The 49,490-nt window shown below is 60.1% G+C and carries 60 protein-coding genes; 3 read left to right on the forward strand and 57 right to left on the reverse strand.

Annotated elements, in window-relative coordinates; translation table 11 throughout:
* Nucleotides 1–113: 113 nt before the first annotated feature.
* The 46 genes from ACIP8I_RS24395 to ACIP8I_RS24620 form a co-directional block, all read right to left on the reverse strand.
* Complete coding sequence (locus ACIP8I_RS24395) at nt 114–614, reverse strand: CinA family protein (RefSeq protein ID WP_367083428.1); 501 nt, start codon at nt 612–614, stop codon at nt 114–116.
* 68 nt (nt 615–682) lie between these two features.
* Nucleotides 683–1,201, reverse strand: coding sequence for a lysis system i-spanin subunit Rz (locus tag ACIP8I_RS24400; RefSeq protein WP_400764453.1), 519 nt, complete (start codon nt 1,199–1,201; stop codon nt 683–685).
* Entirely contained in the window at nt 1,180–1,746 is a 567-nt protein-coding gene (locus ACIP8I_RS24405; protein ID WP_047601223.1) for a glycoside hydrolase family 19 protein, read from the reverse strand. Before ACIP8I_RS24405 ends, ACIP8I_RS24400 begins: the two co-directional genes overlap by 22 nt.
* 33 nt (nt 1,747–1,779) lie before the next feature.
* Entirely contained in the window at nt 1,780–2,034 is a 255-nt protein-coding gene (locus ACIP8I_RS24410; protein ID WP_400764455.1) for a hypothetical protein, read from the reverse strand.
* Complete coding sequence (locus tag ACIP8I_RS24415; protein ID WP_400764456.1) at nt 2,034–3,194, reverse strand: hypothetical protein; 1,161 nt, start codon at nt 3,192–3,194, stop codon at nt 2,034–2,036. Before ACIP8I_RS24415 ends, ACIP8I_RS24410 begins: the two co-directional genes overlap by 1 nt.
* 19 nt (nt 3,195–3,213) lie before the next feature.
* Nucleotides 3,214–3,660, reverse strand: a complete 447-nt coding sequence (locus ACIP8I_RS24420; RefSeq protein WP_400764458.1) for a phage tail assembly chaperone — start codon at nt 3,658–3,660, stop codon at nt 3,214–3,216.
* The gene (locus ACIP8I_RS24425) at nt 3,661–4,548 is read right to left on the reverse strand and encodes a phage tail protein (RefSeq protein ID WP_400764459.1); all 888 of its coding nucleotides are present in this window, start codon (nt 4,546–4,548) and stop codon (nt 3,661–3,663) included.
* Nucleotides 4,548–5,021, reverse strand: a complete 474-nt coding sequence (locus ACIP8I_RS24430) for a phage tail assembly chaperone (protein ID WP_400764460.1) — start codon at nt 5,019–5,021, stop codon at nt 4,548–4,550. Before ACIP8I_RS24430 ends, ACIP8I_RS24425 begins: the two co-directional genes overlap by 1 nt.
* Entirely contained in the window at nt 5,021–5,947 is a 927-nt protein-coding gene (locus tag ACIP8I_RS24435; protein ID WP_367083416.1) for a hypothetical protein, read from the reverse strand. Before ACIP8I_RS24435 ends, ACIP8I_RS24430 begins: the two co-directional genes overlap by 1 nt.
* 22 nt (nt 5,948–5,969) lie before the next feature.
* On the reverse strand, nt 5,970–6,536 hold the full coding sequence (locus ACIP8I_RS24440; RefSeq protein WP_400764462.1) for a tail fiber assembly protein: 567 nt from the start codon (nt 6,534–6,536) through the stop codon (nt 5,970–5,972).
* A 7-nt stretch (nt 6,537–6,543) separates the two neighbouring features.
* Nucleotides 6,544–7,641, reverse strand: a complete 1,098-nt coding sequence (locus ACIP8I_RS24445) for a phage tail protein (RefSeq protein WP_400764464.1) — start codon at nt 7,639–7,641, stop codon at nt 6,544–6,546.
* Nucleotides 7,642–7,777: 136 nt separating this feature from the next.
* On the reverse strand, nt 7,778–8,293 hold the full coding sequence (locus ACIP8I_RS24450; RefSeq protein WP_400764465.1) for a phage tail protein: 516 nt from the start codon (nt 8,291–8,293) through the stop codon (nt 7,778–7,780).
* A complete protein-coding gene (locus tag ACIP8I_RS24455; protein WP_400764466.1) occupies nt 8,290–9,441 on the reverse strand; it encodes a phage tail protein in 1,152 nt (383 codons plus the stop codon). The genes ACIP8I_RS24450 and ACIP8I_RS24455 overlap by 4 nt, the downstream gene beginning before the upstream one ends.
* Before the next feature lie 71 nt (nt 9,442–9,512).
* Nucleotides 9,513–9,932: a tail fiber assembly protein gene (locus ACIP8I_RS24460; RefSeq protein ID WP_400764467.1), complete on the reverse strand. Its 420-nt coding sequence runs from the start codon at nt 9,930–9,932 to the stop codon at nt 9,513–9,515.
* Nucleotides 9,933–9,949: 17 nt separating this feature from the next.
* Entirely contained in the window at nt 9,950–10,828 is an 879-nt protein-coding gene (locus tag ACIP8I_RS24465; protein WP_400764468.1) for a gp53-like domain-containing protein, read from the reverse strand.
* 14 nt (nt 10,829–10,842) lie between these two features.
* Complete coding sequence (locus ACIP8I_RS24470) at nt 10,843–11,442, reverse strand: YmfQ family protein (protein WP_007964344.1); 600 nt, start codon at nt 11,440–11,442, stop codon at nt 10,843–10,845.
* Entirely contained in the window at nt 11,430–12,476 is a 1,047-nt protein-coding gene (locus ACIP8I_RS24475) for a baseplate J/gp47 family protein (RefSeq protein ID WP_367083404.1), read from the reverse strand. Before ACIP8I_RS24475 ends, ACIP8I_RS24470 begins: the two co-directional genes overlap by 13 nt.
* Nucleotides 12,466–12,864 (reverse strand): phage GP46 family protein, encoded by a 399-nt coding sequence (locus ACIP8I_RS24480; RefSeq protein ID WP_007964342.1) that lies wholly within the window; start codon nt 12,862–12,864, stop codon nt 12,466–12,468. The genes ACIP8I_RS24475 and ACIP8I_RS24480 overlap by 11 nt, the downstream gene beginning before the upstream one ends.
* Nucleotides 12,864–13,373 (reverse strand): phage baseplate assembly protein V, encoded by a 510-nt coding sequence (locus ACIP8I_RS24485; RefSeq protein WP_007964341.1) that lies wholly within the window; start codon nt 13,371–13,373, stop codon nt 12,864–12,866. Before ACIP8I_RS24485 ends, ACIP8I_RS24480 begins: the two co-directional genes overlap by 1 nt.
* A 159-nt stretch (nt 13,374–13,532) precedes the next feature.
* Nucleotides 13,533–14,576 carry a phage baseplate assembly protein gene (locus tag ACIP8I_RS24490; protein ID WP_400764471.1) on the reverse strand — a complete coding sequence of 348 codons (1,044 nt, stop codon included), beginning with the start codon at nt 14,574–14,576 and terminating at the stop codon, nt 13,533–13,535.
* 3 nt (nt 14,577–14,579) lie between these two features.
* Nucleotides 14,580–15,815 (reverse strand): DNA circularization protein, encoded by a 1,236-nt coding sequence (locus tag ACIP8I_RS24495; RefSeq protein WP_400764473.1) that lies wholly within the window; start codon nt 15,813–15,815, stop codon nt 14,580–14,582.
* Nucleotides 15,802–17,700, reverse strand: a complete 1,899-nt coding sequence (locus ACIP8I_RS24500; RefSeq protein WP_400764474.1) for a phage tail protein — start codon at nt 17,698–17,700, stop codon at nt 15,802–15,804. The genes ACIP8I_RS24495 and ACIP8I_RS24500 overlap by 14 nt, the downstream gene beginning before the upstream one ends.
* Nucleotides 17,701–17,830: 130 nt before the next feature.
* Entirely contained in the window at nt 17,831–18,127 is a 297-nt protein-coding gene (locus tag ACIP8I_RS24505; RefSeq protein ID WP_003222226.1) for a phage tail assembly protein, read from the reverse strand.
* Entirely contained in the window at nt 18,124–18,471 is a 348-nt protein-coding gene (locus ACIP8I_RS24510) for a phage tail tube protein (protein ID WP_007964335.1), read from the reverse strand. The genes ACIP8I_RS24505 and ACIP8I_RS24510 overlap by 4 nt, the downstream gene beginning before the upstream one ends.
* Nucleotides 18,472–18,538: 67 nt before the next feature.
* Entirely contained in the window at nt 18,539–20,035 is a 1,497-nt protein-coding gene (locus ACIP8I_RS24515; RefSeq protein WP_400764476.1) for a phage tail sheath subtilisin-like domain-containing protein, read from the reverse strand.
* Complete coding sequence (locus ACIP8I_RS24520; RefSeq protein ID WP_007964333.1) at nt 20,035–20,214, reverse strand: DUF2635 domain-containing protein; 180 nt, start codon at nt 20,212–20,214, stop codon at nt 20,035–20,037. The genes ACIP8I_RS24515 and ACIP8I_RS24520 overlap by 1 nt, the downstream gene beginning before the upstream one ends.
* On the reverse strand, nt 20,211–20,795 hold the full coding sequence (locus tag ACIP8I_RS24525) for a hypothetical protein (RefSeq protein ID WP_400764478.1): 585 nt from the start codon (nt 20,793–20,795) through the stop codon (nt 20,211–20,213). Before ACIP8I_RS24525 ends, ACIP8I_RS24520 begins: the two co-directional genes overlap by 4 nt.
* Nucleotides 20,796–20,954: 159 nt before the next feature.
* Nucleotides 20,955–21,983, reverse strand: coding sequence for a phage late control D family protein (locus ACIP8I_RS24530; protein WP_400764480.1), 1,029 nt, complete (start codon nt 21,981–21,983; stop codon nt 20,955–20,957).
* Nucleotides 21,984–21,992: 9 nt separating this feature from the next.
* On the reverse strand, nt 21,993–22,205 hold the full coding sequence (locus ACIP8I_RS24535) for a tail protein X (protein WP_400764482.1): 213 nt from the start codon (nt 22,203–22,205) through the stop codon (nt 21,993–21,995).
* Entirely contained in the window at nt 22,198–22,581 is a 384-nt protein-coding gene (locus ACIP8I_RS24540; protein ID WP_400764484.1) for a phage tail protein, read from the reverse strand. The genes ACIP8I_RS24535 and ACIP8I_RS24540 overlap by 8 nt, the downstream gene beginning before the upstream one ends.
* Nucleotides 22,578–25,073, reverse strand: a complete 2,496-nt coding sequence (locus ACIP8I_RS24545) for a phage tail tape measure protein (RefSeq protein ID WP_400764486.1) — start codon at nt 25,071–25,073, stop codon at nt 22,578–22,580. The genes ACIP8I_RS24540 and ACIP8I_RS24545 overlap by 4 nt, the downstream gene beginning before the upstream one ends.
* Nucleotides 25,074–25,201: 128 nt before the next feature.
* Nucleotides 25,202–25,783, reverse strand: a complete 582-nt coding sequence (locus tag ACIP8I_RS24550; RefSeq protein ID WP_400764488.1) for a phage tail assembly protein — start codon at nt 25,781–25,783, stop codon at nt 25,202–25,204.
* Between the two features lie 157 nt (nt 25,784–25,940).
* Nucleotides 25,941–26,447, reverse strand: coding sequence for a phage major tail tube protein (locus ACIP8I_RS24555; protein ID WP_007964324.1), 507 nt, complete (start codon nt 26,445–26,447; stop codon nt 25,941–25,943).
* Nucleotides 26,447–27,613 carry a tail protein gene (locus ACIP8I_RS24560; RefSeq protein ID WP_047291938.1) on the reverse strand — a complete coding sequence of 389 codons (1,167 nt, stop codon included), beginning with the start codon at nt 27,611–27,613 and terminating at the stop codon, nt 26,447–26,449. The genes ACIP8I_RS24555 and ACIP8I_RS24560 overlap by 1 nt, the downstream gene beginning before the upstream one ends.
* Before the next feature lie 2 nt (nt 27,614–27,615).
* Nucleotides 27,616–27,801: a hypothetical protein gene (locus ACIP8I_RS24565; protein ID WP_400764490.1), complete on the reverse strand. Its 186-nt coding sequence runs from the start codon at nt 27,799–27,801 to the stop codon at nt 27,616–27,618.
* A gap of 86 nt (nt 27,802–27,887) precedes the next feature.
* Entirely contained in the window at nt 27,888–28,145 is a 258-nt protein-coding gene (locus tag ACIP8I_RS24570) for a tail fiber assembly protein (RefSeq protein WP_247868526.1), read from the reverse strand.
* Between the two features lie 9 nt (nt 28,146–28,154).
* The gene (locus ACIP8I_RS24575; RefSeq protein WP_103484523.1) at nt 28,155–28,775 is read right to left on the reverse strand and encodes a hypothetical protein; all 621 of its coding nucleotides are present in this window, start codon (nt 28,773–28,775) and stop codon (nt 28,155–28,157) included.
* A gap of 79 nt (nt 28,776–28,854) precedes the next feature.
* The gene (locus ACIP8I_RS24580) at nt 28,855–29,385 is read right to left on the reverse strand and encodes a hypothetical protein (protein ID WP_400764491.1); all 531 of its coding nucleotides are present in this window, start codon (nt 29,383–29,385) and stop codon (nt 28,855–28,857) included.
* Between the two features lie 70 nt (nt 29,386–29,455).
* Nucleotides 29,456–30,109, reverse strand: coding sequence for a phage tail protein I (locus ACIP8I_RS24585; protein ID WP_400764493.1), 654 nt, complete (start codon nt 30,107–30,109; stop codon nt 29,456–29,458).
* Nucleotides 30,106–31,101 carry a baseplate J/gp47 family protein gene (locus ACIP8I_RS24590; RefSeq protein ID WP_400764494.1) on the reverse strand — a complete coding sequence of 332 codons (996 nt, stop codon included), beginning with the start codon at nt 31,099–31,101 and terminating at the stop codon, nt 30,106–30,108. The genes ACIP8I_RS24585 and ACIP8I_RS24590 overlap by 4 nt, the downstream gene beginning before the upstream one ends.
* Entirely contained in the window at nt 31,098–31,430 is a 333-nt protein-coding gene (locus tag ACIP8I_RS24595) for a phage baseplate protein (RefSeq protein ID WP_095138379.1), read from the reverse strand. The genes ACIP8I_RS24590 and ACIP8I_RS24595 overlap by 4 nt, the downstream gene beginning before the upstream one ends.
* Before the next feature lie 14 nt (nt 31,431–31,444).
* A complete protein-coding gene (locus ACIP8I_RS24600) occupies nt 31,445–32,053 on the reverse strand; it encodes a phage baseplate assembly protein V (RefSeq protein WP_400764496.1) in 609 nt (202 codons plus the stop codon).
* Nucleotides 32,054–32,056: 3 nt separating this feature from the next.
* Nucleotides 32,057–32,578: a hypothetical protein gene (locus ACIP8I_RS24605; RefSeq protein ID WP_400764497.1), complete on the reverse strand. Its 522-nt coding sequence runs from the start codon at nt 32,576–32,578 to the stop codon at nt 32,057–32,059.
* Between the two features lie 72 nt (nt 32,579–32,650).
* The gene (locus tag ACIP8I_RS24610; RefSeq protein WP_003222183.1) at nt 32,651–32,992 is read right to left on the reverse strand and encodes a phage holin family protein; all 342 of its coding nucleotides are present in this window, start codon (nt 32,990–32,992) and stop codon (nt 32,651–32,653) included.
* 144 nt (nt 32,993–33,136) lie between these two features.
* Complete coding sequence (locus ACIP8I_RS24615; protein ID WP_400764499.1) at nt 33,137–33,559, reverse strand: tail fiber assembly protein; 423 nt, start codon at nt 33,557–33,559, stop codon at nt 33,137–33,139.
* 555 nt (nt 33,560–34,114) lie between these two features.
* Nucleotides 34,115–34,849, reverse strand: a complete 735-nt coding sequence (locus ACIP8I_RS24620) for a helix-turn-helix transcriptional regulator (RefSeq protein ID WP_400764510.1) — start codon at nt 34,847–34,849, stop codon at nt 34,115–34,117.
* A 209-nt stretch (nt 34,850–35,058) separates the two neighbouring features.
* On the opposite strand from ACIP8I_RS24620, the gene mutS reads away from it, so the two are divergent.
* Entirely contained in the window at nt 35,059–37,641 is a 2,583-nt protein-coding gene (mutS, locus tag ACIP8I_RS24625; protein WP_400764500.1) for a DNA mismatch repair protein MutS, read from the forward strand.
* Nucleotides 37,642–37,804: 163 nt separating this feature from the next.
* Nucleotides 37,805–38,128 carry a ferredoxin FdxA gene (fdxA, locus tag ACIP8I_RS24630; RefSeq protein WP_400764502.1) on the forward strand — a complete coding sequence of 108 codons (324 nt, stop codon included), beginning with the start codon at nt 37,805–37,807 and terminating at the stop codon, nt 38,126–38,128.
* Between the two features lie 613 nt (nt 38,129–38,741).
* Here the strand turns inward: fdxA and rpoS are convergent.
* The 8 genes from rpoS to ACIP8I_RS24670 all read right to left on the reverse strand — a co-directional run bounded on the left by rpoS (nt 38,742) and on the right by ACIP8I_RS24670 (nt 45,961).
* Complete coding sequence (gene rpoS, locus ACIP8I_RS24635; protein WP_007964304.1) at nt 38,742–39,752, reverse strand: RNA polymerase sigma factor RpoS; 1,011 nt, start codon at nt 39,750–39,752, stop codon at nt 38,742–38,744.
* Nucleotides 39,753–39,857: 105 nt separating this feature from the next.
* A complete protein-coding gene (locus ACIP8I_RS24640) occupies nt 39,858–40,739 on the reverse strand; it encodes a peptidoglycan DD-metalloendopeptidase family protein (protein WP_027611047.1) in 882 nt (293 codons plus the stop codon).
* 212 nt (nt 40,740–40,951) lie between these two features.
* Complete coding sequence (locus ACIP8I_RS24645) at nt 40,952–41,587, reverse strand: protein-L-isoaspartate(D-aspartate) O-methyltransferase (protein ID WP_400764511.1); 636 nt, start codon at nt 41,585–41,587, stop codon at nt 40,952–40,954.
* A 41-nt stretch (nt 41,588–41,628) separates the two neighbouring features.
* Complete coding sequence (surE, locus tag ACIP8I_RS24650; protein ID WP_047601272.1) at nt 41,629–42,378, reverse strand: 5'/3'-nucleotidase SurE; 750 nt, start codon at nt 42,376–42,378, stop codon at nt 41,629–41,631.
* Nucleotides 42,366–43,424: a tRNA pseudouridine(13) synthase TruD gene (gene truD, locus ACIP8I_RS24655; RefSeq protein ID WP_007964301.1), complete on the reverse strand. Its 1,059-nt coding sequence runs from the start codon at nt 43,422–43,424 to the stop codon at nt 42,366–42,368. Before truD ends, surE begins: the two co-directional genes overlap by 13 nt.
* Nucleotides 43,421–43,894, reverse strand: a complete 474-nt coding sequence (gene ispF / locus ACIP8I_RS24660; RefSeq protein ID WP_027611044.1) for a 2-C-methyl-D-erythritol 2,4-cyclodiphosphate synthase — start codon at nt 43,892–43,894, stop codon at nt 43,421–43,423. The genes truD and ispF overlap by 4 nt, the downstream gene beginning before the upstream one ends.
* A gap of 43 nt (nt 43,895–43,937) precedes the next feature.
* Complete coding sequence (gene fghA, locus ACIP8I_RS24665; RefSeq protein WP_400764505.1) at nt 43,938–44,783, reverse strand: S-formylglutathione hydrolase; 846 nt, start codon at nt 44,781–44,783, stop codon at nt 43,938–43,940.
* A 65-nt stretch (nt 44,784–44,848) separates the two neighbouring features.
* Nucleotides 44,849–45,961: an S-(hydroxymethyl)glutathione dehydrogenase/class III alcohol dehydrogenase gene (locus ACIP8I_RS24670; protein ID WP_400764506.1), complete on the reverse strand. Its 1,113-nt coding sequence runs from the start codon at nt 45,959–45,961 to the stop codon at nt 44,849–44,851.
* A 116-nt stretch (nt 45,962–46,077) separates the two neighbouring features.
* Here ACIP8I_RS24670 and ACIP8I_RS24675 point away from each other — a divergent pair, with 116 nt between their 5' ends.
* Entirely contained in the window at nt 46,078–46,974 is an 897-nt protein-coding gene (locus ACIP8I_RS24675) for a LysR substrate-binding domain-containing protein (protein ID WP_400764507.1), read from the forward strand.
* 143 nt (nt 46,975–47,117) lie between these two features.
* Here ACIP8I_RS24675 and ispD read toward each other — a convergent pair whose 3' ends face one another.
* From ispD to eno, 3 genes are all read right to left on the reverse strand, one after another.
* The gene (ispD, locus tag ACIP8I_RS24680; RefSeq protein ID WP_400764508.1) at nt 47,118–47,825 is read right to left on the reverse strand and encodes a 2-C-methyl-D-erythritol 4-phosphate cytidylyltransferase; all 708 of its coding nucleotides are present in this window, start codon (nt 47,823–47,825) and stop codon (nt 47,118–47,120) included.
* The gene (gene ftsB, locus ACIP8I_RS24685; RefSeq protein WP_007964293.1) at nt 47,822–48,100 is read right to left on the reverse strand and encodes a cell division protein FtsB; all 279 of its coding nucleotides are present in this window, start codon (nt 48,098–48,100) and stop codon (nt 47,822–47,824) included. Before ftsB ends, ispD begins: the two co-directional genes overlap by 4 nt.
* A 171-nt stretch (nt 48,101–48,271) precedes the next feature.
* Nucleotides 48,272–49,490, reverse strand: a 1,219-nt coding sequence (gene eno, locus ACIP8I_RS24690) for a phosphopyruvate hydratase (protein ID WP_400764509.1), incomplete at its 5' end; no start/stop codon positions are given.

The raw sequence follows: 49,490 nt of genomic DNA on the forward strand, positions 1-49,490 counted from the left end.
AGCCAAGGCTTTCTACTTGTTGTCGTCCATTAAAGTCCTCACGTAATCAATAAGGCCTGACGGCCAACACCTGTATAAGTAGCCAGTATTATTCCACAGCGTTCGCGGATCGCCTACCCCTGATTTTCGATTTCTCGTGCCGCTAGTCGCAACAGCCCCTCTAGCGCGGCCTTCACCGTTTGTCGGCGCACCTCGTCGCGGTTGCCGGGGAAGTGCTGAACCTCGCTGGAAACCGCATCGCCCACTCCCCAGGCCAGCCATACGGTGCCCACCGGTTTGTTCGGTGTACCGCCGTCGGGCCCGGCCACGCCACTGACTGCCACGGCAAACCGCGCCAGGCTGTGCTTCTGCGCGCCCCGCACCATCGACTCGACGACTTCGCGACTGACCGCACCCACCGTGCCGAACAATTCGGCGGGCACATTCAGTTGCTTAGTCTTCTGCCGGTTGGAGTAGGTCACGTAACCGGCCTCGAACCACGCTGAGCTCCCGGGAATCCGCGTGATCGCTTCCGCAATTCCGCCACCGGTACACGACTCGGCCGTGGTGACGTGGGCGTTGAGCAACTGCAAACGTCGGCCAAGTTCGGCAGCCAGTTGAGTGATCTCTTTCACGGTGCGCTCCGGATCGGGTGGAATGACTACCACCGTACACGACCCGGTTGCGCTTTCAATACACAGACTCATTCAAAATGTTCGGGCGCCAGCGCTCTGACATAGGCCTGACAGGCCTGCAGGGCAATCAGTCCGCGGTCGCCGGTGTCGGTGATGGCGATAACTCGTTGAGCATGCGCCGGGTCAAGTCGGGCGCGTACGGCTGCATGATCCACGCCGCCGGCGCCGGCGGTGGCTGGCACCCCGCAGCCTTGGGCAGCATCGCCGGCGTCGATGAGGACTGACAGGCGCAGATCAGCAGTGGCAAGACGATCGCGCAGGCGATCCTGATCACGTTGGGCATCACTGAGTGCTCGATAGTGGGTCTGTTCACTGGTCGCGAGCCGTTGCTCCAGCGCCAGACGTTTGTCCTGCTCGGCCTGCTGCGCGGTGGCGGCGGCCGAAGTCAGTTGATTGAGGGTGTCGGCGTGCAGCCGGGCCTGCTCGGCCAGTTGCCGCCCGTAGCGCCAGTCCTGAAACTGCCAGGCCAGCGTGGCGGCTGCCGCAGCCAGCAACAAAATGCCGGTCAAGCGCCAGGAGATGGACATAACACCGCCCTCGCCCGCGCCCAGATATCCAGCCGATCCTGCAAGCCATTCAACCCACCGTTGATTCGGCGGGTGATGCTGTTGAACTGGTCGCGATCAGCCAGATCGTTCAGGCCGTTCTGTTCCCAGAACCACGCAGCGGATTCGGCCGCCCATTGCGGCTGCTCGAGCAACTCCGGCAAGGACAGCAGACGCTCATCGCCGAACAGGCCAAGGCTGCACTGACGATAGTTGCTGCGCCCGGTAATCTGGATCAGCCCGCGACCGCGGTACTTCTGCCCGTCGCCGTCGGCCTCGGGCGTATTGCCCAGACGCAGCGCCAGCGTGCCGGTGTCGTACTTGCTCAGGTACTGGTTGTTGCCCAGTTCGCGCACGTACTGCAACTGCCCCGACTCGTGGCCGATTTGCGCGAGGAACGCAGCGATGCGTTTTGGCGTGTCGATGTGGCGGCGAGTCATTGCGTTATTCAGTGCAGAAACAAAAACGCCCGCTTGGCTGCGGGCGTTGGGCATGATGGTTTTAAGGTTGTCTTCAGTTATTTGCATGATGCGTAATCCTCCCTGGATGCTCCGATTGAATCATGGTTGACGGACAACGCCCCCCAGCCATTTTTTTGCCAGAGTTGTCAGGGTGTTGTTCGGTGCCGCGACTTCGGGGGCCGTGAACACCCAGCCGAGAGTGCCGAAGTTGGCGCTCCAGTCAATTTGCGGTAGCGGAGTAATGTCGGTGATATCGACCCAGATTAGATCCGGGTGGAACATCTCGGCCATGTTGCCGTCAGTCGAGAACAGTTCGACTACGGTGTTGTTGACGATGCGTGCGTAGGTTTTCATCAGGCGTACTCGTAGATGATCACAACGCCACGGGCTCCGGCACCGCCGGGTCTGCCCGGTTGATTCATGGCATTGGCGATGCCGCCCGCGCCGGAACCATAACCCGAGCCGGGTGCAGCCACAGCTGCCGCAACGCTGCTGCCAAATCCGCCCGCGCCCAAGGGTGAAAGCGCTCCATGCCCGGCAAGAATCGAACCGTTGACGTTGATTCCGGGACTGCCCGCAGCCCCTGCGCTGCTGACAATATTTGCGCCAGTGGCCGCAGTGCTGGGGAAACCACCGACAAACAAGCCAAAATCAGCAAGTCCAATCACACCGACGTTTGGTGCGCCGCCACCACCTGGTGCGGAGACCAAGGATCCGATTGAACTCGTTCCACCGGGCCCTGCACTAGCACCGATTGCGCCGCCAGCACCTGCTGCGCCCACTGTCACGATCTGGCTAGCGCCGACACTTGAGGAAGGGATCCAGGCTTCAGCATAACTGCCTGAAGCGCCACCTCCCGAGACGGTGATCTGACTGGCATTCGTCGCGGCAATCCCTGCACTCCCGCCCCCTCCGCCGACAATTTTCACCAACACATTCTTCATCCCCACCGTCGGCACATATGTACCGGACGAGGTAAACGTCTTCACTCCCAATAACCGTCCACTCGCCGCACCGCCACCGCTGGCATACACCAGTACCCAACTGTCCAGCGCCGCGCTGTACACCACCGAACACACACTGCCGGCGACAATCTCGGCAGGTCGCAACGCACTCAGCGCCAGACTCACCAGCGGCTTGGGCAGCAACCCGTTCGGCGCAAACGTACTCGCCCCGGTATTGGCATTGCCAGCGGTAAAGCGCAACGCCAGACCGTCCTTCAATGTAGCGATGGCGGGCACGTAATTGGCCATGTACAGATTGGCCGCCCCGATGTCTGCAGCATGCTTGTCTTCACCGGCCTGACTGATTTTTTTCAGCGCCTGCAACAGTTGCGTGGCATCGGTTTCGCTGGGTTCAAGACCCGCAGATTTGACGACATTCAACAGTTCATCGGTGACGCTGTTGCCCCAGGTTGCCGGGATCAGCGATCCGGGCAGGCCGGCGACGGCGTCTTCATTGACGAACTTGCCGTTCACCAGCCCGACGCTGGGAACGCTTTTTGGATAATCCATTTTCAATTTCCCTGATGAGTTACAGCGCAGTAGCCAGCCACCTCGGCGCTACCGGCCGGTGCTCGTTGAAGGGAAAAAACGAACCTTGCGGCCAGTCTCGCAACTCACGGCGATAGGTTTGCAGTTCGGCGTATTGCTCGGTGGTCAATGTAGTGCCGCCACCGTCCTCGAGTTCATCGCGGTCACGTGCTACCAGACCGTCGGTGGCAGACAGTTGCGCCGTACGCCATGAGCGCTCGATATCAGCCGCTTCATCGGGTGAAGGAGGCGGTGGATCGACCAGGATCGGATAGCCGTTATCCGCTCGCACACCGATCACTTTCGGGGTGACAGCCATTTGCTGCAGCAGCGAGATCCAGTAGCCCTGGGGAATTTCGATAACGTCGTCGGGAATGTCCGTCGAATTGATACCCGGCACATATGCGCCCAAAGTGCGGGCGCTGAACAAAACATTGAAGGTGTTCATTCAATAGCCCTTTACAAAATAATTTACGGTGCAATTGCCGGCCAGAGCGCCGGACGCATCGCGAATTTTCAGCGTGCAACCCACTTGGCTGACGGCAATCAATGCGACCATTGCTACATCGCCTCCCGCATGGGTGGCCACAAGAGAGAAATAGCCCCTCGGGAATGGAACCGGGAATGTCACGTTGACGATGCCGGCGGCATTCGACAGTCCCGAGCCCCACTGATCGATATTTCCACTGGCGTGTTTCTGATATCCGGGGTTATTCACCAGTCCGGAAAACAGCGCGGCATATTTCAGACTGGCGGTCCCGTGAACCACCCAGATGCCGTTCTCCCTGACAACGTTGGCGCTCTCGCCGCTGTTCATCACAATCGACGTCAGATAGGCGCCCTGCGGGCTTATTTGACTACCGCTCGTGCAGGCGATGGTAATCGCGGCATTACTGCGGCAGTGAAAGGTGATCGCTGCACCGTTGGGAACCGTAGTGATATCCGGTAGCGTCACGGTGTACGCCGAGTTTCCTCCCAGACCGATCGCCCATCCCGCATCCGCCGCCGTCAGTTGCGTCGCGGCAGACACTCCACGCGCTCCGGCATAGTTACCCAGAGCGCGCTGAACGAACTCGGACGTTGCCGCCGAACGACTGACATCGAATGGCGCAGCCGTCTGGAACAATTGATTGCTGCGCAGGGCGCCGAGCAATTGAGTATTCGACGCCTCACTCGGCGTCAGCCCACCGGCCCGCACTACGCCGAGAATCTCTTGGGTAACGCCGTTGCCCCAACTTGCCGGAATCAATGAACCCGGCGAGCCGTTTAGCGGGTCCTCATCGACAAACTTGCCGTCCACCAGCCCGGCGCTGGGAACACCATTTGGGTAATCCATTATTTTTCTCCTGCTCTGCAAGTGAGCCAAGTCGGGGCCAAAGGCCGGGAAACTGTCGAGGGAAATTGACTTGAATCAGGCCAGTCGCGCAGCGCCTGGCGGTACTCCAGCAACTCCAGATACTGCGCCGCCTTGAGCGTCGTCCCGCGCCCCAGCTCCTGCTCGTCACGATGCCGCGTCACCCACCATTCGGTGGCCGACAGACTGGACTGGCGCCAGAGCCGCGCTGCCACCAGAGGCTCTTGCTCATCGGGGACTGTTTCAGGGGTAATGACCGGACTGATCGTCACCGACGACGGCGCAATCTCCTGGCGCAGTTCGCCGACGGGCGCGCCGATTTCCATCTGCATGCCCTCTGGCACTTGCACCATCGACTCGACGAAAGCGGGGGCAAACAGTTGGGTGATCGCGTAGTCGCCGGTGTCGATCAGTTCGACCGCGACACCGTTTTCCATTCGTGCATAACGGGCCATTATTCGTACTCCCAGATTTCACAGAAGGCGTTGCCGCCGACGCCGCTGAGGACTGACGCGGAGGCACTGGTCGAACATGAACCACTGCCACCCGACCCTCTATTTCCTGAAGTGCCAGCGCCACTAAGGCCCATCAACGGGCCACCGCCATCAAACGGACTCGCGCCACCGCCACCAGCCAATACGCCCCAATTGGCGTTGTACATGGCATAGCCACCGCCTATTCCACGTGCATTAGCGAGATTGCCGCCCGTCACGGCTTGTCCTCCAGCGCCCCCCTGAACGAAGCCAACTGCCGTGGCTGTCACAGGAAAGGTCAGTATTTGCCCGCCCATGCCACCAGATGCGCTCATGTAACTGCCAAAAGAAGCGCCTCCGCCGGCCTGCCCCATCGAATTACGTGAAGCGCCCCCGGCCCCCAGTGACACAGGAACGCCGGCCATCATTTCTGCTGTCACGTCATATAAGCTCTCGACGTAGGCGCCACCACCACCGCCACCTCCGATACTGTGATAACCCGCTGTAACCGGTGCACAACCGCCTCCCGAGCCACCGGCGCCAACCAACCGCACGCGAATCCGTTTGGCCCTGGGATTGGGCTTGTAAACCGTGATCCCGACCGTCTCGATCTGCCGCACCGCCAACAACCGCCCCACCGCATCGGTGATGCCGTAACCGGCCAGCGTGGTCGGGGTGTTTTTCAGTTTGCTGAAGTCGACCAACGCGCCGATGGCCGTTGCCAACTGGTCGGTTCTGGCTTCATCAGGCGTCAGCCCGGCAGCCTTGATCGCGTTGAGAATTTCCTGGGTGACGCTGTTGCCCCACGCGGCCGGAATCAATGATCCCGGCGAGCCGGCGATCGGGTTTTCATCGACGAAGCCGCCGTTGACCAGGCCAACGCCGGGAATACTTTTTGGATAATCCATTGCACTGCTCCCTTTGCTGAAATCAGTTGGCTACGACTGCGCCGGGAGCGACCGGCCAGGTAATTTCGTCGGGGAAACCGGCCTGCTTTTCGATGCGGTTCAGCTCGACGCTATAGAGCTTCCATTCGATCAGCAGCAACTGTTCGTCATGATCGGCATCACCGATGTCTTCAGCGTATTGCAGCGGCGCGATGCGCAGGACGGCGTCGCGCAGCAACACATCTCTTTGAGCAAGAACGACGCGTTTGCAATCCGCCAACTGCGCGACGTCATCGACTTGCCACGCATTGTCCACCCAGGCATGGAAGCCGCCCGGCCATGGCAACGTGGTGAAGCCTTCCGGCAACTCGCCCAATGCCGTCCAGGTATGCCTCATGCCGGTGTCAGTGCGGTAAACATCGCCGCGATAGTCCGCTTGCTGTTGCAGAGAACCATTGACATAAGCCCAGGCAAAACCGCTTGGGGCCGGGGAAAGTTCGATGCTCAGCGTCACGGCGTTACTCGGCAGTTGCAGACCGATCCCCGGCACTAGTGGAAACTCGACAGGGCCGGTTAATGCACCGCTATCGTCTATCAGATAATTGAACATGTGCACCTCAGATCAGTTTGATACGCGCGGGATAGGCAATATTTCGCGGACGGGTTTCAGCCGAAAAATTGCCGATGTTGCCGATGTAAGTGTCCGAGTCGAATGCAGGGTTGGGGTACGTTGTTGCCACGGTCGTTGTCGTCGGTGAAAAGTTGACATTGGTGCCGACATCCCAGACACCGTCTGGAATCGCCGGGGCCGGTTTGAAAGAAGCCCCTGTTCCCGTCGGCAGATAATGGTTGTGACTCTGCAACGCATGCATTTGCAGGCTGCCGGACACGCGACCGGGATCAACGTTTCTGGTTTCACTGAGCACTCGCAGAAACTCGCCGCGAATCTCGGGAATCCGGAAATTCGAGGCACCATCGCCACTGGTCCATCCGCCTTCCCGGCCAGTTCTGGCCGCTTCGGTCGTCAATGCGCCGGACGCCTGAGCAAAATCCCACAACCAAGGCCATTCGGCGCGCTTGAACAGATCACCGTTGGGAAAACCATAGCCACCTGGATTGAGCGACAGAGTGGTTTCAAAAAAAGGCCGCCCCAAAGCGCTGTTATCAAAGCGACCGATCGGCCACCAACTCCCCGCCCCGTCACTGCGCAGATGCCACCAGTCCCCGTTGCCCATCAGCACCAGAAAGGGGTAACCGCCAGGCGAGAGGTGTGTGTGAAAACGAACCTTGTCAGCGTCGGAGGTCTGCACAACGAGTCGATTGCCGCTGTTGTCCATCCGCCGGACAATGACGTCGCGAATACCCAAGGCCGCGTCGGCCGATGGCAATGTCACCGTCATCGGCGCGGAGCTGCCGTCGATCAAAACGAGTCCCAACTCAGCTTCAGTCAGCGATCTGGATGTCGCCAGACGAGTGACCACCGAACGCATCGGGCTCGCTCTGCCGATGATCGACTGAATCGCCCTGTACAACTGACCGGTATCGGCTTCAGAAGCCACCAGCCCGCCACCGTTAATCACACTCAGGATCTCCTGAGTCACGCTGTTGCCCCACACCGCCGGAATCAACGAACCCGGCGTGCCTGCCACCGGGTTTTCATCGACAAAGCGGCCATCGACCAGGCCGACGCTGGGGACGCTTTTTGGATAATCCATAGGTTTTTCGTTCCTCTGAAATACAAATGAACCGCGTCGCAGCGATCGCGAGTGCGAGCCTGCAGCGGTCTGTTTTCTGAAAATAAAAAGCCCACATCGAAGTGGGCTTGGGTGATGCAGAACGAAGGCGTTGCTGCTAGAGAGTCTGGCTGCTGACCAGTTCGCGAATCGCCACCAGCGCTTCATCGCCAGCACTGCGCGCCAGATCGGGATTGCCTTTGGCCGCATGCGCGCGGATCTGGTTTTTGGCCTTCAGGCGCAAGGTGCGCAGGGTCAGCAGATGATCGGTAAGTTGGTCGGCCTTGCTAAGGATTTGCTCGGCTGCCTGTTTGGCAGTACGACCTTTGACTACCCACGCAGCAACCGACAGCGGCACCTCTTTTTTCGGATAACCGGCGTCTTGATAAGCCTGAGCGTCGGCAGCAGCCTGGGCGTACTCCATGGCTTTGAGCGGGTCGCCGGCCAAAACGGTGCGAGCACTATCGGCGGCCGCGTCGACCTTGGAGCACAACTGTTCGGCTTCCTGAAGTTCCAGTTCGGCAACTCTGGACGCATTCAGCTGCCATTTTTCTCCATCCCAATCATGGGCAATGGATGGCTGGGCCGGGCGCAGGCCCTCCTCGAACTGATGCAGTTCTTGAATGATGATCATCGGATCAGCTCCCAGGAAAAATTCACGTTTACCGCTGCAGAAAAATTAACCGCGATGCCATTGGCGTAATCGGCCGGGCCAACACTCTTGAGTCCCATACTGAACAATAATTCGTCACTGGCAGCATTAGCTGCACCCAACGTATGTTCGGCCTGGTACGACTGCCATAGCGAGCGCAATTCGTTGTGGTCAAAGCTGGCGGTCAAGGTTGAAACCGTTGTGTCGCTGACCACGTTGCTGGAAAAAATCAGCACGGCGCCACCTGCCGTTGTCCAGCCATCCCAGTTGCTGGAGGTGCCTACTGTCGGGTTGAGGAAGCAGTAGTTGCCCCCCAGCCAACCCGTCGGCGCGAAGTTCACGCTGGTTATCCCGGTGGGATGCGGCGTGGGGTTACCCACCACCAGCCGTGCCGCTCGGGCATGCGGATCAAGTGGCAGATAAACCACGCCATTGCCATTGACGGTCTGCGTCCACGACAACCGGTTACGGTTGTAGATCGCCCTGACAATGGGTATCGACCCAGGTCCCGCCGTAACAACCCAGGCCAGGCAGATGTCCAGCGGCGTCGACTGGAAACCACCGCCTGCCGCACCATTGACCGTCCCTTTCAAACCGTCAGGTGTAGCGTCGTAGATCGTGCCGCGCTGCATGTAAAAGGTCAGCGCGCCCGCAACCACCTGCGCCCGGAGGAAGTAGCCGGTACTTGGCAGCAAATCGGGACTGCTCCACACCTGGGTGGTGAACGTACGCGAACGAGCCAACTGCCCGGCCACCACTTCCTGACCGAGGCTGATCAGCACGCCGGCCGGAATCGAGACTCGCCCGCCACTGGTGGCAACTGCTGCTGGTGTGATCGGCAGTCGCCCGTCTGCCGTAGCAACGGTAGCGGTCGGCAAAGACCCGATCGGTAACGCCGAATCCAGATTCCAGCCCTTGGCCGAAACGCTCTGAATCGCCTGCAACAACTGATCGTATTTCTTCTCGTCCGGGGTCAGATCCCCGGCCTTGATCACATTGAGAATTTCCTGCGTAACCCCGTTGCCCCAGTCCGCCGGAATCAGCGACCCCGGCGTCCCGGTCAGCGGGTTTTCATCAATAAACTTGCCGTTCACCAGACCGGCGCTAGGCACACTTTTTGGATAGTCCACGGACGGACCTCCCGTTATTCAGAGTGATGGATTTTTTAGACAGGTTTTCAGGCTTCCGACCGGAACAGGCCTCAGGCGGGCAGCACAGGCCAGGCCACGTTTTGCGGATAGCCCGGCTGCTTGTCGATCTTGTTCAGCGCCAGTTTGTAGGTCGCGAATGCCTTGAATCGCTGCATATCGTCTGCATCGAGCAGGCCCGCGATGTAGGCGTCCGCCATGCCGACGGTTTGCTGATCGGCTTCGGCCAACAACTCATCACGACGCGCCAGAGCGGCAGCTCTTCGCTCGCCATCAACCACTTGCGAGGCGTTCGGCAAAGAATGTTTGGCGACCTTGCCGTCGGTGTATCGCCAGATGCCGTCACGCTCTTCAATCGTGCGCAGGAACAGTTCTTCGGAGATTTCCACCGCGCTGACAGGAATCTGCAGGTGGATAGCCGAGTCGTATCGCCCAAGAAGTTCGCCCTGGGCATCGAAATCAATGTATTTCATGGTGTTCACCTCCGATTTCAAAAGCCCATGGCGAACCAGTTCCAGCCACCAGGATCGATATTGGAGAAGCGCTGGAACTGGCTCAGCGAGAGTCTGTAAAAAGAAAAACGTATATCCGCGAATCCCGGTGAGATATCGCTGCCGGACAGAAAAAGCACCGAGTTCGGAAAGGCAATCGGGTAGGTGATGGTTTCACTCAATGCACCACCGGTGGCAAGGCCCCATTGCAAAATCAGGCCGCTGGGAAGACGTTGGTAGCCCCCGCTTGTACCCAGTGAAGCAGTGAACATCGGCGAATATTTGAGCGCGCCATCGCCGGAGTCCAGCCCCCACCCCCCACCCAATAGCAGTCGCCTGAAGGTTACGAAACACCCCCCTGCAAATGACAAGGAGGTAGTGGGTACCCCATTGATGGTGCTCAGACTTTCACCACTACGAGCCTTTACCGTCAAACTACCGGTGCTGCTCAGAATCCTGACCAGTCCACCAGGAGAAACACTGGACCAATCAGGCAGAGTCACCGTACAGGGGCCAGTGAAGACTGAAAGCTTGCCCACATCAGCAGCCGTCAGCGTGACATCCCCTACATAGTTGGTCTGCCCTGCCAGACTGCCCAGCGCGCACTGAACAAATTCTGTCGTCGCAACCTTCTGACTGACATCGAACTGCGGTGGCGTTTCATACAGTTTCTTGCCGCGCAACGCCTCCAGCAATTGCGTGTTGAGCCCCTCGGTCGGTTCGATCCCGGCAGCTTTGATAACCGTCAAAACCTCCTCGGTCAGGGCGTTGCCCCACTCCGCGGGAATCAATGATCCGGGGGTTCCGGTGATCGGGTTTTCATCGACAAAACGGCTGTTGACCAGACCGACACCGGGCATGCTTTTCGGATAATCCATCCCGTCATTCCTCCCTAGTCATAATTGATGTGCACCTTGGTATGCGCCGGCGCACTGCGGTGGATCAGGCACTCCAGCGCCGAGCCCGGATTCACGCCAAAGCGCTCGCCCCAGTAGCTCGCGCCATAGCGCCGACCAAGTAGCAGGCGGCCACCGGTGTTGAGCGTCCACATGAACTGCGCTTCCCAGGTGCCCCAGTGCGCTGCGCCGAAACGCGAGCGGCCCATGCGTGGGGCTTCGTGTTCGGTGATGCTGGCGTTGGGGTAGCCCTGGCTTTTGGCGATGTCGAGGTAGTAACCGACAGCCTGACTGCCGACCGCGAGCAAGCGGCGGCGTACGGCGAGGCGGCGGTCGTCGAACAGCGGAGTGGCGCCCAGGCACGGGTCGGGCAGCTCCATCACCCGCTCCCAGTCCGGCACCAGTTCGCTTACACCGGCCGGGTCCATCTCGTTGAGCAGGTCGGCGGCGCGGGCGTCGAGTCGAGCCAGTTCGACGGCCACGCCTTGCAGCACTTCCTCGAGTTCCGGGACGCGTTCCGGGTCCCACGCCGGGCCGCTGGGCAGCAACGCGCGCAGTTGCGCCTGATATTGCGCGGCGGTTCTTATGCCCCCCATACGCAGCCTCCGAAGGTCAGCAGTTCGCTTTGCCCGGCAGGCACGTCAGCGGCCGGCGCGGTCAGCGTGTGATCGTACTCACCGCCGGCGCTGCTGATGGCTTCGCGGATATGGCTGATCAGCAGCGGCACACCGAGATCGGCCTCGCGGTTGTGCAAGTCGCGCAGTTGCGCTTCGACGGCGGCACGCACAGCGCTGGTGTCCGGATTGACGCTCTTGAAGCGATACACCACCGGCACCTGAATCGGCCGCTGCACGTGTACTTCCGCGGTCACCGGGCGCAGCGGTTCGATGTACTCCTGAACCTCCGCCAGTTGTTCGTCGTTGGGCACCGGTTGCGGGTCTTCGTCACGCATGATGAACACGGTCACCGTGCCCGGACCAAGGAAGCCACCGCGGCACCAGGCCCGCGTCACGCCCGGCACTTCCAGCGCCCAGGTCTCGTAGTCGCTGGCGGAACCGCCGTGGGGTATCACACGATAGGAACGGATCACCCGCGAGCGCAACGACTCCAGACTTTCCCGCGCCACACCGCCACTGAGGCCGGGCGCGAGCACCACAAAACTGTTGCCGACGACGCCTGCGATCGGCTGCACCGGGTTCAGCGCCAGACCGGCGTCGGCATTGCCCAGGCTGCCAGCGTCGAGCGCGGCGATGGTGGTGGTATTGCTGCCATTGACGGTGGTGCGTGCGGCGGTGACTTTGTAAGTGCGGCCATCGCTTGCTTGCAGCAGCGTGTCGACGTCGAGCACCGCGCCGGCAGTGGCGGTAAAACTGACGCTGCCGGTGGCGACTTGCGCCGGTTTGCGCGGCTGGTTCAGGCGCAGGGCGGCGATGCGCTCAAGGGTCGACTCGTCGGCCTTGTCCGGCAGGATCTGCTCGGCAATCCAGTCGAGATAACCGTACAGGCCATATGCGGCGCCACCGAGGGTGCGGGCCAGCACTTGCGCATCGGACTGGCGCAGCGAATCGCCGGCCAGGTCGCTTTGGGTGCGCTTGATCAGCACCGGCAGCGAAGGGGTTTCAAACGGCATAGATCACCTGCCAACTGTTATCGGGGTTGATGTCCAGACGTTCGCCGTCGGCCAGGGTCAGGACCGTGCGCAGGTTCAGGCGCTGGGCGTCGAGGCGTTCGCTGATGATGTCGATGGCGCTGCAGTGGCCGTCGTCGATCAGCCATTGCAAGGCTTCGCGGGCATAGAACTCGGCGTCCATCTGGGTCTGCCGGGTCAGCTTGACCCGACGCAATAGCCACAGCCGCGAACCGATGCGGTCGTCGGCGACGGTGGGAAAGCTGTCGCCCCACCAGCCGAAGCGCTCCTCGTCGTCGAGGGCATCGTCATCGGCGGCGCGGCGCCAGGTGAACAGGCTGATGAGCACGGCGCGGGTCAGTGCGGCATGGAGATTCTGGCTGACAAGCATTATTTGCCTCCTGCCGGCGCACCGGTCTGGCCGCTGCCGGCCTGCACGCCGACGTGCACGTGTTTGATCTGGCTGATGCCGCCGGCGAGTTGGTCGCCGGTGGATACGATCTTGCCGGTCTGGTTGATCACCGGCGTGTCGAAGTTCACCGCGCTGCTGGCGCGGATGTTCAACGTGGCGGTTTCGATGTCGATGATTCGCCCGCGCTTGAAGTGAATCTTGTCGCCCTCGTCGGTGTAGATCGCCACCTCGCCAGAGGCCAGCGACTGCAAGCGATAGCGGCGGTCGGCGACCACCAGAGCGATGGCGTGGGAACGGTCACCGCCGAGAAAAGTGACGATGCCTTCGGCGCCGGCCAGCGGGTTGCTGGTGAAACCGTAGGGTTCGAAGTGCTCCAGGTCGTCGTTCACTTCGCCAGCGGTGAGGCGCATTTGCAGCGATTGCAGCTTGGATGCCGAGTTGGCGAGCACGACAGTGCCGCGCGCCAGCAGGCGTGTCAGTAGGCTCATGAATTGATCCTCGATACTTTGCCAACACAAAACCTGTGGGAGCGGGCTTGCCCGCGATGGCGGCGTGTCAGGCAAAGAAGTGTTTGCGGTAACCACCGCTATCGCGGGCAAGCCCGCTCCCACAGGAACAGGTGGTGCCAGTCGGGTTGGGTGTCAGGCTCAGTTTTTTTTCGGGGGTGTGGGATCAGGATCGAAGGTATGCGGTGGCGCCACTTGCAGCGTGGTCACCGAGCCCTGCGCCGAGAGCGAATACGTCACTTTGGAGATCAGCATGTCGCCGTCAAAGCCGAGCACCGGATCCGTGACCTTCACCAGCGTGTTGTGGCGCCACAGATCGCCATTGGACTGACGCCAGCCCTGCACCTGATAGGTCGTGGTCTGCGCCCGGCCCATGCGGGTGGCGCTTTCCCATTGGGCGCGTTGCTGGGCCAACTCGAACGTCAGTGCGGTGCCCTCGTTGATGATCGTGGTGCGGCGGCGCTTGAAGCTCAGATCAGCCGCGCTGGATTGAACCTCGCTGACGGCCGCCCCGCTCTTCTTGTCCGAGCCTTTCTGCTGACCGATCACTCGGTATTCAGAAAACACCTGGCTTTGATCCATCGGCGCGTTCGCCGACAGAATGTTCTTGCCCAACTCCAGCGCGTCACTGGCCCGACCACCACTACCGGGCTTGGCCAGAACCAGACGGCCTTGCTCGTCATCAGTGGAAAACACCCGGAACAGCGAGAGCAGACGATCGATCGACTGGAACACCGTTTCGCCCGGCACGATGGTGTGTTTGGCGAGCCGCGCGGTCTCCGGAATTTCGTTGACCACGTACAGCGAGTATTCCGCCGCCAGAGCCTGGACGATGCTCAGCAGCGGTTGCTCCTGCCATTGGTTCGGCCGGTTGGTGGCTGCGCAATCGACCAGATCCTGAGTCTTGGAGCTACCCTCGATGCTCAGGCTGATCTGGCGTCCGTCGTAACTGATCGGCGCCTTGAACACGTAGCCGGTGAGCACCAGATCCTGGCCGATTTTCACTTCGCACGGGTCACCCGGTTTGATCCGTTGATCCACCGTCTGCCCCGGCCACTGCCAGGTGATGTCAAGTTTGAAGGTGCGGAACTGGCGCTCCAGATCGGCGGTGATTTCCACGCTTTTCCAGCCGCCGTATTCCATGTTGTTGACGGTCAGCGTGACATGGTTATCCATCTCGCTCATGGCTCACTCCCTGGACACTTTTACGTCGTTGGGAGAAAAGCCCGGATGGTTCATCGCGTTGCTCTGCGTCACTTGAGTCACCCGTGTGGCGTCGGCAAATTGCTTGTAGGCCACCACCAGCGCCGGCAGGCTTTCCTGAAACGATCTGGTGACCTGGCGCACACCGGATGACGCCACTGCCTTGAGATGCGCAATCAGCGCTTCCTTCACATCGTTGATTGCCTGGTGATGTTTGGGATCAGCCTTGTCCAGCATCGGGTCGATTGCCACCCCGACCGCCTGCTGCAGCGCTTTCATTTCTTCGGTCACCGGCACTTCCTGACGGGTCACCGGTTGATCCGCCTGATGCGCCACCGAAGGTGTCGACGACAGCTTCACCGCCGGAGTCGCCACCGGCATCGACGCGACCCACTGCGCCACTTTCACCAGCATGGTGTCCTGCACCAGATCGGCCATGGCTTGCGCCGCCGCGTTGGTGTCCTTGCCGGTGGTGATCTTCGGCGCATCGGCCTTGCGAATGGCTTCGAGTTGTTGGGACACGTCGGCAATCACGCCACGGTAGCCCTCCTTCGCGAATGCCTTGAGTTCCTTGATATCGCCGAGCAAGCCCTTGAACTCCGCTGCCACTTCCTTGGGCAACTCCTTGACGGCCTTGACCAGTTCAGTGATCTGCTTGTACTGCTCGATCAGCGGTTTGAGCTGCTCCTTGATCACCTCATAGACCCCGGTCAGGCTGTTGCGCAGATTGGCAATGCCGATCCGCGCAGCCTTGATCAACGTCATCGCCTGCTCGAAGCGCGCCACCGCAGAACCCAACAGAGTGTCAGCCTTGGCCAACAGAACTTTTTGCGTACTGACCGTGGCGGTCGGAAACGGCAACGGCCGGTCCGGGTAAAACTTCAGACTGAACGTCACCAGCCCGCCGTCCTGGCGGGTGTGGGTCATGTCGCATTCGCCGACCTTGACCTGCAAGCGTCCGAGCCATGGATGCACCAGTTCACCACTGCCCGCCTCCAGGGCCTTGAGCAGCTTGTCGCGCTGCTCCAGGCAATCGGCGCCGATGATGAACGCCGTGATGTCGTGGGTCTTGGCCTGCTGGCCGAGATCCTCGAAATACGGCAGGTCACGTTGCGGGTATTCGTGCAACTGACCTTTGCGACCGACCGGGGTTTTCGCCTGATCGATCCAGAACCCGACACCGCGAAACGATGCCGGCAACAAACGGTCACGCCAGTTCATTGGAACCTCCTGCCGACAGCGAGCGATAACCGATGCGTGACGACAGCGCCAGCCCCGGTTGATTGGTTTGTGGTTGATCGGTACGCAGCCCCGGCGGTGCATTTTCGAAGCGCACGGTCAGGCCGCCTTCCAGTTGCGTGCGGTTGTTGGCAGCACTTTGCTGGATCAGGGCACTGGAGGTTTGTGGCAGCGATCCGCCCTGCAACGCCCCGTTTCCAGCAGGCGCGGGACTCGCGCCAAAGAACGCCGGCGCCAGCTCACCCTTGCCTTCGGCATTGGTCTGGCGCTGCGCCTGGGTCAGCGTTTCGACCTTGCCGGTGACCTTGGCGATCAACCCGGCGAAACCTCCGTCGAACAGCTCCTTGATCGGCGCGATGACGGTTTGCAGCTTTTGCCACAACTCGCCGAACCACCCGACAATCGGCCCCCAGCTCTCGATGATCTGGTCCAGAGGTTTCCATTCGAACAGGGTGTGCAGAAAGTCCACGACCGGTGCAGACGCCGCCAGCACAACATCCCACAGCGCCGAAAAGACTTCCCCGACCGGCTGCCAGTACTGCGCAATCTGCTCCAGCGGCGACCACTCGAACAGGCTGGTGAAAAAGCCTTTGACCCGCTGCACTGATGTTTGCAGTGCCGTCCAGATCGGTTCGAAGTACCCGACGACACCACCCCAGGCGCTGGTGATCATTTCCATCGGGAAATAATCGAACAATGCCCGCAATGTATCCCGGGTGCTTTGCACAGCCGATTGCAGCGTCGTCCACAGCGGCTGGAAGTACGCAACAACACCGCCCCAGGCGCTGGTGATCATCTGCATCGGCGAGAAATCGAAAAACGACACCAGGAACTCTTTAGCCGGCTGCGCGACTTTTCGCAGGCCATCGAACATCGGCTCGAAGAAACTGACAACGCCCCCCCACGCACTGTTGATCATCTGCATCGGCGAGAAGTCGAACAGGTTTCGGAGAAATGCCATCACCGGCACACTCAAGGCCTTGAGCAGTTCCCAGATCGCCGAAAACAGCCCCGTCAGCGGTGCCCAGTTTTCCAGGATCATGCCGGCGGGCGTCCACGAGAACACCGATTTGAAGAAGTCGATGACCGGCGCAGTGACGGCTTTGACCTCTTCCCAGATGCCCGAGAAAAATCCCGCGACCGGTGACCACAGCGCCGCCAGTGCATCGAGTGGTCGCCAGTCAAGGACCGAGCGCAACGTCGCCATCGCACTCGCACCAATGTTTTTCACGCCCTCCCACATGCCTTTGAAGAACGCGCTGATCGGCGTCCAGTTGGCATAGATCAAACCGGCCGCCACCGCGATGCCCATGGCGATGAGCATGATCGGATTGGTCTTGAGCACCATGCTCATGACATCGAACACTTGCGTGGCGCCGGTGACCGCGGTTTGCATCGCCGAGAAGGCAATGGCCCCCGCAGCCAGGCCTTCCACCAGTTTCGGGTTGTCGGCAAGCAGGCTGCCGAACTGAGTCAGCATTGGCTCAAGCCCGACGACCAACGCACCGACTGCCGGCACCAGCGCCGCGTCGACAGCGGCGGAAACCTTTTCCATCGACGCACTGAACACGTTCATGTTCTGCGCAGCGGCTTTCGGCGCGGCGGGCAGATCCACGGTTTTCGCCGTCTCGCTGACTTCCGTCAATTTGCCCTGAAACGCCGCCGCCGATTTGATCCCGTCCACGAACGGCGTGATCACGCTGCCGCCCTTGAACAGACCGCTGATGTCCAGTTTGCCGAGGCCCGTCTGTTCGAGATTTTTCTTGAAGCTCTCGACCTTTACTCGCAGGGCGCCGAGTTTGGGCGACAGTTCATCGATGCCCGTGATCAGCACCGGTGTTTGCACTTTCTTTTCTTCGTCTGCCATCACTGCACCTGCTGCATCGCATTGATCCGTTGCGCGTGCTCCAGCGATTCGCGGAGCACATCCAGTGGCCTGGCCATCATCTGTTCGGGGTCAACCTTCCAGAACCAGGCCAGGTCATAGGCGACTGCGATCAGGTCGGTGATGGCTCCGACGCCGCACTCATGAAAAAACTCGCAACGGCCCAGCTCAGCGCGTTGAGGTCAGCCAGATCGAGCTGGTTGACCGACGACGGTGGAATACCGGCGCACACGGCGATGTATTTGGCCGCCACGTCCATGTCGAGGCTGACTTCTTCGCTCTTGTCGATCTTGTACGGCAGCGCCTTGATCGCTCGCACTTCCTGCACCGTCGGACGGCGCAGGACGAGTTCGGTCAGGGGCTCGCCGTGAGCTTCGATCGCAACCTGAAGCTTCACGGCGCCGCTCATTGCCAGGTCCCCTTGATGCCTTCGAATTTCAGTTCGATGGTGGCGTCGTCGCCCTTGGAAACAGGCTCTTCGACCAGATAGGCACCGGCCAGCACGTAGACTTTGCCGTTGCTGAATTCGCAGGTGACGGTGATGTCGGTGCCTTCGATCAGCTTCTTCAGCGGGAAGTCGGCGGTGTGCAGCGCGGTCACTTTGAACGACGGCGCGACATCGGTTTCCTTGTAGAAACCCGGTACGACGGTTTCGCGTTTGACGGCCATCAGCGGGGCTTCGCAGCCGCCGTTGATAGTCAGTTGTGCACCGTCGACTTTGACGTAGCAGGTGCCTGCAATCACTTGACCCATGGTGTTACTCCCTTCAAATAAAAAAGCCCACCGAGGTGGGCTGAATGCTTACGGCCAAACGCGCTTATCAGGCCGCGTCGTCGTATTGCAGACGGAATTGGTTGAGCAGTGCGAACACGCGCAGACCGTTGATGTAATCCGGCGGGAACAGCACGTTCACGCGGCTCGGGTCCTGCACGTCACGTTCGACGATCAGGTGCTCGGCGAACAGCTCGGCGTTCTCCACGTGGCCTTCCAGTTCCAGCTTGGCGTACTGCGCGATCAGCTCGCCGCGAATGGTCGCTGGCGTCACGATCGGCTGGCCGGCGCCGAAACGGGTGCCGTCGGAAGCCAGTTTGTGGCGACCGTATTTGCTGGTGATCACGCTTTGCAGACGACGCACGATGAACGCCGACTGGTGCATGGTTTCGCTGTCCAGGTAGGAGTTGTCGGCCTGCCCGTAAGCGTTCTTCTGGTAGGTGGTGATCGAACGCTGAATGCGCACGTAGCCGCCTTCGTAGTAGGCGGTGGCGATGCCGTAGTTGAGCAGCGACTGACGCTCGGTCAGGGTGAAACGCTCGCTGGCCGGTGCAGGGTCGACGCCCGGCAGGCTGCCGCTTTGGGTCGGACGGCTGGCATCGGCGGAGATGAACACCGCGGTGCGCGCAGCCAGTGCTGCAGCTTGTACCCAGAACGGTTGCGGTACGCCCGGCTCCAGTGCCTGAATGGTCATGTGCTGGTCGTTGCGTGCCTGGCCAGCAGCAACCAGGGTGCCGACGGTGCCGCGCTTGGCGCTGTAAACGTGACCGAACAGTTGCTTGGCCCAGGACCAGCGACCGGTGCTGTCATCCATCACTGCTTGCCAGGTGTTGAGGGTCGACAGATCCGACCACGGCAGTGCGATGAACTCGAACGGCTCGTCGCCCAGTGCAGCCACGGCTGCGACCTGGTCCGGCACACCGGCGCCGCCGGTCATGGCGGTGACTGCAGTGGTCAGGCCAGCCGGGGTTTCTTCGCCGTTGCTCTTGCCCAGGCGATTGAACTGCAGGCTGATGTCGTTACCGCTGTCGCCGGTCCACTTGGCGTTCAGGGTGACCACACCTTCGGCAGCCGCAGCGCTCACCGGCAGATCGGCGGTGGCGTTGATTTTCTGCGCCAGTGCGGTGGCCGCCTGAGCAGCGGTGGCACCGTTGACCACGGTGGCCTGCACCCGCACACCAGCGACGTACACGTTGAGCACGCCGGCCTGAGTGGCGGTACCGGTCAGGGTCAGCACGCCTTTGGCGATGGCGCCTTCAGCATTGTGCAGCGGCAGGCACCAGATCTCGCCGATCGGGTCGGCCTTGCGGAAGGTCTCGTACATCGAGGCGAGCATCGAGCCCTGACCACCGATGCTTTTTGCCAGCGCAACACTGGAGACCAGCACCAGTTTGCCGACTTCGCTCGGGGCGATGTTGTCGTTGACCTGAGCGACGATCAGACGGCGCATGGCCGAAGTCGCGCTATTGGCGGCCGAGTTGTCCATTTCGGCATAGAACAGCGGTACACGAATGTCCGCGGGGATGTTGCTGAATCCGATCGCCATTATTTGGCTCCCTGTGTTTTGACTTTTACGGTTTTGAGGGTGATATCGCCGTCGGCCAGACGTCGGCGCCACCAGGCGCTGTCCAGCACTTCACGGCCTTCTTTGGGCAGCAGATCGCCCGCTTCCGGGTCAGGTACGGCACGGCCAGCGGCCGGCAGTACGGTGATGCGATTGCTCATGGGGTTACGTCTCCAGAGAAAGTCAGTTCCACGCGCCCGTCAGGGCCCGGGTGTTTCAGATTGGGGTCGGCGGGGTCGATCGCATCGACCCGCACGGTGACCCCGGTAAAGGACGACAAACCGTCCAGTTCACGTTCGTGCCAACTCTCCGCAGGCTGACTGGGCAGATTGCGGCCAAGCTGGAACTCGGCAAAAAAGCGCAGCCGATAGAAGGCCCGGCTGCTGTTGATCGAGACCATCTCGCCGCCGTCATAGACGATGGCGCTGTAGTCGGTGCCCGGCTTGAACCCCACCAGCGCGCGCCACAGTTCGGCGCGCAGGTCGTGCAACAGATCCAGCGCTTTTGTGCCGTCCGTAGCGTCAAGCGCCAGGACGATTTCGAAGCGGTCGCGGATCGGTTGGGCAATGAGGTTTTGTGCGGTGCTGTTGCTGGCGACATCGGCCAGTGGCAGCACATGGGCCGAGGGTGTCGGCAGATCGGCAGTGCCTTGCAGCAACGCCAGATCGACACCCACCGCAATGTGATTGGCAAGGCTTGGGCATTGCCCACGCAGTTGCGTGAGGATCGGGGTGATCTTCATGGTGGTGTTCCAGAATTGAGATGAGGTGCAGAAAACACCGCGAATCCACTGTAGGAGTGAGCCTGCTCGCAATGGCGATGGCACATTCACAATCAATGTGCCTGACACACCGCCATCGCGAGCAGGCTCACTCCTGCAGGGAACTCGCGGGCTGTGAGATCAGGCTTTGGCGTCCGCCTTGTGATCGAGGCCGGTTGCTTCGATCAGGCAGCGATAGCTTTCCTCGCGCTTGCCGCTGGCGGTGACTTTTTCGATCGACCAGCGACCGCGCATGAAGTCTGGCCAGGTGTCATCGAGTACCAACAGGCCTTCGGCAGCCAGTAGCGGATCGCCCGGGCAAGTGACCTTCAGCTTGTATTTCTCGCGCAGCATCTTGCGCACTTCGGCTTCGCCGATGGCCCTGGCTTCTTCTTCACTCGCCTGTTTCTGGCGAATGACCTTGTAGGGTGCGGAACCGGTGATCACCTCCTGCAGCTTGCCAAGAGCACCGTCCCAGAAGCAGGTCTTGCAACCCTGATTCTGGGTGCGGGCAGTCTCTTCCAGTGTCGCGCTGATAAAGGCGTGATCACCCGGTCGATTGTTGCTGGTCACCGACAGCCTGACGTCCGGTATCACCTGGCCCGAGAGGTTTTTCAGCTGCGCCGGTTTAGCCAGCACGTAGAGGTTGTTGAACGGTTTGGCCACCGCGTCGTACTTCTTTGCCAGTCGCGTGATGAAGCTCATGTCGGTTTCGTTCGACTGGTCGACATGAGCAATCCGGATCAGCGCCAGTTCAGGATCGACGCGCGGCGAAAAATCGTGCCGCGAGACCAGTTCGCGAAACAGTGCGCCAAGGGTGGTGGGGCCATGACTGGCCGTACGCCGTTCCTTGAATCCGGTTTCGTCCTTGCCGCTGAAAGGCGCGGCCGTAGCGACCAGCGTCAGGCGCAGCGGGAACAGCGTTGGTGTCAGTCTGGTCACCTTGAATTGGCCCTTTTCGACCAGCCCGGATTCCAGATAACCCGCCCGCAGGCCGATGGTTCCGCCCAGGGTCGGCAAGCCTTCGAGGCCTTCCAGGTCGATCACCAGTGTCAGTTGATCGGACTCCATCCCGGCAGCATCAACGTGCTCCCAACTGATCAGACGCTGATTCAGCAAGTCTTTGTTGGCCCCGTAGATTTCGATCGCCGGGGTAAATCCCTGTGTCATGCAACCTCCTTAGTCCCAGGCCAGAACCGGTTTGATTGCGGCGGGTCTGCTGTCGAGTTCCGGCAGTGTCACCCAGACACCTGCGGGGAGAATCGGACCACGTTCGGCCAAGGTCGGGTTGAGTTTCCACAGGGCTTCTTCGGCGCTGTCATCGCTGCGACCGGTTTCGCGGTAGAGCAACAGATTCACCGAATCGCCGGCCATGCTTCGTACCTTACGCATTGTTGAACTCCGTTAACCCGACCACCCACTTGATCACCATCGCGGTGCCGTCATCGATGACCTCGCTCTGGTTCTCGTCGATGCTGTTGATCCGCCACAGACCCCAGTTGCGCCCGATCCCGTCAATCAACGGCAGCGGCACCCGCTGTGCCTGAAGTGCGCGTAATTCATCGAGTCGATCCATGGCCACGGCATACATCGAGGTGCCGCTGATGGTCAGCGATTCCGCTTTCTGCCCGGTCTGACTGGACTTGGGTTTGCTGGTCAGGATCTGGATGTCGCTCCAGCCACCGTCGGACTTTCGCGCCAGCGTGCTGTAGGCAAAGCCGCGTGACAGGCCAAAGATGAAACTGCCCAGGGCCATTTGTTGTTTCATGTGGCGACTCCATCGGTCAGGGCTGCGTCACGTCGTGTGGCGAGGGGATTGTTCGGCATGATCTGGCCCAACTGCCCCATGGTGGTTTGCACCACCAGATTGGCCAGTGCCTGGGCGCTGGCCTGGTCCTGACCATTGATGTTAATGGTTGAGTTGAACGTGACCGGCTGGTTGGCGGCTGGGGTGGCAAGTGCCCCGGGGATCGTGGAAATCGCCGAAGTCGCGATAAGGTCTTTGCTGACCTGTGCAGGTGAGCCGAGTCGATCGACTTGTGTCCCTAGCTTGTCGCCCAGGGATTCACCGATCGCGCCCCCCGCCATGCTTCCGAGCCACCCGCCAATTGCCGTGCCCACACCGGGCAAAATCAACGTGCCAAGTGCTGCACCGACGGCGGCCCCAGCAGAAGACCCGGCCAACGAGGCACCGGACGACACGACGGTACGCGTATCGCCCTTCATGACGCCGGTGACCATTTCATATCCGGCACTGAGCAACCGCAGCGGCGGTGCCCGTTTGGCAAGCAGTCTGCCTGCCTTGGCGTAAGAACCGGACAGTGAAGCGGCCGGGGCAGGACTGACGGCTGATGACCCTGCAAATGCGGTCATGCTTGCCGGCCAGGACGTGCCGGACAGGCGGGGCAGACCGGGTCGTGCCGGCGACGCCGGCGGTGCACTGATCCGTAGTGGCCGAGGGGGCACTGTGCGGGGGCTTTTCCCGCCTCGACCGGTTTGTTCACGTCTGACTCGAGGCTTGGTGCTTGACCGGCGAGGCTTGGTGCTTGACCGGCGAGGCTTGAGTTTGTCGCCTGTCCCGCCGCCCAGCGGTTTGCAGCAGCAGTCATGGCCCGCGCCATTTCCGGCAGACGTTTTCCTGGCTTTCGGGTCTTCAATATCGGCAATCAAACCGCCAAGACCGAGCGGCAATTTTGAAGCGACGCCCTTGAGCAGTTTGTCGGTGAAATTGCCGAATGCCTTGGCCATCACCGCCACCACGATGGCTGACAGTCCAGCGCCCGCAAGGGCCAATGCCGTCGAGGTCTTGGGATGGGCTTCAGCCATATCGGCCACGCCATTGGTCATATTCGTCAGCGAGTCCAGCGTGCCGGTCGCATCCGGCGCCAATGCCGTGATCAAACGATTGAGACTGGCATCGAACGCGTTCCAGCTTCGCTGCGGGTCTTTGCCCGCAGGCTCGGCGCTGCGTTCAATCGCGCCGCTGTAAGCCGGCGTCAGTGGATCATCAGGCTTGAGCAATGAAAGCGGCGTCTGAGCCTCCCCGGGTTTGCCCATCCACTGGCGCACGCCCCCTTCACCCTTGAATGGCGATGCGAGGCTGCCCTGGGTCGCTTGCGACGGCACAAGCGTCGTCGTTCCTTCCAGTTTGGCCGGCGCGACCAGCGAAAATGCTTTTTGCAGGTCTTCGGGTTTCGCCAGCAGTTTGCGTACACCGTCGTCGCCACCGAAAAGTGTCTTGACCAGTTCCGTTTGCTGCTCTGCCGGTTGTTGCTTCAATGCCGCCAACGCTTTGACAAGGTTGTCCGGTACGTTTTCAGTCAACTTGCCGGGATCAAGGCCCAACGCCTTCCACGCCGACTGCTCGGCCGCCGAGCCTTGGGTGCCTTTGCCCAGGGCTGCGCTGATACTTTTCACCGCCGCGCCGGCACCGGCCTTGTCGAGATCAGCGTTGAGCAACGCGGCTGACAGCGCCGCCAACTGCTCGGGCAGGATCCCCACTGCAACGGCCGACTCGCCGGATTGCTGCACGACCGAGCCGATGTCGGCAGCCGTCGCATTCAGTCCGCTGTTGCCCAGATGCTGAGTCGCATCGGCCAGCAGCTGACCTTGAGTGCGATCCAGTTTCATCGACAATTGCCAGGCCGACAGCATTTCACCGGCCGACTTCAGGCTGATGCCGAACGCCGACGCATTGACCGCTGCATCCTGGGCAAAGTCCAGCAGCACCTGTTCCTTGTCGGCGCCCTTGAGACCCGCGCCAATCCCGGATCGGCCAGCCGCGACTTCGACCTGCACCAGATCCACGACCGTCGCCCCACTGCCGGCAACTCGTTTGTCGGTGGCCAGTTCAAGGTTGGCTTTCGACAGCGTGTCGAGGTCGCCACCCAGGCCTTGAACCTGCTTGATCTGGGCCATGGCGGTTTCCAGGGCCATGGCCGATTGCAGGTAGGCCGGAGGCGAGCGTTGTTCAATCTCAGCCTTGAGCTTTGACTTGCTCTCGCCGCCAGCCGCCGGTGCGGCAGTTACCATTGGCACCTTGAACGATGCCAGGGCCGTGTTCAGCCCCAGGACAACGGCGCCGAGTTTGATCTGTTCACGCACCAGACTGCGGATGTCCAGGCTGGCCGTGAGCAGCGCCTCTTTCAGTTCGGACAGTGGTTTGATCAGGCTGTCTGTGGCCGATCCGCCTGCCGATAAACCGGAACCCGCGCCGCCGGTTTGCGCGGCGTACATCAGCGAAAACGATGTGTCTGCCATGCCGCTCTACTCCTGTTTCACGCCAAGGCGAGTGATCGCTATGTCGTAGCGGCGCAACGCCTTTTCGGCGTCCCACTCCAGAATCTCCGCCTCACTTACCGGGTAAATGAGCGGGACGATATCGAGGATTACTTCGATGTCGCGTTCCGAAAGTAGGCCGCCGGCTGGTTTAAAAAATCGTCGATGCGCACCTGCAATTGGGTCCAGTCAGGGACGCTCAGCTGGGCCAGATCGGGGATCATCAGACCGGTGCAATGGGCAGTGATGAACTCGGCGCGTTCCTTGGCCGTTTTCAGTTTCTTCATCACTTTGGTGGCGCGCAGTGCGGGCATTTCCAGCGACAGCGAGGTCACGGTGCGGCCAGTCACGGCGAGCGGTTGCAGCAGCTGCACCTGGTCAGGATCGGCGGACTTTTCCGCGTCTTCGACCTGCTCCAGAAAGTACGACGCCGGACGGGTCGACATCTCGTGCACATACTGGGCGATGCTCACGTAGTCCGGGCGTTTCAGCTGGTCGAGTTCCTTGACCGACAGGCCGGTGGCGAGCAGCGCCAGTTCGAAGAACTGATCGTCCTCATCATCGCCGGCGCGTTCCAGCGCTTCTTTCTGCGCGGCGTAGAACAGCGGCTTGAGCTGGATCTGTTCGATCTGCGTGCCGTCGTCGCCGGTGATCGGCGACAGCAGGTCATGCTTGGGTGGCATCCACGACATGTATGAATTCCTTGGTGATTCTTTTTTAGGGGGTGTCGCTATTCCCTTGTAGGAGTGAGCCTGCTCGCGATAGCGATCTTTCAGACACATTGATGTTGCCTGTGCTGACCTCATCGCGAGCAGGCTCACTCCTACAGGGTTTGTGGTGTATCGAGGGTTACGGCATCAGCACCGCACGACGCGCATCACCAAGGATATCGACGCCGTTGAGCACGAATTTCTGGGTGCGCACGTCGATGTCGATCACCGGCACGCCGTTTTCCAGGCGGTTGTAGGTGCGGCAGGAGAAGTCCAGCGTCGTCAGGGCTTTGCCGCCCATCTTGATCGCGTCTTCACCCATGGTTTTGAGCTTGCCGCCGATGGTGTGGTAGGTGAACCAGGTGTTGCCGTCCTGATCCTGACCGGCTTCACGCACGTTCAGCAGGATGTCGTCGCCCAGCTTCACCCCCATCGCCAGCAATACTTCAGCACCGGTGCCTTGCAGCTTGATCTGAGCATTCAGCGGCTTGGCGCTCTTGGCCATTTCCTCAACGATGAAGCGCCCGCCCGTCATGTTTTCCATGTCGAAGTCGATCTTCGGCGGAGTGAACTCCTCAACGGTCGCCGACAACGGCAGGCCTTGCAGGGTGGCCGCGATGGCCTGTCTTACGCGGTTGGTAAACATTAGAGAACGTCCTCCAGGAACTGCTCGATGATTTCATCGCGGGCGTTGAGTTGATAAACCATGTGTTCGTTCGGCGCGTAGCGGCCGTAGTCGATGACCACGTACCAAGTGCCGTTCTTGTACTTCTCGACGCTGTTGAGTTCCGGGTGCAGGTAGACGCTGCCGCCAGGAATGGTTTCGTCGGCGACCAGGGTCTGCAGCCAGTCGTTGATGCGCTTGACCTCCTGATCCATGAATGACTTGGTCAGGTTCTTGGCCATGGCTTTCTGGCCGGCCTTGACCAGCTTGCGGCTGATCGCATCTTCGAGGCCGACGTAGCTGATGAACTTGCCGGTGATCGAGCGGTTACCCAGCAGCGAGAAACCGCCGAGCACGGTGCGGGCGTAGTAGCTGACGCCGTAGCGGTTGAGCAGATCGCCTTCGGTGGAAGTGTCGAGAATGTTGTATTCAACGACGCGGGACACGTCTTCGGCGTAGGTCACCTGGTTGCCCGGGCTCTCCCACTGCTTGACCTTGGCCAGTGCGGCAATCGCCAGGCTCGACGGCGCGAGGAACACATTTTTCTTTGCCGCTTTCGAGTACACGGCCGGCATGTTGTGCACCACCAGGCAACGGTCGAAACCGAGGTCGGCGCCACCCAGTTCCTGGCTGTAAGTCACTTGATCAGCGACCGACGCGTCCTTGCCATCCAGCACCACACGGGCCTTGATGCGCTTGCCGAACGAAGCGAACTCGCTGGCCACTGCTTTGGTGCCGGTGAAGCCCGGCGCGCCGATGATGGTCAGGTCTTCCGGGACGCTGCCCAGTGCGGCCAGACCGAGCTTGCGGCCGGTGGTTGGATCAACACCACCGATGACCGCGTTAACGGTGTCGGCCGGAGTCGCGCCCGCTTCGACGATCACCACATAGACCGGCACCTTGACCACTTTGAGGATCTGGTAAACCGCGTGGTACAGCGTGCCCTCTTCAGCGCCGGTCGGATCGAGCAGCGCGTGGGTGGTGAAGCTGTTGATGCGGAACGGTGCGTTGCGCGGAATCAGCGGATCGGCTTTCGGCGCGGTGCCGACCAGACCGATGACGTTGTCACCCAGGCCACCCATGGCCTCGGGGGATTCAGTGGCATTGACGGTAATGCCGTTGTGCTCGAAGTTCAAAACCTCAGCCATGTTCAGTCAGCCTTCTTGGCAGCGGCCTTTTTGGCCTGGGTGGAGGGTGTTTTCAGTTCCAGTCGACCGGCGCTGTACAGCGCACTGGCCTCGACGTCGAGCAGATCAAGGTCTTGACCGACGCTCGACCAGTGCCCACCGCCGGTGGGGAATGGGACGAGCACGGTGTAGGTTTGGCGAACAGACATTTGCGAGCTTCTCCAGACGCAAAACGCAAAAGCCCCATGTAGGGGCTTTGTGCAGACGAAAAAAAACCGCTTTCGCGGTATCGGGTTTACTTGATGAAAGAGGGCAACTCAGGCCAGACCAGTTCAGTGGGTTGCTCCACCGTTTCAGGAATGTCGCGAAGAGCCTTTCGGTAAGCCTTGAGCTGTGCCAGTTGCTCGGCGGTAGCCGGATAATCAGGCAATTGCGTAAAGTCAGTGGCGCGCAGCAATTGATCGCGACGACTGCGAATGGCAGCCCATTCGATTTCCGGCATGGGCCCTGCCAGAGGCAGATCAGTTGCCACACTTTCAATATGTTCGATCATGATTTTTCCTTAATTGAACAAAACGGTCTCGGCCAAGGACAATTTGGTTTTCAAATCACCCAAATTGAACAAACGGCCGTTACCCACTCGCATGGTGTCGATGCGAACCGTGGTGAAATAAATATTTGGAATCAGCACTCGCATAACAATATTGCCATTTGCATCCACATAAACAGCAGGCGTCATATTGCCAAAGGTCGAAACATTCAGCAGCGAGCGAGTAGGCTGATAGCAATAACCAACTATTGTTTCCTCAATGATTTTTGCCGTACCGTAACTGTAGCCCTTTACATTGAACCAGAACATTTCAGAGTTGATGTTGATATTCAATGGGATCTTGAAATGCATATAGACATTGAGACTGGTCGCCAGATCTGTCGGCACAAAACCACCCTCGCTACCCAAACCATGCGCGCCCCCCGTGCCCGTGACAAAACCTTGCAATATATTCCGGCGGATCGTACCCAGGGCCGTTGGGTCACCTTCAACATCTTTTAGACTTCGCCATTCATTGAACTGATTCAACGCCGTGGCCATGGTGGTATTAATGCTGCCAATTTTCCCGTTCACGACACTGGTCAAATTGTTTGCAGCCGTGACCAACGATGCAACAGTAGTTTCTAGACTCACGTTTAAGTTTCCTGTTTTATTAATAAGCCGACACGGCCATTATCGAGAGGTTCGCCTTATCAGCTGCAACCGCGATGACTTATCTTGTTTCAATCGCCATTACCCGTAACAGCAGTTGAACATGACGGGACATATTATCGATATCGGCACATGCCAACGCCGTAAACTCTTCACTCAACAATATATTGAGATTTTCCGTTCCTACCGACACGGTGACGCTGTCCGCCGGCAGCGGAGAGACATCCAGGGTGAACTTCTGCAATACGCGCGCGGCACTTGCCTTGTAGGTCAGCAACTTGCCGGCTACTGAGTAAACCGCCAGGAGCGTGCCACTGGCGAGATAGAAGCCGAATTCCCCGATTTCATATTCGTCCGGACCGCTGAACAGCGCTCCCATCCTGAGTTGTCCTGCACCCAGGTCTTCGTAATCGACAATCGCAACGCGCTGTCGCTCATCGCGAAGTGCGGTTTCGGAGCCGGTAGGATCGTAGCGAGCGGTGCCGGCACCGATATGCGTGATCTCGCCTTTCAAACCCTGGTTTTTTGCCTGCAACACTTCACCCAGTCCCGCAGAGGTGAAGCGAACCAGGCGCGTAACGTCATCCGTCATAACTGCGCCCTTCAATCATTGATTTTTGATGCGCTGGAGTTCCAGCGTTTATTGGCCGCGCCTCGACCCTTCACCCAGGCAGCGCCGAGTGGAGAGACAGCTCGCTGTCAGAGAGCGCCAGCGATGCACCCGCGCTGAGCCCCAACAGAGCAGGCAACTCGATTTGCGGCAGAGCCCCTGCCCGCTCGCAGTCATGAATACTCAGACCGGGGTCAACAGCCGCAGCAGCTCGCAAACCGGCGCGGGTGCTGTGAACGATGGTGATGGTTGCCTCATCACGCTCACTTTTGGCGGCATTGACACGCCGTATCAGGCGGTTGTGATCGCCGCTCGACCAACGCGTACCGATCAGCGCCTGCACGTCGAAGGAATAGGGCTGTCCTGCCGGGCTCTGCTGATACCAGGCCGCTATATTCGGCGTGAAACCCAACGACTCAACGGCATGACTCAGTGCCTGGCGAGTACCCGCCTGGCGTTGTATTTGCCAGGCGAGCGATACCGTGAGACGTTTTTCGGTCTCGCTGGCATCGGCATCCCACTCACTGACACCGCGATCTGCCGCCAGATACGGCAGAAAATCCACCGGTGTTTGGCTCGGATTCATCAGTTCAGGGAACGGCGGCGCGATGCGATCCAGCAGTGTGCCGAAGCCCAGATCCAGCCCGCGCTCGAGTGCCGAGCTGTTGGCCGGCAACAAGGTCGGGCGTTGTGTTGACTCACTCATAACGTCAGCACCTCGACCTCGACCGCCGTGCAGTACGGTGCCTCAAACGCAGTCGTCACGATCGGCGCCAGCGGTTCGAGAATCTGCAGTTGCACGGCACCGGCGCTGTGCAGCGTGTAGTCGATCCAGCTCGGATCGACCCGCCCTTCCAGGCGATGGCAACTGTCGGCGTAGGCCTGCAATTGTTGCTGCGCGGCGACTTTGGTCAGGCCCGAATCGGGGCCGGAATTGATCTTCGCCACCACGCGGATTTTGTAGCGCTGAATGTCGGCAGCCTTGACCGTGACCAGGTCGGTTTCCGGTCGCACATCGGGCCGGGCGAAGTGCTGGCGTACACCGTCAAGCAACGCTGCAGACGGGGTACCATCGCCGTCTCGCGACAACACCGTGACCTGCACCTCACCCGGCGCCGTGCGGCGGCCGTTGCCGTCCTTGACCTGTGCAGCGAGGCCGTCCGGATTGAAGGTGTAGGTGACATTCACCACACCGGCGTCGGTGGATTCGACCTTCACTGTCGGCCGCTCGCCGAGGGTGAATACCTCGCGGCGATACTGCATTCGTGAACCCGCTGCCGGGGCATGTGGCGCCAGGTAATAGCGCAGCCGGGCGTCGTCGTCGCTTTCGTAAATCGCGGGTACCGGCGGGAATGCCGCCGGGTCGCCCGGATCGAGCAACTGCCGCTCCAGGCCCATGTCCGCCAGCCGTGCATCGAGGTTGCTGCCGGTCGCCCACCACGCCAGCATCTGCTTGATGCGGGCGTTGTATTTGCGTTCGTGGGTTTGCAGGCGCACGCAGAAAGCCTCGAGCGCCAGGGTCAGCAATTCGCTTTCGTTATCGAGGCTGGTCTTGAGTTTCGCTGCGCTGTCCGGCGCTCGGGCGCCGACATACTCGACAACGAAGGTCTTGAACTCGGCGAGCAAGTCTTCAAAGGCGTCGACAGTGATCAGCGCCGGTTCGGCCAATTGGTTCTGGCCGGGGATCAACATGCTCATGTCACTACCTCGAAGGTCTGTTGACGGTTTTTCCAGGTGCCGGCGAAACGCAGCAGCAGACCGGCGCCGTGACGGCTGGCGACGATCACGCTCGGCTGAAAATCGCTGATCCCGTTCTGCGCGTTGTAGAACGCCTGAGCCGCGTGGCTCTGGGCCAGGAGCAGAACGTCGTCACCGAGGTTCTGCCCCAGCAGCGTGGGGATCAGCGAGCCATAAAGGGGCCTTTTTTGCCGGGTGCCCAGCGGCGTGGTCAGGGCTCGTGTCGCGCGCTGCACGAACTGCAGCCAGTCGTCGACCGTGGCCCCGGAGTCTCTATCGATTCCGATCATGGGAAGCTCTTGATTCAGGGGCTGATGACGCGGCCCTGGTGATCCACCAACGGGCCGGCGAAGTGCACGCCCGAGGCGTCGATGCTCAGGCCGACGCCCCCCAGTTGCAGGCTGATCAGCTGTGGCGTCATCGTCAGTTGCGCAGGGCCGATGCTCAGTTCAAGCGATTCGCGAGAACCGGTGAAAGCCGCCGGGCCGTTCTGCCAGTGCAGTGTGTGTGTGGCGTCGTCGTAGCCGCTTTCACTGCCGTCGACATGCACCCGGCGCGTCAGCGTCGGTACCGTTGCCGTCGGTGGAAAGCGGTCACTGTTCAAACCGAACAACGCCACGCTTTGCGCGCCACTTTCGCCGCTGCCGTAGTTGAGCAGCAGGCATTGCTCGCCCACGCTCGGAATCCGCGATTCGCTCTGCGCTCCGGCGCTGGGGTTGAAGAATTTGATGGCGGGCGTCAGCAGTCCACCGTGGCTGACCTGGCAGGTGTTGCTCGCGGCATCGACTGTCTGACAGACGCCGATGCGACAGAAACTCTCGGCGCGGCGGTGCAGGTCGTCGATTTCCGCTTCCATCTCGGCCAGCCGCTCGATGATCGGCCCCAGTTGCATGCGCAGTAATGCGTCGAACATCGGTCAGGCCTCCAGCGCGGTGTATTGGTCGGGGTCGTCGATGTCGCTGACTTCCCAGGTACGGGCGAATTTCGGCGTGCCGAGCGGATCATCGAGCAGGGTCGGGCCGAGATAGAGGGTCTGGGTGAAGGTCAGCGTCCATGCCTTGTATGGCTGGTCGGCGCGGACCAGCACTGACGGCAAACCGTCAATGTTCATCGGCAAATCGCATTGATCGCCGGGCAGCCCCCAGCGGTTGTCAGTGATCAGGTTTTTCAGCACGGCGATCAGATCGCAGGCGGCAAAGGCACTGGCGGACACTGCCGGAATGACTTGCAGCGATACGGTCATGACGTGGGCGATACGTCCGTCGGCGCCACGCACTCCGGGCGCATTACGGTCGAAGTCGATCAATGCCCAGGCCTGAGCGCCGGGGGTGGTGAAGTCGTCGTGATTGCCGACCTGCAGATTCAGGCCGGCGCTGTTGCGCAAGGTTGTCGCCATCGCCATGAACAGCTGCGAAGGCTGCTGGATCGGTGCGGGCATGCATGACCTCCTTTTCAATTGTCCACGCGCAGCCCCGCCGCATCGTTTGCAGCGAGGCAGGAAAGTGTTGAGTTACTGTGGATCGCGCGGCGGGGGAACTTCGCAGACGCCGATGCGCTTGGCGGCCCAGCGTTCGTAGAGACCGATGGCGACGTCGGCACCGGCCATGGCGGTCAGGCAACCGAAGGCACCAGCGGCCCAGATGGATAATCCGGCGGCATACAGCAGCATGATCGCCGAGACGCCGCAGATCATGCAGGCACCGGAGCGCAGGGCCAGACGCCGCAGCAATGACCAGCCACGAGCGCCCTCCTTGTCGGCGCGCCACATTTCGCCGGACACCCCGCCCACCACGGCAAGGAGGATGACCAGCCAGATCGGCATGTCCGCCAACGCTTGTTGCTCGTTTGTCATGTCACGCCTCCGTAGGTGATTGATGAGTGTTGTGTGTTGGGTTCAAACGATTTCTCTTGAGGCAGGCATTCCAAAAAGCCCGGCGCTGAGGCCGGGCTTTTCAGTAATGCACTCCTGATGCAGCGGATGACGGTTGCGACTGGATCAGAACGGCGCCACTGGCCAGTTGACTGTGTACGGATAGCCGGACTGTTTCGACATATCGCCCAGCTCAACGCAGTACTGCTTGTAAGCCAACAACAAGGCCTGGTCGTCAGGTGTGGCAACGCCAAGGTCGGCTTTGTATTGCAGTGGATGCACCAACAGCCACTTGCTGGCAGCCGTCAGCAACTCCAGAGCGTCTTGGGCCACGTCTTTTTCGCGTTCTTGATAGGTTGGTTCACTGAAAACCCAGTCAACATAATTGATGGTTTCCGCCTTCCATCCGACCTGAACAGCCGGGTTTGCTGTGATATCAACCCAACCACCACCTGACAGGTACTCGGGTGTTTCCTCAGCTTCCACAATCTGCATGATTTTTTTGAACGGTTTCGCATAGTCGTATCGAACGTAAGCATAACGATTCATCTACTTCTCCTTGTTGAGGCGAGCGTCAGCCCTTGGGGTTTGCGTACCTGGATGTCCGCGCAATCGTTGTGAATGAAGCAAATATCAGGCAGGCATTCCAAAAAGCCCGGTGTTTGTACGCCGGGCTTTTCAGTAATGCGCTCCTTCGCCTTCCTTTAAGTCCTTTACTCAAAAAAGGAAGCTGACTGTTCGGCGCTACTGGCGCGGTACGAGTCCATTCAAATTGTTTTTCCGACCGCGGTCCCTGCCCGCCGGATAACTGCTCTTGGTGCTTTACGCTGCACACCCGGGTCAGTTGCCAACCCTCTGAACCGTTGAGGCCGGTTCATCGCTGCCTGTTCTTGTGGAACTAAAGAGCTGTTGTTGCCAGCCGCTTTGTCGAGCGGCTTGGTGGCAAGAATATGCATGGATGCATATACAGTCAATGCATAAATGCATTTATTTATGCACAGGAAATGCACGAACGCATGCAGGCCGCATAAATCAAGGGCTCGAGGGTTTTATTCAGGCGAAAAAAAACCCGCCATGAGGCGGGTTTCTGTGACGGGTGAAAATCTATCGGGCGTACATGCCCCACCAGAAGACGTGACCGAGGATGACGATCTGCTCGTCCTGCATGTCCTGAAAGCTGTAGTCTTCGTCCGGATGCTCATCGCGGTTGAAACTGCGCAGACGGATGCCGGTCGGCAGGCGGTAGAGCTGCTTCACGCGCAACTGACCATTGTGATTGATCGCGTAAAGGTCACCATCGACGATATCGCCGATGCCGCACTTGCCGGCGTTGACTCCGACCGTGGCGCCGTCCCGCAACACCGGCAGCATGCTGTTACCGCGCACTGTCACGCATTTGGCCTGGTCGAACTGCACACCGTTATGGCGCAGGCTGCGCTTGCCGAAGCGCAGGCTAGAGCGTTCGCTCTCTTCGATGACGAATCTTCCTGATCCAGCAGCCAATTCAACCTCACGAAGGAAGGGCACCGACACCTCGTCGTCATCGACAGGAGTATCGTCGTCCCACAGGCTTATGTCCTTGAGTTCCGCATGCACGTCATCGCGCGCGCCGCCAGTCGCCGGGGCGACATCGGCGCGACCACGCAATTGATCAGTGCTCACATTGAAGTATTCGGCAATCTTCGAAATGTGTTTATCCGAAGGATCGACGATCTTCCCGCTGAGAATCCGCGAGAGCGTTGATTGAGGCACGCCGGTGCGACGGTGGAGCTCCGTGGGGGAGATCCCGTGCTGGTCGAGCAGTGCTCTTAAGACGGAGGATACGTTGCGTTTTTGCATAACGCGCATAGTGCTTGAAGTTTTTTCCGAAGACAAATGCTGATTTGCATAAATCATGCATAAATCACAATTAAACGCAGAAAGTGTCAGCCGGCCGTCATGCCTGCGTCGAGCCGACCGCCCATGGTAACCTTGCGCCCATCGCGGAAAAGCCCGGCGGTTGCCCTCGCTTTTGCCCTACATCATTTAACGAGTTACCTGACAATCCGATGAATAAAGCCGTCTCCGACCTGTCCTCCCACACCCCGATGATGCAGCAATACTGGCGCCTGAAGAATCAGCACCCGGATCAGCTGATGTTCTATCGCATGGGCGACTTCTACGAGATCTTCTATGAAGACGCGAAGAAGGCTGCCAAGTTGCTCGACATCACCCTGACCGCGCGCGGCCAGTCGGCGGGGCAAGCGATTCCGATGTGCGGGATTCCTTACCACGCGGCGGAAGGTTACCTGGCGAAACTGGTCAAGCTCGGCGAGTCAGTGGTGATCTGCGAGCAGGTCGGCGATCCGGCTACCAGCAAGGGGCCGGTGGAACGTCAGGTGGTGCGCATCATCACTCCGGGTACGGTCAGCGACGAAGCGCTGCTCGATGAACGCCGCGACAACCTGATTGCCGCCGTGCTGGGCGACGAGCGTCTGTTCGGTCTGGCGGTGCTGGACATCACCAGCGGCAACTTCACTGTGCTGGAGATCAAGGGCTGGGAGAACCTGCTGGCGGAACTGGAGCGGGTCAACCCGGTGGAACTGCTGATCCCGGACGATTGGCCGAAAGACCTGCCGGCGGAAAAACGCCGTGGTGTGCGTCGTCGCGCGCCGTGGGATTTCGAGCGTGACTCGGCGCTGAAGAGCCTTTGCCAGCAGTTCTCCACGCAAGACCTGAAAGGCTTCGGCTGTGAAACCCTGACCTTGGCCATCGGTGCCGCCGGTTGCCTGCTGGCCTATGCCAAGGAAACCCAGCGCACCGCCCTGCCCCATCTGCGCAGCCTGCGTCATGAGCGCCTGGACGACACCGTGGTGCTCGACGGTGCGAGCCGTCGCAACCTGGAACTCGATACCAACCTGGCCGGCGGTCGCGACAACACCCTGCAATCGGTGGTCGATCGTTGCCAGACCGCGATGGGCAGCCGCTTGCTGACCCGTTGGCTGAACCGTCCGCTGCGCGATCTGACCGTATTGTTGGCACGGCAGACGTCGATCACTTGCCTGCTCGACGGCTACCGTTTTGAAAAGCTGCAGCCACAGCTCAAGGAAATCGGCGACATCGAGCGGATTCTGGCGCGGATCGGTTTGCGCAATGCGCGCCCCCGTGACCTCGCCCGCCTGCGCGATGCTCTCGGTGCCCTGCCGCAACTGCAAGTGGCGATGACCGATCTCGAAGCACCGCACCTGCAACGCCTGGCAACCACCACCAGCACCTACCCTGAACTGGCGGCGCTGCTGGAAAAAGCCATCATCGACAACCCGCCAGCGGTGATCCGCGACGGCGGCGTGTTGAAAACCGGTTACGACAGCGAACTCGACGAGCTGCAATCGCTGAGCGAAAACGCCGGCCAGTTCCTGATTGATCTGGAAGCCCGGGAAAAGGCCCGCACCGGCCTGGCCAACCTGAAAGTCGGCTACAACCGCATTCACGGCTACTTCATCGAACTGCCGAGCAAACAGGCGGAATCCGCCCCGGCCGATTACATCCGCCGTCAGACCCTCAAGGGTGCCGAACGCTTCATCACCCCAGAGCTGAAAGAATTCGAAGACAAGGCACTGTCGGCCAAGAGCCGCGCTCTGGCTCGTGAAAAAATGCTTTACGAGGCATTGCTGGAAGACCTGATCAGCCAACTGCCACCGCTGCAGGACACGGCCGGCGCGCTGGCCGAACTGGACGTGCTGAGCAACCTCGCCGAACGTGCGTTGAATCTCGACCTGAACTGCCCGCGTTTCGTCAGTGAGCCGTGCATGCGCATCACCCAGGGTCGTCACCCGGTGGTCGAACAAGTGCTGACCACGCCGTTCGTGGCCAACGACCTGAGCCTGGATGACAACACCCGGATGCTGGTGATCACCGGCCCGAACATGGGCGGTAAATCCACCTACATGCGCCAGACCGCATTGATCGTGCTGTTGGCGCACATTGGCAGCTTCGTGCCGGCGGCCAGTTGCGAACTGTCGCTGGTGGACCGGATCTTCACCCGGATCGGCTCCAGCGATGACCTGGCCGGCGGCCGTTCGACCTTCATGGTGGAGATGAGCGAAACCGCCAACATCCTGCACAATGCCACTGAACGCAGCCTGGTGCTGATGGACGAAGTCGGTCGCGGCACCAGTACCTTCGACGGTCTGTCCCTGGCATGGGCCGCCGCCGAGCGTCTGGCGCATCTGCGTGCCTATACTCTATTTGCCACGCACTATTTCGAACTGACCGTGTTGCCGGAAGCCGAGCCTTTGGTGGCTAACGTGCATTTGAACGCCACCGAGCACAACGAGCGCATCGTATTCCTGCACCACGTGTTGCCAGGGCCTGCCAGCCAGAGCTACGGCCTGGCGGTGGCGCAATTGGCCGGCGTGCCGAGTGAAGTGATCGTGCGTGCCCGTGAGCATCTGAGCCGACTGGAAGACACCGCATTGCCGCACGAAGCGCCTAAGCCTGCCGTCAAAGGCAAACCGGCCGCCCCGCAGCAGAGCGACATGTTTGCCAGCCTGCCGCATCCGGTGCTGGATGAGTTGGCGAAAGTGGATCTCGATGACCTGACCCCGCGTGGAGCGCTCGAATTGTTATATGCACTTAAGAACCGGATCTAAGCAGCAAAGAACCGGATATAACGCAAACGGCTTCAAGCTGTTAGAATCTCGCGCGGTTTGGGATGCTGCTGGCTAATAGCCTGGCTGGCAGACATCGCTCCCGAACCTGGCGACCCCAACCGTGAAGGGGCTACGCTGCCGCCGCCTGAGGAGAAAATTAGAAATGACCATCGTCGTCACCGACAACTGCATCAAGTGCAAGTACACCGACTGCGTAGAAGTCTGTCCGGTGGACTGCTTTTACGAAGGCCCGAACTTCCTGGTGATTCACCCGGATGAGTGCATCGACTGCGCCCTGTGCGAACCGGAATGCCCGGCCGTCGCGATTTTCTCCGAGGACGAAGTTCCGGAAGAGATGCAGGAGTTCATTCAACTGAACGTTGAGTTGGCTGAAATCTGGCCAAACATCACCGAGAAGAAAGAATCGCTGCCGGATGCCGAAGAGTGGGATGGCGTCAAAGGCAAGATCAAAGACCTCGAACGCTGATCTTTCGCGCGTTACCAAAAGGCCCCTTGCGGGCCTTTTTGCTTTTTCGGGTTTGACTTTCCTACAGGCAAAAAAAGGGGCGGTTTGACCCGCCCACATTTTTTCCCTATTCCCTGTATTCCTTTTCATCGTCCTGATGAATCGCATCCTGCGACGTCCTTTCCCCTCATCCTTGAAGGGCGTGTCTGTCCGTCGACACAGTGCTGATACTAGAGAGTTCCCCGCCGAGAGCAATCGGCCCCACGGGCTGAAAGTCGCTGTAATAAGCACTTCACATTACAAAATAAGCTTATTAATCAATGATTTAAATACGGCAGTCGTGAGCAATCGACGTCTGCCGTCCTGCAAAAATAGGGAACGCTTACGAAAGAGTAAGCCAAGGCTTACACCGCGAGACTACAAACGATGGAAACGCTAACCGTATGTCCGGCTATGAACGTTGTGGCGAGGGAGCTTGCTCCCGCTTGAGCGCGCAGCGCTCATGAATCTTTGGGGTTGCTCCGCAACCCGGCGGGAGCAAGCTCCCTCGCCACAGACAGTCTTCAGCCGATATCAGAGCAATAAAAAAGCCCCGAACCAGTCGGGGCTTTTTATGGGCGGGCGTCAAAGGCGCTTACTGAAACAGCGACTCGCTCGACAGGCCATTCTTCTCGAGGATTTCGCGAAGGCGCTTGAGGCCCTCCACCTGGATCTGCCGCACCCGTTCCCGGGTCAGGCCGATCTCCAGGCCTACATCTTCCAGCGTGCTGCTCTCATGGCCGCGCAGGCCGAAGCGGCGTACGACCACCTCGCGCTGCTTGTCGGTCAGTTCCGAGAGCCATTGATCGATGCTCTGCGACAGATCGTCGTCCTGCAGCAGTTCGCATGGATCGGTCGGACGGTCATCCGTCAAAGTGTCCAGCAGGGTTTTATCCGAATCCGGACCCAGCGAGACGTCGACCGAAGATACTCGCTCGTTCAGGCCGAGCATACGCTTGACCTCGCCCACCGGTTTTTCCAGCAGGTTGGCGATTTCTTCGGGTGAAGGTTCGTGATCGAGCTTTTGCGTCAGCTCCCGTGCCGCCCGCAGGTACACGTTGAGCTCCTTGACCACATGGATCGGCAGCCGGATGGTCCGGGTCTGATTCATGATCGCGCGCTCGATGGTCTGACGAATCCACCAGGTCGCGTAGGTCGAGAAGCGGAAGCCGCGCTCGGGATCGAACTTTTCCACCGCGCGGATCAATCCGAGGTTGCCCTCTTCGATCAGATCCAGCAGCGACAGCCCCCGATTGACGTAACGCCGGGCGATCTTCACGACCAGCCGCAGGTTACTTTCAATCATGCGCTTGCGCCCGGCAGGGTCGCCACTTTGCGACAGACGCGCAAAATGAACTTCTTCCTCCGGGGAGAGCAATGGGGAAAAGCCGATTTCGTTGAGATACAACTGCGTGGCATCGAGTGCCCGAGTGTAGTCGATGTACTTGTGTTGTTTAAGTGAAGCGGATTGTCTGGATTTGGAACGAACGGAAGGTGGAGCAGCCCCTTCATCATTCGACATCGAAGATTCCGAATCGATGCCGGCCTCCATAAGGAGAACCTCATCGTCGATGTCAAACTCCGGCACTTCTTTACTGAGAGCCATTGTTATAGTCCTTTGGTGAGTTCGACCCCAAGCTCAAGCGACGCCTTTATCCTTGGCAGCGCTGGAGCCTGTCCCCTCTACGCGACGGAACAGGCTGGCCTCAAATCAACGTTTGGGCAGGAACTGCAGCGGATCTACAGGTTTACCTTGGCGGCGAATCTCAAAATGCAGTTTCACCCGGTCTGTACCCGTGGACCCCATTTCGGCAATTGTCTGTCCGACCTTGACCTGCTGCCCCTCCCGTACCAACAGCCTGCGGTTATGTCCGTAGGCACTGACGTAGGTTTCGCTGTGTTTGATGATGACTAATTCGCCGTAGCCCCTTAAGCCACTCCCGGCGTAAACCACCGTCCCATCAGACGCAGCTAAAACAGGCTGTCCCAAATCTCCGGCGATATCAATTCCTTTATTCAAACTACCGTTTGAAGAGAATTTTCCAATCAGAATGCCATTAGATGGCCATCCCCAGCCGGTCGGGGCCGGGCCCGGTGGAGGCATCGGAGCCGGAGCCGATTTGTTCGCGACGGACGGTGCAGCCCCCGCAGCAGCGGCTCCGGAGCCGGTCACGGTGGTGGTCGTCGTGCCATTCGCCTGGCGCCGGATTACCGTGGTTTTGCTCGACGATGATGGCGCGGAACTGCCGTTGCTCACCACCGCTGTCGGTGTTGAACCGGTGCGGCCGTCAAAGCGAATTGTCTGACCCGGGTGGATCGTATACGGCGTAGGAATATTGTTCCGGGCAGCGAGGGCTTTGTAGTCCCAGCCATAGCGAAAAGCGATGGAAAACAGCGTATCGCCCGGACGGACTACATACTGCCCGGTCGTGACGGCAGGACGCTGGGCCGCCGCGCTGTTGCGATCGACCACCCGCACGTTGCTCGATTTGGTGCTGGAGCAACCGACCAGCAAGGTGCTCAATACAAGGCCAGTCACCAGGCGCTGAAAGCTCGTGTTACCCATACGCTGCGCAATGACTGTGAGACTCACCCGCCGCTCCCTTTGTGGTGGCTGAAATATGTGGAATGCCGAATCGCGGCAAGTAGTGTCGCAAGTATAACGGGCCGAACCGGCTTTACCGTTAAAGATGCGAAAACGCTTCACGCACACGTTTGCCCTTGGACAATTCGTAGCGTTTAAACCATCACTGCCGGTGTAAGACACAGGCCAGCGCAAGGAATTCAGCGCCCGCAAACAAATGCTCAGGCCAGCGGGCCATTGAGCAATGGCACGAAGCGCACAGCTCCCAATACGTGACGGGAAAAGCCGTGTTCTTCACGCACGATCAACATCAGTTGCTGCACTTCCCCCGAGCCGACCGGAATCACCATCCGCCCACCCGGTGCCAGTTGATCGAGCAAGGCCTGCGGCACGTCGGTCGCGACTGCGGTGACGATGATACCGTTGTAAGGCGCCAGCACCGGCCAGCCTTCCCAGCCATCACCCCAGCGGAACACCACGTTGCGCAGGTTGAGTTCGACCAGGCGTTCCTTGGCCCGATCCTGCAGGACCTTGATGCGTTCGACCGAAAATACCCGCTCGACCAGTTGCGACAGCACGGCCGTCTGATAACCCGAACCGGTACCGATCTCCAGCACCTTGTCCAGCGGCCCCGCTTCCAGCAGCAGCTCGCTCATGCGCGCCACCATATAAGGCTGGGAGATGGTCTGGTTGTGGCCGATCGGCAGTGCGGTGTCTTCGTAGGCGCGGTGCGCCAGTGCCTCATCGACAAACAGATGACGCGGCGTACGGCGGATCACTTCCAGCACCTTGGCGTTGGACAGGCCTTCTTCATATAAACGCTGGATCAGACGTTCACGGGTGCGCTGCGACGTCATGCCGATGCCGCTGCGCAGTCGGTCTTCGTGTTCACGAGCCATCAGCGCAGTTCCTCCAGCCAGCCGTCGAGACTTCTGAAGGCATCATTGAAAGTGCGATCGAGCTGCAACGGCGTGATCGACACATACCCCTGCATCACCGCATGAAAGTCAGTGCCCGGGCCGCCATCTTCGGCGTCGCCGGCAGCGGCAATCCAGTAGCCGGCCTTGCCACGCGGGTCGACTACTTTCATCGGCGCCGCGGCCCGGGCGCGATGGCCCAGACGGGTCAGTTGAATGCCACGAATATGATCGATCGGCAGATTGGGAATGTTCACGTTCAGCACCGTGCGCGGCGGCAGGTCCAGCCCGGCGTGGGCTTCGACCAGTTTGCGCGCGAAATGTGCGGCTGTCGCCAGGTTGTCCACCTGTCGTGAGCACAGCGAGAACGCAAACGAAGGGCGCTCGAGAAAGCGCCCTTCGAGGGCAGCCGCCACGGTGCCGGAATACAGCACGTCATCGCCCAGATTGGCACCGAGGTTGATCCCGGAAACCACCATGTCCGGCTCGCGCTCCAGCAGGCCGTTGAGGCCCAGGTGCACACAGTCGGTCGGCGTACCGTTGAGGCTGATGAAACCGTTGGCCAGGTATTGCGGGTGCAACGGACGGTCGAGCGTCAGCGAACTGCTGGCGCCGCTTTTGTCCTGCTCCGGGGCGATAACCACGCACTCGGTGTAATCCGCCAGCGCAGCATAAAGCGCGGCGAGACCGGGTGCGGTTACCCCATCGTCGTTAGAAATCAGAATACGCATGGGCTGTCCGTCTGCCCCACCGGCACCAGATCAACGAGTTCGCGCACCAATACGGTGGCGAAGCATCCGGCCGGGAGGACGAATTCCAGTTGCAGAATGTCAGGCTGGGGATAATGCCACGACAACCCGCCAATGGGCAGCCGCAGGATGCGACGTTCGTGGCTCATTCCGGCATTGATCAACCAATCGCGCAGATCCGCCTCACGCTCGGCAATCCCCTGCTCCAGATCATGGACAGCGCCGGCGGCCGGTGAGTCACCTTCGCCCCACTGCGGACCGGTCGGGTGCAGGTCGAGAATCGCCAGGCGCGGATCGCTGCATTCGGCAACCCCGGCCGGGAAGAAACTGCGGCTGTCGGTAAACGCCAACAGGTCGCCGACCTGTGCCTGCTGCCAAGTGCCATCGGCCACCCGGGCGGCCAGTACCTGATTGAACAGAAAACTGCGCGCCGTCGACAGCAGCCGCGAACGCACATTGCGCTGCTCGGGCAATGCCTTGCGCGCCGCCCAGGTACGCGCATCAACGACGTTGCCGCCGTCATGGCCGAAGCGCTGGGCGCCGAAATAATTGGGAATGCCTTGCCTGGCGATCAGTTGCAGACGCTGCTCGATCGCATCCTTGTCGCCGGCAAACTGGGTCAGGCGTAAGGTGAAGCCGTTCGCCGAATGCGCGCCGCGTTGCAGCTTGCGCTTGTGCCGCGTGGTTTTAAGGATCTTCAGCGTGTCGTTTTCCGCCGCCGACAGATCCGGATCAGCCTTGCCCGGCAGTTGCACGCTGAACCACTGACGGGTCAACGCCTGACGATCCTTGAGCCCGGCATAACTGACGGTGCGCAACGGCACGCCGGCGGCCTTGGCAATTCGGCGCGCTGCTTCTTCGGTGTTCAGGCCACGTTTTTCGACCCAGATCCACAGGTGCTCACCATCGCCGCTGAACGGGATGTCGAGCACTTCATCGACCTGAAAATCTTCGGCGATGGCTTTCAGAACCGCAGTGCCGAGTGGTTCGCCATAGGCCCGCGGGCCAAGCAATTGCAGTTCGTTCATGCGCGCAGCAACAAGGCAACGGAATGCACGGCGATGCCTTCTTCGCGACCGACAAAGCCGAGCTTTTCGGTGGTAGTAGCTTTCACGTTCACTTGATCCAGTTCAACTTGCAGATCGGCGGCGATCAACGCGCGCATCGCTTCGATATGCGGGGCCATTTTCGGTGCCTGAGCGACGATGGTGTTGTCGACGTTGCCGACTTTCCAACCCTTGGCGTGGATCAGCGCGACCACATGCCGCAGCAGGACACGGCTGTCGGCGCCCTTGAATTGCGGGTCGGTGTCCGGAAAGTGCTTGCCGATATCGCCCAGCGCGGCCGCGCCGAGCAAGGCATCGCTCAAGGCATGCAGCAGGACGTCACCGTCGGAATGAGCGAGCAGCCCGAAGCCGTGTGCAATACGCACGCCGCCCAGAGTAATGAAATCGCCTTCAGCGAAACGGTGAACATCGTAGCCGTGGCCAATACGCATAAAAAAACGCCCCGATTTTTGTCAGGGCGTGATTCTACCTGCATTAACCGCGCAGGGCGCGTGCGTGATGCTGCAAGTGGTCGTCAATGAAGCTTGAGATGAAGAAATAGCTGTGGTCGTAGCCCGGTTGCAGGCGCAGCGTCAGCGGATGACCCGCTTGTTTTGCCGCTTGTTGCAGAGCTTCGGGCTTGAGCTGGTTTTCGAGGAAATCGTCGCGATCCCCCTGATCGACCAGCAACGGCAGTTTCTCGTCGGCTTCCGCGATCAGCGCGCAGGCATCCCATTCTTTCCACTTGGAGCGATCTTCGCCCAGGTATCGGGAGAACGCTTTCTGCCCCCACGGGCAATCCATTGGATTGTTGATCGGCGAAAACGCTGACACCGACCGGTAACGCCCCGGATTGCGCAGCGCACAGATCAGCGCACCGTGACCGCCCATGGAATGGCCGCTGATACTGCGTTTGTCCGACGCCGGGAAATACGCTTCAACCAGTGCAGGCAATTCCTGCACGACATAGTCATGCATCCGATAGTGGCGCGACCAAGGTTCCTGAGTGGCATTGAGGTAGAACCCGGCACCGAGACCGAAATCCCAGGCGCCATCCGGATCACCCGGCACATCCGGGCCACGCGGGCTGGTGTCCGGTGCAACGATGATCAGACCGAGCTCGGCCGCCATGCGCATCGCCCCGGCCTTCTGCATGAAGTTCTCGTCGGTGCAGGTCAGGCCGGACAGCCAGTACAACACCGGCAGCTTGCCGCCCTGCTCCGCTTGCGGCGGCAGGTACACGGCGAACACCATGTCGCAGCCGAGCACATCGGAATGGTGGCGATAACGCTTGTGCCAGCCGCCGAAACTTTTCTGACAGGAGATGTTTTCCAGACTCATGTAAAGACTCCTACGCGGCCCAGGCGACACCCCTTCAAGGTCTGTCGCCGTGGCGTCGCGATTGATCAGAAATGAATGACGGTACGGATGCTCTTGCCTTCGTGCATCAGGTCGAATGCCTTGTTGATATCTTCCAGACCCATGGTGTGAGTGATGAACGTATCCAGCGGAATCTCGCCGCTCTGCGCCATGTCGACGTAGCTTGGCAGCTCGGTACGGCCACGCACGCCGCCGAATGCCGAACCACGCCAGACGCGACCGGTCACCAACTGGAACGGACGGGTGGAGATTTCCTGACCGGCACCGGCGACACCGATGATCACCGATTCGCCCCAGCCCTTGTGGCAGCATTCCAGCGCCGCGCGCATCAATTGCACATTGCCGATGCATTCGAAGGAGAATTCGACGCCGCCGTCAGTCATGTCGACGATCACTTCCTGGATCGGACGATCGAAGTCTTTCGGGTTGACGCAATCGGTGGCGCCCAACTGCTTGGCGATCTCGAACTTGGCCGGGTTGATGTCGATGGCGATGATGCGTGCGGCCTTGGCCTTCACCGCACCAATGACGGCCGACAGACCGATGCCACCCAGACCGAAGATCGCCACGGTGTCACCCGGCTTGACCTTGGCGGTGTTGATCACCGCACCGATACCGGTGGTCACGCCGCAACCGAGCAGGCAGACCTTTTCCAGCGGCGCATCCTTGGCGATTTTCGCCACGGAGATTTCCGGCAGTACGGTGTACTCGGAGAAGGTCGACGTCCCCATGTAGTGGAAAATCGTCTCGCCTTTGTAGGAAAACCGCGAAGTGCCGTCCGGCATCAGGCCTTTGCCCTGAGTCGCACGAATCGCCTGGCACAGGTTGGTCTTGCCCGATTTGCAGAATTTGCACTGGCCGCATTCCGGGGTGTACAGCGGAATCACGTGGTCGCCAACGGCAACCGAGGTCACGCCTTCGCCGATGGCTTCGACAATCGCGCCACCTTCATGGCCAAGGATCGACGGGAAGATGCCTTCCGGATCCGCGCCGGACAGGGTGTAGGCGTCAGTGTGGCAAACCCCGGAAGCCACCACGCGCAGCAACACTTCACCGGCCTTGGGCATGGCCACATCGACTTCTACGATTTCCAGCGGCTTCTTGGCCTCGAAGGCAACGGCGGCGCGCGACTTGATCATGCTGACTCTCCAGTGAATCCATTGAATAAAAAAACCAGACCGGCAGTGTAGTTCAGCACCATCTGATTAATAATCCGGACAAATGCAAAATATTATTGCTGTACAGGGATAATCAAATGTCCGAAAACCGCTGGGAAGGTATCGACGAGTTCGTCGCCGTCGCCGAATGCAGCCAATTCACCGCTGCGGCCGAACGCCTTGGGGTTTCTTCCTCACACATCAGTCGACAAATCGTACGGCTGGAGGATCGATTGCAGACACGCCTGCTCTACCGCAGCACCCGTCGTGTGACCCTGACCGAAGCCGGACAGACCTTTCTGCAGCATTGCCAGCGCTTGCAAGACGGTCGCGAAGAAGCCCTGCGCGCGGTCGGCGACCTGACCAGTGAACCGAAAGGCATGCTGCGCATGACCTGCGCCGTAGCCTATGGCGAGCGGTTTATCGTGCCGCTGGTGACGCGCTTCATGGGGCAATACCCGCAACTGCGCGTCGACATCGAGCTGAGTAACCGCCAACTTGATCTGGTGCATGAAGGGTTGGATCTGGCGATCCGTCTGGGTCGCCTGCAGGATTCTCGGTTGGTCGCCACCCGCCTGGCGCCGCGTCGGATGTACCTGTGCGCGTCTCCGTCCTACCTGGAACGGTACGGACGCCCACACAGCTTGTCGGAACTGAGCCGTCACAATTGCCTGATCGGCAGTTCGGATCTGTGGCAACTGGAGCAGAACGGGCGGGAATTTTCCCAGCGTGTGCAGGGAAACTGGCGCTGCAACAGTGGGCAGGCGGTGCTGGATGCAGCGCTGCAAGGGGTCGGGCTGTGCCAGTTGCCGGACTATTACGTGCTGGAGCATTTGCACAGTGGTGCGCTGATTTCGCTGCTGGAGGCGCATCAGCCGCCGAATACGGCGGTGTGGGCGTTGTATCCGCAGCAGCGACATTTGTCGCCGAAGGTGCGCAAGCTGGTGGATTTTTTGAAGGAAGGGTTGGCCGAGCGGCCGGAGTATCGGGGCTGAGTTATGCGGTGCCTGAGCAGCCGTCTTCGCGAGCAAGCTCGCTCCCACAGGGGATCTGCAGTGGATGCAGATTGGGTGTCAGGCGCGAATCAAATGTGGGAGCGAGCTTGCTCGCGAAGGCGGCAGAACAGGCAATACAGCACTCAGCGACGGTTAGCCCAACGCTGACGCAACCACTCCAGATCCTCCGGCCGGGTGACCTTGAGGTTGTCCGCGCGCCCTTCGATCAGGCGCGGCGCCAGACCGGCCCACTCCATCGCCGAGGCTTCGTCGGTAATCAGCGCATCGGCCACCAGACTGTCCGCCAACGCCCGATGCAAAGCACCGAGGCGGAACATCTGCGGCGTATAGGCTTGCCAGATCACGCTGCGATCCACGGTTTCGAGCACCCGACCCTGCTTGTCGACCCGCTTCAGGGTGTCGCGGGCCGGCACTGCCAGCAAGCCGCCTACCGGGTCATCCGCCAGTTCCGCCAGCAACTTGTCGAGATCATCGCGACTCAGGTTAGGCCGCGCCGCATCGTGTACCAGCACCCAGTCCTCATCGTCGGCACCTTGCGCGTGCAGATGCAGCAAGGCGTTGAGCACCGACCCGGAACGCTCCGCGCCGCCCTCGACCCGCTGAATCCGCGAGTCGCTGGCGCAGGCCAGGTTCGGCCAATAAGGATCATCAACAGCAAGACTGACCACCAGCCCTTTGAGGCGTGGGTGATCAAGGAAACAGCCGAGGCTGTGTTCGAGAATTGTGCGCCCGCCCAGTTGCAGGTATTGCTTGGGACGGTCCGCGGCCATTCGGGCACCGACGCCCGCGGCAGGAATCACGGCCCAGAAGGCCGGCAGGGAATCGATCATTGCGCGAGCTGGTAAAGGGTTTCACCGTCCTTGACCATGCCCAGCTCGTGGCGAGCCCGCTCTTCAACGGTCTCCATGCCTTTTTTCAACTCGCTGACTTCAGCGTCCATCACCCGATTGCGCTCCAGCAGGCCTTCGTTCTCGGCGTGCTGATCAGCAATCTGCTGCTTCAGCTCGGCGACCTGCGCCAGACTGCCATTGCCCACCCACAGGCGGTACTGCAGACCGGCCAGCAGCAAGAGCAAAACGAGAAACAACCAGTAAGGACTGCGCATCGAATATCAGGTATCCAGTGAAAAAAGACAGCCACGCGAAAACTTTGAAACGTCTGATAGCACGAAGCCTGGAAGATCCAGGCTTGTGCATATAAGGCATCAGATTAGTGGCAAATCCATCGCTGTCACGACTTTTCCGACACAATCCGGTGTCTTTCTATCATTTACTGCTCAGCCGCGAAACTCGCTGCGACCGTTGTACTTGGCCTTGCCATTCAACTGCTCTTCGATACGCAGCAGTTGGTTGTACTTGGAAACGCGGTCGGAACGGCACAGCGAACCGGTCTTGATCTGGCCAGCCGAGGTGCCCACGGCCAAGTCGGCAATGGTCGAATCTTCGGTTTCGCCCGAACGGTGCGAGATCACCGCGGTGTAACCGGCAGCCTTGGCCATCTGGATGGCTTCCAGGGTTTCGGTCAGGGTGCCGATCTGGTTGAACTTGATCAGGATCGAGTTGGCGATCTTTTTATCGATGCCTTCTTTCAGGATCTTGGTGTTGGTCACGAACAGGTCGTCGCCAACCAGTTGGGTCTTCTCGCCGATCTTGTCGGTGAGGATCTTCCAGCCGGCCCAGTCGGACTCGTCCAGACCGTCTTCGATCGAGATGATCGGATAACGTTCGGTCAGGCCTTTCAGATAATCGGCGAAACCTTCAGCGGTGAACACCTGGCCTTCGCCGGACAGGTTGTACTTGCCGTCCTCGAAGAACTCGCTGGCTGCGCAGTCCAGCGCCAGGGTCACGTCGGTGCCCAGCTTGTAACCGGCGTTGGCCACGGCTTCGGAGATGACTTTCAGCGCGTCTTCGTTGGACGCCAGGTTCGGTGCGAAACCGCCTTCGTCGCCAACGGCGGTGCTCAGGCCACGGGCCTTCAGCACGGCTTTGAGGTGGTGGAAAATCTCGGTGCCCATGCGCAGACCTTCCGAGAAGGTCTTGGCGCCAACCGGCTGCACCATGAATTCCTGGATGTCGACGTTGTTATCGGCGTGCTCGCCACCGTTGATGATGTTCATCATCGGCACCGGCATCGAGTACACACCCGGAGTGCCGTTCAGGTTGGCGATGTGTGCGTACAGTGGCAGGTCCTGGTCCTGCGCAGCCGCCTTGGCCGCAGCCAGGGATACGGCGAGGATGGCGTTGGCGCCCAGAGTTGCCTTGTTTTCGGTACCGTCGAGCTTGATCATCGCGTGGTCGAGGGCTTTCTGGTCGCTTGGGTCAGTGCCCAGCAGCAGATCGCGGATCGGACCGTTGATGTTGGCTACCGCCTTGAGCACACCTTTGCCCAGATAACGGCTCTTGTCGCCATCACGCAGCTCGAGCGCTTCACGCGAGCCAGTGGATGCACCGGACGGCGCGCAGGCGCTGCCGATGATGCCGTTGTCGAGAAGCACG

It is taken from the genome of Pseudomonas sp. NPDC088414, assembly GCF_044753325.1.
In the GTDB taxonomy this organism is placed as follows: Bacteria; Pseudomonadota; Gammaproteobacteria; order Pseudomonadales; family Pseudomonadaceae; genus Aquipseudomonas.

What these genes read in the sequence shown, in the direction of transcription:
- ACIP8I_RS24400 (WP_400764453.1), bottom strand. Translation starts at nt 1,201, where the DNA reads ATGTCCATCTCCTGGCGCTTGACCGGCATTTTGTTGCTGGCTGCGGCA.
- ACIP8I_RS24405 (WP_047601223.1), bottom strand. Translation starts at nt 1,746, where the DNA reads ATGCAAATAACTGAAGACAACCTTAAAACCATCATGCCCAACGCCCGC.
- ACIP8I_RS24410 (WP_400764455.1), bottom strand. Translation starts at nt 2,034, where the DNA reads ATGAAAACCTACGCACGCATCGTCAACAACACCGTAGTCGAACTGTTC.
- ACIP8I_RS24415 (WP_400764456.1), bottom strand. Translation starts at nt 3,194, where the DNA reads ATGGATTATCCAAAAAGCGTTCCCAGCGTCGGGCTGGTGAACGGCAAG.
- ACIP8I_RS24420 (WP_400764458.1), bottom strand. Translation starts at nt 3,660, where the DNA reads ATGAACACCTTCAATGTTTTGTTCAGCGCCCGCACTTTGGGCGCATAT.
- ACIP8I_RS24425 (WP_400764459.1), bottom strand. Translation starts at nt 4,548, where the DNA reads ATGGATTACCCAAATGGTGTTCCCAGCGCCGGGCTGGTGGACGGCAAG.
- ACIP8I_RS24430 (WP_400764460.1), bottom strand. Translation starts at nt 5,021, where the DNA reads ATGGCCCGTTATGCACGAATGGAAAACGGTGTCGCGGTCGAACTGATC.
- ACIP8I_RS24435 (WP_367083416.1), bottom strand. Translation starts at nt 5,947, where the DNA reads ATGGATTATCCAAAAAGTATTCCCGGCGTTGGCCTGGTCAACGGCGGC.
- ACIP8I_RS24440 (WP_400764462.1), bottom strand. Translation starts at nt 6,536, where the DNA reads ATGTTCAATTATCTGATAGACGATAGCGGTGCATTAACCGGCCCTGTC.
- ACIP8I_RS24445 (WP_400764464.1), bottom strand. Translation starts at nt 7,641, where the DNA reads ATGGATTATCCAAAAAGCGTCCCCAGCGTCGGCCTGGTCGATGGCCGC.
- ACIP8I_RS24450 (WP_400764465.1), bottom strand. Translation starts at nt 8,293, where the DNA reads ATGATCATCATTCAAGAACTGCATCAGTTCGAGGAGGGCCTGCGCCCG.
- ACIP8I_RS24460 (WP_400764467.1), bottom strand. Translation starts at nt 9,932, where the DNA reads ATGAAATACATTGATTTCGATGCCCAGGGCGAACTTCTTGGGCGATAC.
- ACIP8I_RS24465 (WP_400764468.1), bottom strand. Translation starts at nt 10,828, where the DNA reads ATGGATTATCCGAAAAGCATGCCCGGTGTCGGTCTGGTCAACAGCCGT.
- ACIP8I_RS24470 (WP_007964344.1), bottom strand. Translation starts at nt 11,442, where the DNA reads ATGGGGGGCATAAGAACCGCCGCGCAATATCAGGCGCAACTGCGCGCG.
- ACIP8I_RS24475 (WP_367083404.1), bottom strand. Translation starts at nt 12,476, where the DNA reads ATGCCGTTTGAAACCCCTTCGCTGCCGGTGCTGATCAAGCGCACCCAA.
- ACIP8I_RS24480 (WP_007964342.1), bottom strand. Translation starts at nt 12,864, where the DNA reads ATGCTTGTCAGCCAGAATCTCCATGCCGCACTGACCCGCGCCGTGCTC.
- ACIP8I_RS24485 (WP_007964341.1), bottom strand. Translation starts at nt 13,373, where the DNA reads ATGAGCCTACTGACACGCCTGCTGGCGCGCGGCACTGTCGTGCTCGCC.
- ACIP8I_RS24490 (WP_400764471.1), bottom strand. Translation starts at nt 14,576, where the DNA reads ATGAGCGAGATGGATAACCATGTCACGCTGACCGTCAACAACATGGAA.
- ACIP8I_RS24495 (WP_400764473.1), bottom strand. Translation starts at nt 15,815, where the DNA reads ATGAACTGGCGTGACCGTTTGTTGCCGGCATCGTTTCGCGGTGTCGGG.
- ACIP8I_RS24500 (WP_400764474.1), bottom strand. Translation starts at nt 17,700, where the DNA reads ATGGCAGACGAAGAAAAGAAAGTGCAAACACCGGTGCTGATCACGGGC.
- ACIP8I_RS24505 (WP_003222226.1), bottom strand. Translation starts at nt 18,127, where the DNA reads ATGAGCGGCGCCGTGAAGCTTCAGGTTGCGATCGAAGCTCACGGCGAG.
- ACIP8I_RS24510 (WP_007964335.1), bottom strand. Translation starts at nt 18,471, where the DNA reads ATGGGTCAAGTGATTGCAGGCACCTGCTACGTCAAAGTCGACGGTGCA.
- ACIP8I_RS24515 (WP_400764476.1), bottom strand. Translation starts at nt 20,035, where the DNA reads ATGGCGATCGGATTCAGCAACATCCCCGCGGACATTCGTGTACCGCTG.
- ACIP8I_RS24520 (WP_007964333.1), bottom strand. Translation starts at nt 20,214, where the DNA reads ATGAGCAATCGCATCACCGTACTGCCGGCCGCTGGCCGTGCCGTACCT.
- ACIP8I_RS24525 (WP_400764478.1), bottom strand. Translation starts at nt 20,795, where the DNA reads ATGAAGATCACCCCGATCCTCACGCAACTGCGTGGGCAATGCCCAAGC.
- ACIP8I_RS24530 (WP_400764480.1), bottom strand. Translation starts at nt 21,983, where the DNA reads ATGACACAGGGATTTACCCCGGCGATCGAAATCTACGGGGCCAACAAA.
- ACIP8I_RS24535 (WP_400764482.1), bottom strand. Translation starts at nt 22,205, where the DNA reads ATGCGTAAGGTACGAAGCATGGCCGGCGATTCGGTGAATCTGTTGCTC.
- ACIP8I_RS24540 (WP_400764484.1), bottom strand. Translation starts at nt 22,581, where the DNA reads ATGAAACAACAAATGGCCCTGGGCAGTTTCATCTTTGGCCTGTCACGC.
- ACIP8I_RS24545 (WP_400764486.1), bottom strand. Translation starts at nt 25,073, where the DNA reads ATGGCAGACACATCGTTTTCGCTGATGTACGCCGCGCAAACCGGCGGC.
- ACIP8I_RS24550 (WP_400764488.1), bottom strand. Translation starts at nt 25,783, where the DNA reads ATGTCGTGGATGCCACCCAAGCATGACCTGCTGTCGCCGATCACCGGC.
- ACIP8I_RS24555 (WP_007964324.1), bottom strand. Translation starts at nt 26,447, where the DNA reads ATGTTTACCAACCGCGTAAGACAGGCCATCGCGGCCACCCTGCAAGGC.
- ACIP8I_RS24560 (WP_047291938.1), bottom strand. Translation starts at nt 27,613, where the DNA reads ATGGCTGAGGTTTTGAACTTCGAGCACAACGGCATTACCGTCAATGCC.
- ACIP8I_RS24565 (WP_400764490.1), bottom strand. Translation starts at nt 27,801, where the DNA reads ATGTCTGTTCGCCAAACCTACACCGTGCTCGTCCCATTCCCCACCGGC.
- ACIP8I_RS24570 (WP_247868526.1), bottom strand. Translation starts at nt 28,145, where the DNA reads ATGATCGAACATATTGAAAGTGTGGCAACTGATCTGCCTCTGGCAGGG.
- ACIP8I_RS24580 (WP_400764491.1), bottom strand. Translation starts at nt 29,385, where the DNA reads ATGACGGATGACGTTACGCGCCTGGTTCGCTTCACCTCTGCGGGACTG.
- ACIP8I_RS24585 (WP_400764493.1), bottom strand. Translation starts at nt 30,109, where the DNA reads ATGAGTGAGTCAACACAACGCCCGACCTTGTTGCCGGCCAACAGCTCG.
- ACIP8I_RS24590 (WP_400764494.1), bottom strand. Translation starts at nt 31,101, where the DNA reads ATGAGCATGTTGATCCCCGGCCAGAACCAATTGGCCGAACCGGCGCTG.
- ACIP8I_RS24595 (WP_095138379.1), bottom strand. Translation starts at nt 31,430, where the DNA reads ATGATCGGAATCGATAGAGACTCCGGGGCCACGGTCGACGACTGGCTG.
- ACIP8I_RS24600 (WP_400764496.1), bottom strand. Translation starts at nt 32,053, where the DNA reads ATGTTCGACGCATTACTGCGCATGCAACTGGGGCCGATCATCGAGCGG.
- ACIP8I_RS24605 (WP_400764497.1), bottom strand. Translation starts at nt 32,578, where the DNA reads ATGCCCGCACCGATCCAGCAGCCTTCGCAGCTGTTCATGGCGATGGCG.
- ACIP8I_RS24610 (WP_003222183.1), bottom strand. Translation starts at nt 32,992, where the DNA reads ATGACAAACGAGCAACAAGCGTTGGCGGACATGCCGATCTGGCTGGTC.
- ACIP8I_RS24615 (WP_400764499.1), bottom strand. Translation starts at nt 33,559, where the DNA reads ATGAATCGTTATGCTTACGTTCGATACGACTATGCGAAACCGTTCAAA.
- ACIP8I_RS24620 (WP_400764510.1), bottom strand. Translation starts at nt 34,849, where the DNA reads ATGCAAAAACGCAACGTATCCTCCGTCTTAAGAGCACTGCTCGACCAG.
- mutS (WP_400764500.1), top strand. Translation starts at nt 35,059, where the DNA reads ATGAATAAAGCCGTCTCCGACCTGTCCTCCCACACCCCGATGATGCAG.
- fdxA (WP_400764502.1), top strand. Translation starts at nt 37,805, where the DNA reads ATGACCATCGTCGTCACCGACAACTGCATCAAGTGCAAGTACACCGAC.
- rpoS (WP_007964304.1), bottom strand. Translation starts at nt 39,752, where the DNA reads ATGGCTCTCAGTAAAGAAGTGCCGGAGTTTGACATCGACGATGAGGTT.
- ACIP8I_RS24645 (WP_400764511.1), bottom strand. Translation starts at nt 41,587, where the DNA reads ATGACGTCGCAGCGCACCCGTGAACGTCTGATCCAGCGTTTATATGAA.
- surE (WP_047601272.1), bottom strand. Translation starts at nt 42,378, where the DNA reads ATGCGTATTCTGATTTCTAACGACGATGGGGTAACCGCACCCGGTCTC.
- truD (WP_007964301.1), bottom strand. Translation starts at nt 43,424, where the DNA reads ATGAACGAACTGCAATTGCTTGGCCCGCGGGCCTATGGCGAACCACTC.
- ispF (WP_027611044.1), bottom strand. Translation starts at nt 43,894, where the DNA reads ATGCGTATTGGCCACGGCTACGATGTTCACCGTTTCGCTGAAGGCGAT.
- fghA (WP_400764505.1), bottom strand. Translation starts at nt 44,783, where the DNA reads ATGAGTCTGGAAAACATCTCCTGTCAGAAAAGTTTCGGCGGCTGGCAC.
- ACIP8I_RS24670 (WP_400764506.1), bottom strand. Translation starts at nt 45,961, where the DNA reads ATGATCAAGTCGCGCGCCGCCGTTGCCTTCGAGGCCAAGAAGCCGCTG.
- ACIP8I_RS24675 (WP_400764507.1), top strand. Translation starts at nt 46,078, where the DNA reads ATGTCCGAAAACCGCTGGGAAGGTATCGACGAGTTCGTCGCCGTCGCC.
- ispD (WP_400764508.1), bottom strand. Translation starts at nt 47,825, where the DNA reads ATGATCGATTCCCTGCCGGCCTTCTGGGCCGTGATTCCTGCCGCGGGC.
- ftsB (WP_007964293.1), bottom strand. Translation starts at nt 48,100, where the DNA reads ATGCGCAGTCCTTACTGGTTGTTTCTCGTTTTGCTCTTGCTGCTGGCC.